At 71.0% G+C, this 53,021-nt stretch carries 62 protein-coding genes and 1 pseudogene (2 of these 63 only partly in view); 31 read left to right on the forward strand and 32 right to left on the reverse strand.

The window, feature by feature from the left end:
- On the forward strand, nucleotides 1-575 hold the 3' portion of the coding sequence (locus ACIQRW_RS09075; RefSeq protein ID WP_403756561.1) for a DUF1707 domain-containing protein. 58 nt of this gene lie to the left of the window's left edge; only the last 575 of its 633 coding nucleotides appear in the window; the start codon falls outside the window, past its left edge; the stop codon is at nucleotides 573-575.
- 127 nt (nucleotides 576-702) lie between these two features.
- On the opposite strand, the gene ACIQRW_RS09080 is transcribed toward ACIQRW_RS09075, so the two are convergent.
- From ACIQRW_RS09080 to ACIQRW_RS09090, 3 genes are all read right to left on the reverse strand, one after another.
- Nucleotides 703-1,467, reverse strand: a complete 765-nt coding sequence (locus ACIQRW_RS09080) for a hypothetical protein (protein WP_403757402.1) — start codon at nucleotides 1,465-1,467, stop codon at nucleotides 703-705.
- 134 nt (nucleotides 1,468-1,601) lie between these two features.
- Complete coding sequence (locus ACIQRW_RS09085; protein WP_403756563.1) at nucleotides 1,602-1,781, reverse strand: DUF397 domain-containing protein; 180 nt, start codon at nucleotides 1,779-1,781, stop codon at nucleotides 1,602-1,604.
- Nucleotides 1,778-2,584 carry a helix-turn-helix domain-containing protein gene (locus ACIQRW_RS09090; protein WP_403756566.1) on the reverse strand — a complete coding sequence of 269 codons (807 nt, stop codon included), beginning with the start codon at nucleotides 2,582-2,584 and terminating at the stop codon, nucleotides 1,778-1,780. Before ACIQRW_RS09090 ends, ACIQRW_RS09085 begins: the two co-directional genes overlap by 4 nt.
- A gap of 81 nt (nucleotides 2,585-2,665) precedes the next feature.
- Here ACIQRW_RS09090 and ACIQRW_RS09095 point away from each other — a divergent pair, with 81 nt between their 5' ends.
- Nucleotides 2,666-3,091 carry a hypothetical protein gene (locus tag ACIQRW_RS09095; protein ID WP_403756569.1) on the forward strand — a complete coding sequence of 142 codons (426 nt, stop codon included), beginning with the start codon at nucleotides 2,666-2,668 and terminating at the stop codon, nucleotides 3,089-3,091.
- A gap of 29 nt (nucleotides 3,092-3,120) precedes the next feature.
- On the opposite strand, the gene ACIQRW_RS09100 is transcribed toward ACIQRW_RS09095, so the two are convergent.
- From ACIQRW_RS09100 to ACIQRW_RS09115, 4 genes are all read right to left on the reverse strand, one after another.
- Nucleotides 3,121-3,828: an HNH endonuclease family protein gene (locus tag ACIQRW_RS09100; RefSeq protein ID WP_403756572.1), complete on the reverse strand. Its 708-nt coding sequence runs from the start codon at nucleotides 3,826-3,828 to the stop codon at nucleotides 3,121-3,123.
- A gap of 156 nt (nucleotides 3,829-3,984) precedes the next feature.
- Nucleotides 3,985-4,773: a hypothetical protein gene (locus ACIQRW_RS09105; protein ID WP_403756575.1), complete on the reverse strand. Its 789-nt coding sequence runs from the start codon at nucleotides 4,771-4,773 to the stop codon at nucleotides 3,985-3,987.
- A gap of 207 nt (nucleotides 4,774-4,980) precedes the next feature.
- The gene (locus ACIQRW_RS09110; protein WP_403756578.1) at nucleotides 4,981-5,259 is read right to left on the reverse strand and encodes a type II toxin-antitoxin system RelE/ParE family toxin; all 279 of its coding nucleotides are present in this window, start codon (nucleotides 5,257-5,259) and stop codon (nucleotides 4,981-4,983) included.
- A gap of 3 nt (nucleotides 5,260-5,262) precedes the next feature.
- Nucleotides 5,263-5,541 (reverse strand): type II toxin-antitoxin system Phd/YefM family antitoxin, encoded by a 279-nt coding sequence (locus tag ACIQRW_RS09115; protein WP_403756580.1) that lies wholly within the window; start codon nucleotides 5,539-5,541, stop codon nucleotides 5,263-5,265.
- Between the two features lie 205 nt (nucleotides 5,542-5,746).
- Between ACIQRW_RS09115 and ACIQRW_RS09120 the strand changes: the two genes are divergently transcribed.
- Nucleotides 5,747-6,850 (forward strand): hypothetical protein, encoded by a 1,104-nt coding sequence (locus ACIQRW_RS09120; RefSeq protein WP_403756582.1) that lies wholly within the window; start codon nucleotides 5,747-5,749, stop codon nucleotides 6,848-6,850.
- Here the strand turns inward: ACIQRW_RS09120 and ACIQRW_RS09125 are convergent.
- On the reverse strand, nucleotides 6,813-7,598 hold the full coding sequence (locus tag ACIQRW_RS09125; RefSeq protein WP_403756585.1) for an SAM-dependent methyltransferase: 786 nt from the start codon (nucleotides 7,596-7,598) through the stop codon (nucleotides 6,813-6,815). The two genes, ACIQRW_RS09120 and ACIQRW_RS09125, sit on opposite strands and share 38 nt — an antisense overlap.
- A gap of 343 nt (nucleotides 7,599-7,941) precedes the next feature.
- Between ACIQRW_RS09125 and ACIQRW_RS09130 the strand changes: the two genes are divergently transcribed.
- Nucleotides 7,942-8,844 (forward strand): lysostaphin resistance A-like protein, encoded by a 903-nt coding sequence (locus ACIQRW_RS09130; RefSeq protein ID WP_403757405.1) that lies wholly within the window; start codon nucleotides 7,942-7,944, stop codon nucleotides 8,842-8,844.
- Between the two features lie 178 nt (nucleotides 8,845-9,022).
- Here the strand turns inward: ACIQRW_RS09130 and ACIQRW_RS09135 are convergent, their stop codons facing one another.
- Nucleotides 9,023-9,622 (reverse strand): TetR/AcrR family transcriptional regulator, encoded by a 600-nt coding sequence (locus tag ACIQRW_RS09135; protein ID WP_018958676.1) that lies wholly within the window; start codon nucleotides 9,620-9,622, stop codon nucleotides 9,023-9,025.
- 288 nt (nucleotides 9,623-9,910) lie between these two features.
- On the opposite strand from ACIQRW_RS09135, the gene ACIQRW_RS09140 reads away from it, so the two are divergent.
- Both ACIQRW_RS09140 and ACIQRW_RS09145 read left to right on the forward strand, forming a co-directional pair.
- Nucleotides 9,911-12,202: a glycoside hydrolase family 3 N-terminal domain-containing protein gene (locus tag ACIQRW_RS09140; RefSeq protein WP_403757408.1), complete on the forward strand. Its 2,292-nt coding sequence runs from the start codon at nucleotides 9,911-9,913 to the stop codon at nucleotides 12,200-12,202.
- A gap of 260 nt (nucleotides 12,203-12,462) precedes the next feature.
- Entirely contained in the window at nucleotides 12,463-13,116 is a 654-nt protein-coding gene (locus ACIQRW_RS09145; RefSeq protein ID WP_403756588.1) for a TetR/AcrR family transcriptional regulator, read from the forward strand.
- Nucleotides 13,117-13,168: 52 nt separating this feature from the next.
- Here the strand turns inward: ACIQRW_RS09145 and ACIQRW_RS09150 are convergent, their stop codons facing one another.
- On the reverse strand, nucleotides 13,169-13,879 hold the full coding sequence (locus ACIQRW_RS09150) for a GDSL-type esterase/lipase family protein (protein WP_403756591.1): 711 nt from the start codon (nucleotides 13,877-13,879) through the stop codon (nucleotides 13,169-13,171).
- A gap of 58 nt (nucleotides 13,880-13,937) precedes the next feature.
- Here ACIQRW_RS09150 and ACIQRW_RS09155 point away from each other — a divergent pair, with 58 nt between their 5' ends.
- Nucleotides 13,938-14,990 (forward strand): WD40 repeat domain-containing protein, encoded by a 1,053-nt coding sequence (locus ACIQRW_RS09155; RefSeq protein WP_403757411.1) that lies wholly within the window; start codon nucleotides 13,938-13,940, stop codon nucleotides 14,988-14,990.
- A gap of 109 nt (nucleotides 14,991-15,099) precedes the next feature.
- On the opposite strand, the gene ACIQRW_RS09160 is transcribed toward ACIQRW_RS09155, so the two are convergent.
- Nucleotides 15,100-15,504, reverse strand: a complete 405-nt coding sequence (locus ACIQRW_RS09160; protein ID WP_403756594.1) for a PPOX class F420-dependent oxidoreductase — start codon at nucleotides 15,502-15,504, stop codon at nucleotides 15,100-15,102.
- Between the two features lie 31 nt (nucleotides 15,505-15,535).
- Complete coding sequence (locus ACIQRW_RS09165) at nucleotides 15,536-16,516, reverse strand: TetR/AcrR family transcriptional regulator (RefSeq protein WP_403756597.1); 981 nt, start codon at nucleotides 16,514-16,516, stop codon at nucleotides 15,536-15,538.
- Nucleotides 16,517-16,643: 127 nt separating this feature from the next.
- Between ACIQRW_RS09165 and ACIQRW_RS09170 the strand changes: the two genes are divergently transcribed.
- The 4 genes from ACIQRW_RS09170 to ACIQRW_RS09185 all read left to right on the forward strand — a co-directional run bounded on the left by ACIQRW_RS09170 (nucleotide 16,644) and on the right by ACIQRW_RS09185 (nucleotide 20,154).
- The gene (locus ACIQRW_RS09170) at nucleotides 16,644-17,762 is read left to right on the forward strand and encodes an ATP-binding cassette domain-containing protein (RefSeq protein ID WP_403756600.1); all 1,119 of its coding nucleotides are present in this window, start codon (nucleotides 16,644-16,646) and stop codon (nucleotides 17,760-17,762) included.
- Nucleotides 17,759-18,601, forward strand: a complete 843-nt coding sequence (locus tag ACIQRW_RS09175) for an ABC transporter permease (RefSeq protein WP_403756603.1) — start codon at nucleotides 17,759-17,761, stop codon at nucleotides 18,599-18,601. The genes ACIQRW_RS09170 and ACIQRW_RS09175 overlap by 4 nt, the downstream gene beginning before the upstream one ends.
- A gap of 181 nt (nucleotides 18,602-18,782) precedes the next feature.
- Complete coding sequence (locus ACIQRW_RS09180) at nucleotides 18,783-19,370, forward strand: hypothetical protein (protein ID WP_403756606.1); 588 nt, start codon at nucleotides 18,783-18,785, stop codon at nucleotides 19,368-19,370.
- 259 nt (nucleotides 19,371-19,629) lie between these two features.
- A complete protein-coding gene (locus ACIQRW_RS09185; protein ID WP_403756608.1) occupies nucleotides 19,630-20,154 on the forward strand; it encodes a GNAT family N-acetyltransferase in 525 nt (174 codons plus the stop codon).
- On the opposite strand, the pseudogene ACIQRW_RS09190 reads toward ACIQRW_RS09185, so the two are convergent.
- A pseudogene (locus ACIQRW_RS09190) lies at nucleotides 20,151-20,903 on the reverse strand (methyltransferase); the annotation flags it as partial. The gene ACIQRW_RS09185 and the pseudogene ACIQRW_RS09190 overlap by 4 nt on opposite strands.
- A 139-nt stretch (nucleotides 20,904-21,042) precedes the next feature.
- Here ACIQRW_RS09190 and ACIQRW_RS09195 point away from each other — a divergent pair.
- Nucleotides 21,043-21,903: a hypothetical protein gene (locus tag ACIQRW_RS09195; protein WP_403756611.1), complete on the forward strand. Its 861-nt coding sequence runs from the start codon at nucleotides 21,043-21,045 to the stop codon at nucleotides 21,901-21,903.
- Here ACIQRW_RS09195 and ACIQRW_RS09200 read toward each other — a convergent pair.
- The 5 genes from ACIQRW_RS09200 to ACIQRW_RS09220 form a co-directional block, all read right to left on the reverse strand.
- The gene (locus tag ACIQRW_RS09200; RefSeq protein ID WP_403756614.1) at nucleotides 21,891-22,739 is read right to left on the reverse strand and encodes an aldo/keto reductase; all 849 of its coding nucleotides are present in this window, start codon (nucleotides 22,737-22,739) and stop codon (nucleotides 21,891-21,893) included. The two genes, ACIQRW_RS09195 and ACIQRW_RS09200, sit on opposite strands and share 13 nt — an antisense overlap.
- On the reverse strand, nucleotides 22,673-23,869 hold the full coding sequence (locus tag ACIQRW_RS09205) for a JmjC domain-containing protein (RefSeq protein WP_403756616.1): 1,197 nt from the start codon (nucleotides 23,867-23,869) through the stop codon (nucleotides 22,673-22,675). The genes ACIQRW_RS09200 and ACIQRW_RS09205 overlap by 67 nt, the downstream gene beginning before the upstream one ends.
- Nucleotides 23,870-23,959: 90 nt before the next feature.
- On the reverse strand, nucleotides 23,960-24,127 hold the full coding sequence (locus tag ACIQRW_RS09210) for a hypothetical protein (RefSeq protein WP_398596438.1): 168 nt from the start codon (nucleotides 24,125-24,127) through the stop codon (nucleotides 23,960-23,962).
- A 130-nt stretch (nucleotides 24,128-24,257) separates the two neighbouring features.
- On the reverse strand, nucleotides 24,258-24,584 hold the full coding sequence (locus ACIQRW_RS09215; protein ID WP_403756619.1) for a hypothetical protein: 327 nt from the start codon (nucleotides 24,582-24,584) through the stop codon (nucleotides 24,258-24,260).
- A gap of 44 nt (nucleotides 24,585-24,628) precedes the next feature.
- Nucleotides 24,629-25,063 carry an ATP-binding protein gene (locus ACIQRW_RS09220; protein WP_403756622.1) on the reverse strand — a complete coding sequence of 145 codons (435 nt, stop codon included), beginning with the start codon at nucleotides 25,061-25,063 and terminating at the stop codon, nucleotides 24,629-24,631.
- 267 nt (nucleotides 25,064-25,330) lie between these two features.
- On the opposite strand from ACIQRW_RS09220, the gene ACIQRW_RS09225 reads away from it, so the two are divergent.
- From ACIQRW_RS09225 to ACIQRW_RS09235, 3 genes are all read left to right on the forward strand, one after another.
- A complete protein-coding gene (locus ACIQRW_RS09225; RefSeq protein WP_403756624.1) occupies nucleotides 25,331-26,548 on the forward strand; it encodes an XRE family transcriptional regulator in 1,218 nt (405 codons plus the stop codon).
- Entirely contained in the window at nucleotides 26,545-27,051 is a 507-nt protein-coding gene (locus tag ACIQRW_RS09230; protein ID WP_403756626.1) for an NUDIX domain-containing protein, read from the forward strand. The genes ACIQRW_RS09225 and ACIQRW_RS09230 overlap by 4 nt, the downstream gene beginning before the upstream one ends.
- A 514-nt stretch (nucleotides 27,052-27,565) precedes the next feature.
- Nucleotides 27,566-28,594 carry a MarR family transcriptional regulator gene (locus ACIQRW_RS09235; RefSeq protein WP_403757414.1) on the forward strand — a complete coding sequence of 343 codons (1,029 nt, stop codon included), beginning with the start codon at nucleotides 27,566-27,568 and terminating at the stop codon, nucleotides 28,592-28,594.
- Between the two features lie 63 nt (nucleotides 28,595-28,657).
- Here the strand turns inward: ACIQRW_RS09235 and ACIQRW_RS09240 are convergent, their stop codons facing one another.
- Nucleotides 28,658-29,539 carry an NAD(P)-dependent oxidoreductase gene (locus ACIQRW_RS09240; protein WP_403756629.1) on the reverse strand — a complete coding sequence of 294 codons (882 nt, stop codon included), beginning with the start codon at nucleotides 29,537-29,539 and terminating at the stop codon, nucleotides 28,658-28,660.
- Between the two features lie 264 nt (nucleotides 29,540-29,803).
- On the opposite strand from ACIQRW_RS09240, the gene ACIQRW_RS09245 reads away from it, so the two are divergent.
- The 13 genes from ACIQRW_RS09245 to ACIQRW_RS09305 all read left to right on the forward strand — a co-directional run bounded on the left by ACIQRW_RS09245 (nucleotide 29,804) and on the right by ACIQRW_RS09305 (nucleotide 37,529).
- Nucleotides 29,804-30,478 (forward strand): class I SAM-dependent methyltransferase, encoded by a 675-nt coding sequence (locus ACIQRW_RS09245; protein WP_403756632.1) that lies wholly within the window; start codon nucleotides 29,804-29,806, stop codon nucleotides 30,476-30,478.
- A 241-nt stretch (nucleotides 30,479-30,719) separates the two neighbouring features.
- Nucleotides 30,720-31,043, forward strand: coding sequence for a gas vesicle protein (locus ACIQRW_RS09250; protein ID WP_026291203.1), 324 nt, complete (start codon nucleotides 30,720-30,722; stop codon nucleotides 31,041-31,043).
- A gap of 34 nt (nucleotides 31,044-31,077) precedes the next feature.
- Nucleotides 31,078-31,566, forward strand: coding sequence for a gas vesicle protein GvpJ (gvpJ, locus tag ACIQRW_RS09255; protein WP_403756634.1), 489 nt, complete (start codon nucleotides 31,078-31,080; stop codon nucleotides 31,564-31,566).
- Between the two features lies 1 nt (nucleotide 31,567).
- Entirely contained in the window at nucleotides 31,568-32,353 is a 786-nt protein-coding gene (locus ACIQRW_RS09260) for a GvpL/GvpF family gas vesicle protein (RefSeq protein WP_403756637.1), read from the forward strand.
- Between the two features lie 2 nt (nucleotides 32,354-32,355).
- A complete protein-coding gene (locus ACIQRW_RS09265) occupies nucleotides 32,356-32,622 on the forward strand; it encodes a gas vesicle protein GvpG (RefSeq protein ID WP_003967222.1) in 267 nt (88 codons plus the stop codon).
- On the forward strand, nucleotides 32,615-33,547 hold the full coding sequence (locus tag ACIQRW_RS09270) for a histone H1-like repetitive region-containing protein (protein ID WP_403756640.1): 933 nt from the start codon (nucleotides 32,615-32,617) through the stop codon (nucleotides 33,545-33,547). The genes ACIQRW_RS09265 and ACIQRW_RS09270 overlap by 8 nt, the downstream gene beginning before the upstream one ends.
- Nucleotides 33,548-33,553: 6 nt before the next feature.
- A complete protein-coding gene (locus ACIQRW_RS09275) occupies nucleotides 33,554-34,693 on the forward strand; it encodes an SRPBCC family protein (protein WP_403756642.1) in 1,140 nt (379 codons plus the stop codon).
- Complete coding sequence (locus ACIQRW_RS09280) at nucleotides 34,690-35,106, forward strand: gas vesicle protein (RefSeq protein ID WP_403756645.1); 417 nt, start codon at nucleotides 34,690-34,692, stop codon at nucleotides 35,104-35,106. The genes ACIQRW_RS09275 and ACIQRW_RS09280 overlap by 4 nt, the downstream gene beginning before the upstream one ends.
- Nucleotides 35,103-35,924: a GvpL/GvpF family gas vesicle protein gene (locus ACIQRW_RS09285; protein WP_403756648.1), complete on the forward strand. Its 822-nt coding sequence runs from the start codon at nucleotides 35,103-35,105 to the stop codon at nucleotides 35,922-35,924. Before ACIQRW_RS09280 ends, ACIQRW_RS09285 begins: the two co-directional genes overlap by 4 nt.
- A 2-nt stretch (nucleotides 35,925-35,926) precedes the next feature.
- Nucleotides 35,927-36,163 (forward strand): gas vesicle protein, encoded by a 237-nt coding sequence (locus ACIQRW_RS09290; protein WP_403756651.1) that lies wholly within the window; start codon nucleotides 35,927-35,929, stop codon nucleotides 36,161-36,163.
- Nucleotides 36,160-36,456 (forward strand): gas vesicle protein K, encoded by a 297-nt coding sequence (locus tag ACIQRW_RS09295; protein ID WP_403756654.1) that lies wholly within the window; start codon nucleotides 36,160-36,162, stop codon nucleotides 36,454-36,456. Before ACIQRW_RS09290 ends, ACIQRW_RS09295 begins: the two co-directional genes overlap by 4 nt.
- A gap of 106 nt (nucleotides 36,457-36,562) precedes the next feature.
- Complete coding sequence (locus ACIQRW_RS09300; RefSeq protein ID WP_403757417.1) at nucleotides 36,563-37,036, forward strand: Asp23/Gls24 family envelope stress response protein; 474 nt, start codon at nucleotides 36,563-36,565, stop codon at nucleotides 37,034-37,036.
- A gap of 88 nt (nucleotides 37,037-37,124) precedes the next feature.
- A complete protein-coding gene (locus ACIQRW_RS09305) occupies nucleotides 37,125-37,529 on the forward strand; it encodes a DUF4259 domain-containing protein (protein WP_403756656.1) in 405 nt (134 codons plus the stop codon).
- A gap of 13 nt (nucleotides 37,530-37,542) precedes the next feature.
- Here the strand turns inward: ACIQRW_RS09305 and ACIQRW_RS09310 are convergent, their stop codons facing one another.
- The 8 genes from ACIQRW_RS09310 to ACIQRW_RS09345 form a co-directional block, all read right to left on the reverse strand.
- Complete coding sequence (locus ACIQRW_RS09310; protein ID WP_403756659.1) at nucleotides 37,543-38,154, reverse strand: Uma2 family endonuclease; 612 nt, start codon at nucleotides 38,152-38,154, stop codon at nucleotides 37,543-37,545.
- 170 nt (nucleotides 38,155-38,324) lie between these two features.
- A complete protein-coding gene (gene serC / locus ACIQRW_RS09315; RefSeq protein ID WP_403756662.1) occupies nucleotides 38,325-39,443 on the reverse strand; it encodes a phosphoserine transaminase in 1,119 nt (372 codons plus the stop codon).
- Between the two features lie 274 nt (nucleotides 39,444-39,717).
- Nucleotides 39,718-40,947, reverse strand: coding sequence for a cytochrome P450 (locus ACIQRW_RS09320; protein WP_403756664.1), 1,230 nt, complete (start codon nucleotides 40,945-40,947; stop codon nucleotides 39,718-39,720).
- Nucleotides 40,944-42,206, reverse strand: a complete 1,263-nt coding sequence (locus ACIQRW_RS09325; protein WP_403756667.1) for a cytochrome P450 — start codon at nucleotides 42,204-42,206, stop codon at nucleotides 40,944-40,946. Before ACIQRW_RS09325 ends, ACIQRW_RS09320 begins: the two co-directional genes overlap by 4 nt.
- Complete coding sequence (locus ACIQRW_RS09330; RefSeq protein WP_403756670.1) at nucleotides 42,203-42,847, reverse strand: GTP-binding protein; 645 nt, start codon at nucleotides 42,845-42,847, stop codon at nucleotides 42,203-42,205. The genes ACIQRW_RS09325 and ACIQRW_RS09330 overlap by 4 nt, the downstream gene beginning before the upstream one ends.
- Nucleotides 42,828-43,199 (reverse strand): DUF742 domain-containing protein, encoded by a 372-nt coding sequence (locus ACIQRW_RS09335; RefSeq protein ID WP_403756673.1) that lies wholly within the window; start codon nucleotides 43,197-43,199, stop codon nucleotides 42,828-42,830. The genes ACIQRW_RS09330 and ACIQRW_RS09335 overlap by 20 nt, the downstream gene beginning before the upstream one ends.
- Nucleotides 43,196-43,615 carry a roadblock/LC7 domain-containing protein gene (locus ACIQRW_RS09340; RefSeq protein WP_030709614.1) on the reverse strand — a complete coding sequence of 140 codons (420 nt, stop codon included), beginning with the start codon at nucleotides 43,613-43,615 and terminating at the stop codon, nucleotides 43,196-43,198. The genes ACIQRW_RS09335 and ACIQRW_RS09340 overlap by 4 nt, the downstream gene beginning before the upstream one ends.
- A complete protein-coding gene (locus tag ACIQRW_RS09345; RefSeq protein WP_403756677.1) occupies nucleotides 43,612-45,177 on the reverse strand; it encodes an ATP-binding protein in 1,566 nt (521 codons plus the stop codon). The genes ACIQRW_RS09340 and ACIQRW_RS09345 overlap by 4 nt, the downstream gene beginning before the upstream one ends.
- A 351-nt stretch (nucleotides 45,178-45,528) precedes the next feature.
- On the opposite strand from ACIQRW_RS09345, the gene ACIQRW_RS09350 reads away from it, so the two are divergent.
- Nucleotides 45,529-48,372, forward strand: coding sequence for an FAD-binding and (Fe-S)-binding domain-containing protein (locus tag ACIQRW_RS09350; RefSeq protein ID WP_403756680.1), 2,844 nt, complete (start codon nucleotides 45,529-45,531; stop codon nucleotides 48,370-48,372).
- Between the two features lie 24 nt (nucleotides 48,373-48,396).
- On the opposite strand, the gene ACIQRW_RS09355 is transcribed toward ACIQRW_RS09350, so the two are convergent.
- On the reverse strand, nucleotides 48,397-49,287 hold the full coding sequence (locus tag ACIQRW_RS09355; protein ID WP_403756683.1) for a LysR family transcriptional regulator: 891 nt from the start codon (nucleotides 49,285-49,287) through the stop codon (nucleotides 48,397-48,399).
- Nucleotides 49,288-49,447: 160 nt separating this feature from the next.
- Here ACIQRW_RS09355 and ACIQRW_RS09360 point away from each other — a divergent pair, with 160 nt between their 5' ends.
- Complete coding sequence (locus tag ACIQRW_RS09360; protein ID WP_403756686.1) at nucleotides 49,448-50,446, forward strand: EamA family transporter; 999 nt, start codon at nucleotides 49,448-49,450, stop codon at nucleotides 50,444-50,446.
- 28 nt (nucleotides 50,447-50,474) lie between these two features.
- On the opposite strand, the gene ACIQRW_RS09365 is transcribed toward ACIQRW_RS09360, so the two are convergent.
- The 3 genes from ACIQRW_RS09365 to ACIQRW_RS09375 form a co-directional block, all read right to left on the reverse strand.
- The gene (locus ACIQRW_RS09365; RefSeq protein WP_403756689.1) at nucleotides 50,475-50,909 is read right to left on the reverse strand and encodes a type II toxin-antitoxin system VapC family toxin; all 435 of its coding nucleotides are present in this window, start codon (nucleotides 50,907-50,909) and stop codon (nucleotides 50,475-50,477) included.
- Nucleotides 50,906-51,148 carry a ribbon-helix-helix protein, CopG family gene (locus tag ACIQRW_RS09370; protein WP_403756692.1) on the reverse strand — a complete coding sequence of 81 codons (243 nt, stop codon included), beginning with the start codon at nucleotides 51,146-51,148 and terminating at the stop codon, nucleotides 50,906-50,908. Before ACIQRW_RS09370 ends, ACIQRW_RS09365 begins: the two co-directional genes overlap by 4 nt.
- A gap of 96 nt (nucleotides 51,149-51,244) precedes the next feature.
- A complete protein-coding gene (locus tag ACIQRW_RS09375) occupies nucleotides 51,245-52,201 on the reverse strand; it encodes an oxidoreductase (RefSeq protein ID WP_403756695.1) in 957 nt (318 codons plus the stop codon).
- A 123-nt stretch (nucleotides 52,202-52,324) separates the two neighbouring features.
- Between ACIQRW_RS09375 and ACIQRW_RS09380 the strand changes: the two genes are divergently transcribed.
- Nucleotides 52,325-52,936, forward strand: a complete 612-nt coding sequence (locus tag ACIQRW_RS09380; protein ID WP_403757420.1) for a TetR family transcriptional regulator — start codon at nucleotides 52,325-52,327, stop codon at nucleotides 52,934-52,936.
- 35 nt (nucleotides 52,937-52,971) lie between these two features.
- Here the strand turns inward: ACIQRW_RS09380 and ACIQRW_RS09385 are convergent, their stop codons facing one another.
- On the reverse strand, nucleotides 52,972-53,021 hold the end of the coding sequence (locus tag ACIQRW_RS09385; RefSeq protein WP_403756698.1) for an NUDIX domain-containing protein. It continues 664 nt past the right edge of the window; the window shows 50 of its 714 coding nt (coding positions 665-714); the start codon falls outside the window, past its right edge; the stop codon is at nucleotides 52,972-52,974.

Below are 53,021 nucleotides of genomic sequence, written 5' to 3' on the forward strand. Positions count from 1 at the left end.
CCTCTCACGACGACCGGGAAGCCGTGGTGGAGCAGCTGCGTGATGCGGCGGCCGAGGGGCGCATCGATTTCGACGAGCTGGACTCACGCCTGGAGCTGGCACTGACGGCCAAGACACACGGCGAACTGGCCACGCTCACCGCTGACTTGCCAACTCCGCGCTCCTCCTCGGCCACGGTCTCGGCCTCCGCGGCGGAGAGTCGGGCGCCACTGGTGCTGAAGGGCGGCCTTCATGGTGCGTCCCGAGGCCCTGGGCGCTGGGAGGTTCCGGGACACGTGATCGCTCACGGAGGTCTGGGGGGTGTGAGCCTTGACTTCACCCGGGCCGACTGCCGTCTCACGGAGGTCGTCGTGGAGGCGTACGGGGAGACGTCCGGCGTCACGGTCGTCATCCCCGACGGCTGGGTAGCGGATACCAGCGGCATCGACCCCGGCTTCGGCGGCCTGACGGACAAGAGCACTTCCGACCGCCTCCCGGGAACTCCGCTGATCCGGATCACCGGGTCCGGTGGCGTGGGCGGAGTGGTCATCCGCCACCCCAACAAGCGGGAACGACGCAAGCTGGACGCCTCCTAGGCGCCGCTCGCCGGTCGGCCAGGACGTAGGGCGTCGGGTCCGCCACTGTCGCGGTGGACCCGACGCCTTGACGGTCGCAGCCGTTACCGCCGCCCCGGGTCCCGCCGGGCTGTCGGCACCGCGGACATCACTTCACCACGACGTTGTCCCCGGACGAAGTCGACGGCCCGGTGGTGGTGTTGCCGTGGTACACCCAGCGCCACGTGCCCGTCTTGGAGGCCTTCACGGTCGTCTTGAGGGCACCCGAAGTGTTCGCCAGTACCTTCTTCACCGTGGTGTAGGAGGCGGCGCCGGAAGGCTTGAACTGCAGGCTCACGGAGCGGCCCCCGTAGGAGGCGTACTTCCTGGTCTCCCAGTTGGCCCGCGTGACCTTCCCAGTCACGGTGATGGTCTTGTTCTTGGACACCGGTTCGGGCGAGGCGTTGACGGTCAGGCGGGAGTTGCGCTTGACGTGGACCGTCAGCCCCTCGTCGTCGACGTCACCACCGCCGCCCTTGAAGTGCACCTCGGCCGCGACCTTCCAGGCCCCGGCCTCGCTGTTGCGCATGTCCCACACGCTCGGGTCGAAGTACATGGTCTCGTTGATGTCGCAGACGCTCGGACTCACCCTGATGCAGTCGCTCGTCTCGATGGCGTGCCGCAGCTGGTCACCCGAACCACTGCGGTAGAGGAACACCGTCGGCCACTTCCACTTGTGCTTGGTCGTGAACCGGAAGGAGGCGGGCACCGCGACCTCCTTCGATGTCCCGATCACGATCGGCTTGCCGCCGTTCACCTGGACGCGGGTGAACGAGACCCCACCCTCGGCCGCGCCGGCCGGCACTGCGGCCACGGCCGTGAACACCGCCGCCGCACCCCCGGCCACGGCGACTCTCCAGACCTGCTTTCCCACCTGATCCCCGATCTCCGTACGGAAAGGCACCGAAGGCTCATCCCCTCGGCGCCTTACAGACACCCGGCATCCACGCGGGGTTGTACGCACGTGAATCACGATGGAGCATCGGACGGCCCCCACCCCGGCGTCGCTCAGGAGGCGGCGAACTCCACGAAGGACGTCCAGGAGGTGGGGGAGACGGCGAGCGCGGGGACGGCGAGGTCCTTGGAGTCGCGGATGTGGATGGTGTGGGGGCAGGTGGCGACCTCGACGCAGTTGCCGCTTTCAGGGCCGCTGTAGGTGCTCTTGAACCAGTGAAGTTCGGTGCTCATCTCGCCAACTTCTCGATCTCTACCCGGGACTCTTCGGGACTGAGGGCCTGTGCCCGCAGAATGCCATATTTACCGAACAGCGCGGCCACGGTGAGCTCGTCGTCGGTGAGGAGGTAGTGACCTTGAGCTTCGACGTAGGCCAGGCGACGCTGCTCCTTCGTTTCCAGCAGGACGAACGGTCCACTGAGGGCGGCATGAGTCTCGCGGTGGGGAGACATCACCTGAAGTGTCACATGACGCAGTTGCGACACGTCGAGAATGTGGGCGAGCTGCTCCCGGTGCACGGCCCGGCCGCCTATCGGGCGAGCCAGCGCAGTCAGTTCGAGTACGAAGCTGAGGGCGGCCGTCTCCCTGCGGGTGATGAGTGACTGGCGGGCCAGCCGGTCCGCAACTCGGCCTTCGACCACGTCGTCTCCCACCGGTGGGTAGCCCCCTTGCAGGACGGTGCGAGCGTATGCCTCCGTCTGGAGCAGTCCGGGCACCACATGTGTCTCGTACTCGTGCCGTGCTGCCGCCCTTCTCTCTCGATTGGCGAAATCCTCGAACCAATCGGCCAAGTAGCTCCCCGTCACTTTCTCTCCAGCAGCCATGAGTGCACCCTGCGCACCCACCGCGTCGTCAGCGCGTTCGACGAATCCTCCCCTCGGAGGTCGGTTTCCGCGCTCGACCATAGCCACTTGGGACTTGGAGAACCTGATTCTCGTGCCCAGGGCTTCCTGTGACAGCCCGGCGCGCTCCCGGAAGTGTCGCAGCAGTCGGCCGAACATGACGGCGTTACCGCTCGTCTCATTTCCCAGGTGCACGGCGCCCCCTACAAGTGCACAGTGGTGCACGGAGTCCTCAGAACCCTGGTCACGGTACGTGTTCGGCACAAAGCTGAGCGCATGGAACTGAAGAATTCACCGGATCCGGTGCCCTCCTGGATCCCTGCCGCCGGCCATGCCCTCCGCCACGTCGGCATTCACTTCGACGCCGTCCGTGCCATCGGGCTGCTCGGCGAGGAAATCGCGTACGAGGTCATGCAGTTCACCGATTTCCACGCCGGGCCCATCGTCCGGTCCGGCATCGGCGAGCGCAGCATGTACTTCCTGCTCGCGCCCGGCACCGCCGCCGAGCACCGGTGGCCGCCCGGGGTGGAGGCGATGAGCCGGAACGCGCGCGGGGACGCGTTCGTCGGGGTTCCGGCGCTGGACGGGGGGACCTGGCCGCTGGACTGGCGGTCTCGACCCACCGTCCAGGATCCGTTCGTGGACGGTGGGTTGCTGCATGAAATGGCCTGGCTGCGGGCGGGGTGCGCCGTGAGGGAGTGAGCGAGGCCGGCTTGTCGTTCTCGGGTCGGTCAGACCGCCGGTGCGTAGCGGACGATGGTGTCCTCGCACGGCCCCTCGGCGTACACCTTCAGCGCTTCCAGCTCGCGATCGTCCGCGGTGAGTTGCCAGCGGAGCTTGGTCGCCACCCATTCCCCCGTGTACCGGCACTGGACCTCCGGGGACGGCGGCATCCAGTCCGCCGGGTCCTTGTCCGCCTTCTGCCGGTTGATGCGCGCCGTCACCGCGACCAGGGAGACGTCCGCCCCCTGGTCGTTCGCGTAGGCCTCCCGCTGCTCCGCGGTCCAGGCGGAGGCGCCGGAGTCCCAGGCCTCGGCGGGCGCGACCAGGTGGGCGACGTCCAGGGAGCCGGTGCCGGTGACCTCCTGGCCGTCGAAGTAGGACGTCCACCTGCCGCCGGTCAGCTTGCAGCCGGACTCCACGGCCGGTGCGACGACCGCTTCGGCGAGGAGGACCTCGGCCCGGGTGTCGCACCCGTCCTTCGTGTCCTCACCCGCGTTCCAGTGCCGGAAGGACGAAGTGGTGTAGCCGACGCGGTTCTCCTCGGTCACCTTCAGCAGACCGACCGCGTCGGCCAGGGTCGTCACCTCCGCCACCGGAGCAGCCGGAGCGGCGGGTGCTGCCTGCGCGGCGGGAAGTGGGAGAAGGGGGACGAGGGCGAGGGAGAGGGCGAGTGAGAGCGGGAGCGCGCTGAGACCGCGCTTGAGGTTGTTGATCACCACCGCGTTCTACCGGTCGCCCCCGGCCCCGGCGCAGCCCAGGAGGTCGCGGTCACCCGCCCGGGTCAGCGAGTTCACCGGAGGAACGCTTCCGCAACCCGTCCTCCGCAGCCCGTACTTCGGGACCGGTCCCCCCACACGCTCCACCGGCCGCGCCTACCGGACGGCGACCCGGTCCCCGGACGACGAACTCGCGCCGGCAGTCGTGTTGCCGTAGTACGTCCACCGCCACGTCCCCGGCCCGGTGGCCTTCACCGTGGTTTTCAGCGCCCCCGTCTTGCTCGACGTCGCCTTCTTGACCGTCTTGTACGAGGAGGAGCCCGCCGCCTTGAACTGCAGGCTCACCGAGCGGCCTCCGTACCCCTGGTACGTGTGGGTGTCCCAGTTCGCCCGGCTGACCTTTCCGGTCACGGTGAGCGTCTTTCCCTTCACGACCGGCTCCGGCGAGGCGTTGACCGTGACCCGGGTGGCCCGCTTCACCTGCAACGGGATCTTCATGTCGTCGGTGTCCTCCTTACCCTTGGGGAGGTACAGCTGCGCTGCGGTCTTCCAGGCGCCGGCGTCCTCGTTACCGAAGTCGTAGTGCCGCGGGTCGATGGTCAGCCACTCCTCGAAGTCGCAGATTCCTTTCGCCTTGTTCACGACCACGCAGTCGTTGATGAGGATGGAATTCCACAGCGTCTCGCTGGAGCCGAGCTTGCCCCGGTAGGGGAACACCGTCGGGTAGGACTTGTGCTTGAGCTTGGTCGTCATCCGGAAGGTCACGTACAGCTCGACCTCCTTCTTGACCCCGATCACGATCGGCTTCCCGCCGTTCACCGTGACCCTGGAGAAGGCGACCCCGCCCTCCGCCGCCCCGGCCGGCACCGCCGCCACTCCGGTGAACACGGCCGCGGCCGCACCGGCCACCACCGCTCTCCGCGTCGATCTCTTCACGCTCTTCACGTCGAACCCGTCCTCTCCTCAGCCGCCCGGGGCCGCGCGCGCGGGCGCGCCTGCCCGAGGTTTTCCTCGCGGCTGACCAGGAGACCAGGGAGGGGGGTGCGCGGTTGTGCGCGGGGCGGCAACGATTTGATCACCACGGCAGGGCACGGCACGGCTTTGCTCCGGATCGGTGTCCGGCCGCCTACACCGTGGGGCCGACCGGCGGGCTCAGAGAGATCGGTAGATCTCGCGGCGGTGGGCGACGGCGAGTACCCAGACGATGAGCCGGCCGCCCTCCACGGTGTAGACGGCCCGGTAGTCACCTACTCGGAGACGCCATCGCGCCTCGTGGCCTTGGAGCGCCTTGACGTCGAATGCGGCGAGGTCTCCCGTATCCAAGGCCTTCTGGAGGTCTGCCAGACGGCCGAGGACACGTCGGGCTTCCGGTAGGGGGATCTTGAGGAGGTCACGCTGTGCGTGGGCCGTGAATCGTGTGACGTGGCCCATGGGTCAGTTGGCCGACCGGAGGAGTGCGGCCATCTCTTCGAGGGATACGGATCCGTCGGTTCCCTCGGCAGCAGCCTGGTCCGCGAGTCGGTTGAGCCATTCGTCCTCGTGCCGCTCGGCGGTCTCGCGCAGGCGTCGGTATTCGTCGATGTCCACGATGACCGCTTCGCTCTTGCCTCGGCGGGTGATGATCGTGGGCGTCCCGTCACGGCGGGCGCGGTCGATGACGTCCGCGAGGTGCTTGCGTACCTCTGCCATGGATTCGGTCACGGGCTCACTCATGCAAGGAATGTAGCAGATGTAGTAGATGTACATCTCTTACGCGAGGCGAGCCCGGGAGGTGCGGAGTGCGTCGCTCTCTGCGGTAACGTAATCGTGCCATCACGCTCCGTGCGCGCGGATCGATCAGCGCACAGGGCGGCCCCCGGGGGTGTTTGAGCACCTACCCGAGGGCCTTCACCACTAGTGGATCAGGAGTCCACCCGCGATGCTTTCGCATGTTATCCCGCCCCCTCGGAGCTACACGAAGGCCCCCAACAGCCTCGTGCGTCATCCGCGTATCGGCAGCGACGCGAAGATCCTGGTCATCTACGTCCAGGGGCTGCCCGAAGAAGACCGCGACAAGGCGCTGGGCGAGCACGCCCGTGCCCTCCGTATGACCGGTCGCGCCTATCAGAAGGCCAAGGCCGACCTCGTGACACACGGGTACGTTCACGAGCGGCGCGAGAGCCTCGCCGGAGGACGCTGGCGAACCGTCCAGGTCTTCAGCAACGAGCCGCTGACGGATGAACAGGCCGCCCGTCTCCGCGCCGGGGTTCCCGCCGACGGGTACGAGAACGTGGGCGCTTCCGCTGCCCCGGACGCGCGGCCCGCTCCGAGTACGCACTCTCCGACGGTCGGTGAGCCGACCGGTCGGACGGCCGGTGGTCAATTACCCGCAGACGAAGAACAGGGCGAAGACTCTTCCCGCCCACCCACCGAAGCGGCCGTGGAGGTGGGCAGCGAGTCGCAGGAGCCGGGCCAGGGCCAGCAGCTGGACCAGGCTGAAGTTCTGCTCGCCGAGCGTGTGTTGCTCTCGTTGCGGCACAAGACGCGTGAGCTCTCGCTCGGGGTGCGCGAGGCCCGCAAGCTCGGCGCGCTCGCCGCCGAGTGGCTGCGGCGGGGCGTCACCGCCGGAGACCTGCGGCTGGCGTTGAGCAGCGCACTGCCGGAGGAAGGGGTGCGCTCGGCTTTCGGCTTCCTGGCGCACCGGCTGGTGGAGAAGCTGCCCCCGCACCCGGAGGCGGAGTCCTCGCCCCCGCCTCCGCCCCTGTCACTGCCGCTGATCGCCTGCGACGGGCCCGGCGATGAGCACATGTTCCGGCCGCACGAGTCGTGGGTCACCACGTGCGGGCCCTGCCACCGCGAGCAGCAGCGCGTCTACTGGGCCGACCTGATGGCCCGTGCCGAGGCCGATCCGCCACCCCCGCGGCCATCCTGGCGGGAGCTCGCCGCCGAGGCCGCCGAGGCCCGGGCGGGCGGGGGCGTAGACGTGCGTCATCGGGGTCTCCCGGTTACGGAACCCGGGCCACGGCCACGTAGATGCCGCTGAACTCCTGCGTGGGAGCGGGCGTGCCGTTGAACCACTCCGGGGCCTTCACCAGGCCGGGGGCGGCTATCTCCAGGCCCTCGAAGAACCGCGAGAACTCCTCACGGCTCCGCAGGGCCAGCTGGATGCCGCCCTTCTTGTACTCGTCCTCGCTCTGCTGTCCGATCTTCTCGTTCACGTCGGACGCGCCGTGGGACAGCACGACGTAGCTGCCGGGGGCCATGGTGCTAGTGAACGTACGGATGATGCCGATCGGGTCCTCGGCGTCCGGGAGGAAGTGGAGCAGGCCGAGGAGCGACAGGGCTATCGGGCGGTCGAAGTCCAGGGTCTCGCGGGCCGCGTCGAGGATGATCCCGGGCTCGCGGACATCGGCGTGGACGTAGTCCGTCACCCCCTCCGGGTGGCTGACCAGCAGCGCTTCCGCGTGGCGCAGGACGATGGGGTCGTTGTCGCAGTAGACGACCCGGGCGGAGGAGCGGATCTCCTGGGCCGTCTGGTGCAGGTTCGGCTCGGTGGGGATGCCCGTCCCGATGTCCAGGAACTGCGTTACGCCCTCGCCCGCCAGCCAGGCCGTCGCGCGGTTCATGAAGGCGCGCTGCTGGCGTGCGCCGACCTTCGCCTCGGCGGGCAGCAGTTCGGCCACCGCTTGGTCCACCGGGTAGTTGTCCTTGCCCCCGAGGAGCGCATCGTAGACACGGGCCGAGTGGGGCTTGCTGGTGTCGATCGGGGGGTGGGGCGTCGCTGCCGTCATGCCGGACTCCTGATACACGTGGTGTGGACCAATCGGTCGACGCAGTCTGCCACAGCAATACCGGCGCACCGTAAGGGTGTTCGGGCCTCGGAGGGTCCATCGCGCCTGCCCGGCGGTTACGCCTGGCCGCACGCGGGTCCGTCACGCCGGGCTTCCGCGTTGACCTCGTACGCCGTGCGCGCCGAAGATCGCTGGTGTGAACCCCCCTTCCGACACGCCCCCGCCCCCGCCCCCGTCTCCCTGGGCCCCGCCGCCGTCCTCCGCCGAACCGCCCCGCCCGACCGACCCTGCCTTGCAGGGCTGGGACCGGCCCCCGGAGTGGAGCCGTCCGCCGACCGGGCCGGTGCGTGCGCCCTCGGGCTCCCGCTACGACGAGCAGGGGCGCAACGGGCAGGGCGGAAGGTTCGGCTGGCTGGGCGAACTGCTGCTGGCCCTCCTGCTGGTCGTGCTGGGCACGGTGGCGGTCGGTGTGGTCGGCGCGATCATCGCGGACGTGCTGGACGCGGGGCCCGCCTCGGCGGACAGCGAACTCTTCTTCGAGGACCCGGTCGCCGAACTGGCGGTCTCGCTCGTCGGTATCGCGGTCGGCATACCCATCGTCCTGTGGGTGGCCCGCGGTCTCGGCCGGCGGCCGGCCGGGACCGTGTCCTCCGTCGTCGGGCGGCTGCGCTGGGGCTGGCTGGGCCGCTGCGCCGCCGTGGGCTTCCCGCTCATGGCTGTCCAGATCGGGCTGCTGATTGCCTGGACCTGGGACTCGGAACCGCTCGCGGAGTCCGGTGCGGGCTTCCCGGGCTGGCCCTACTTTCTGCTGAGCCTGGCCGTGGTGCTGGCGCTCGTCCCGTTCCAGGCCGCTGCCGAGGAGTACGTCTTCCGGGGTTGGCTGGTCCAGGTGATCGGCCGGGTCGTGCGTTCACCCTGGCCCGCGATCGTCCTGGCGTCCCTCCTGTTCGCCCTGGCCCACGGGTTCGGCGAACTCTCCGGCTTCCTCCTGCTGCTCTACTCGGCGCTGTGGTGGGGCTGGCTGGTGATCCGTACCGGCGGTCTCGAAGCGGTGATCGTCCTGCACGTCGCCAACAACGTGCTGGCCTTCGGCCTGGCGGCGGGCTTCGGGGAGCTCGACGACAGCAGTACCGCCGCCGACGCCCCCTGGCAGGCCCTGGTCCTCGAACTCGTCTTCGCCCCGCTGTACTGCCTGACCATGGCGAAGATCGCCGAACGCCGGGGCATCGAGCGGATCAGCCCCTGACGCCCGGCCCCTCCGACCCCGGCCCCCTGGACCTGTACTGGGGGGAGCTGGACCTGTACCGGGCGGAGCGCGGGACCAGGTGAACGGGCCGGCCGGTCCGCACGCTCGCCGGCTCCCCGTCCGTGAGCGGGGCGGAGGTCCGGGCGGGTCCGGCTGTGGGGTGCGACGGGTCCGTCCGTCAGAACCGTACGGTCACCTGCGTCTGGACGTGGGCCCGCAGCACCCCCGCCATGTCCGTCGCGCAGTCGCTGATCAGCCACTGGATCTGGAGGCCGTCCATCAGCGCGATGAGCTGCTGCGCGGCGGCCGACGGGTCGACGTCCTCCCGGAGTTCGCCCGCCTCCCGGGCCTGGCGGTAGGCCAGTTCGGTGTTGGCGAGCGAGGTGCGGTAGCGGGCCTCGAAGTACGCGTGTGCCGGATGGTCGGGGGAGGTGGCCTCCGCCGCGACCACCGAGAACAGCTCGACGATCCCGCGCCGCTTCGCGTTCAGCTCCGCGAGGTCGGTCAGCCGGCGCAGATGGTCGACGCCCCGGGTCACGCCCAGCGCCAGCCACGCGTCGTCCACGTCGTCGCGATGCTGGAGCACGGCGAGGAGCAGGGCCTCCTTCGTCGGGAAGTGGTGGAGGAGTCCCGGGTGGGAGATGCCGCAGCGGGTGGCGATCACCCGGAGCGACGCGCCCCGGTAGCCGGCCTCGCCGAACAGGGCCATCGCCTGGTCGAGGATCTCGGTCCGCTTGGCCCGGCCCTTGGCGTAGCCGCGCGGCGTCCCGGAGGTCACGCGAGATCACCCGCCAGGCCCGCCGGACCGGTGGAACCCGCCGAACCCGCGAGGCCCGCTGGACCGGCGGAACCCGCCAGGCCCGCTGGACCGGTGGAACCCGCCGAACCCGCCGAACCTGTGGAACTCGCTGAACCCGTACTCGCCGTCATCGGAATCGGACACCTCTCTCGCACCGCCGCTCCGGTTCAGATTCTCACAGGACCGAAACCCGGTTCCCCCAATACTTACCAAGCGGTCGGGATTGAGCGTACGGTACTGCGGAGTGCTTTCGTGAAAGGAACTCCTGTGGGCCTCAAGCCGCCGTACCTCGACCCCGCGCTGCCCGTCGCGGAGCGGGTCGCCGACCTCCTGGGGCGCATGACGCTGCCCGAGAAGGTCGGCCAGATGCTCCAGCTCAACGCCAAGGAGGGGGTGCGGCACCTCGTCGAGGACCTCCACGCGGGCTCGATCCTGCACGCCTCGCCGGAGCGGGTGAGCGAGGCCGCCGTGCTCACCGGGAAGACCCGGCTGCGCATCCCGCTGCTCGTCGCCGAGGACTGCATCCACGGGCACTCCTTCTGGGAGGGGGCCACGATCTACCCGACGCAGCTCGGGATGGCCGCCACCTGGGACCCGGAGCTGGTGGAGCGGATCGCCCGGGCCACAGCGGTCGAGGTCGCGGCGACCGGGGTGCACTGGACGTTCTCGCCGGTGCTCTGCATCACCCGGGACCTGCGGTGGGGCCGGGTGAGCGAGACGTTCGGCGAGGACCCGTACCTGATCGGCGAGCTGGCCTCCGCGATGGTGCGCGGCTACCAGGGCGACGGCCTCGACGACCCGACCGCGATCCTGGCCTGCGCCAAACACTTCGCCGGGTACTCGGAGACCCAGGGCGGCCGGGACGCCAGCGAGGCGGACATCTCGCGGCGCAAGCTGCGCTCCTGGTTCCTGCCGCCGTTCGAGCGGGTCGCCAAGGAGGGCTGCCGCACGTTCATGCTCGGCTACCAGTCGATGGACGGCGTGCCGATCACCGTGAACAACTGGCTGCTCAACGAGGTACTGCGCGGCGAGTGGGGCTACACCGGGACCCTGGTCACCGACTGGGACAACGTCGGCCGCATGGTATGGGAGCAGAAGGTCTACGCCGACTACGCGCAGGCGTCGGCGGCGGCGGTCCGCGCGGGCAACGACATGGTGATGACCACGTCGAACTTCTTCGCGGGAGCCCAGGAGGCGGTGGCACAGGGCGCGTTGACGGAGGCAGAGATCGACGCCGCCGTACGCCGGATCCTGACGCTCAAGTTCGAGCTGGGCCTCTTCGAGGACCCGCGCCACCCCGACGCCGCCCGGCAGGCCGAGGTCATCGGCAGCGGGGCGCACGCCGTGCTGAACCTGGAGGCGGCCCGCCGCTCGCTGGTGCTGCTGACCAATGACGGAACGCTGCCGTTCGCGGGCGGCCTGGCGGCGGACGAGGCGGGCCGGGGCCGGCCGCTCGCCTCCGGCGGCCCCCGTACGGTGGCGGTCGTCGGCCCCAACGCGGACGACGCGCAGACCCAGTTGGGCGACTGGGCCGGCTCATCGGGCCAGGCCGACTGGCTGCCGGAGGGCCAGCCGCGCGCCATGATCCGTACCGTCCTCGACGGCTTCCGCGACCATGTGCCCGCCGACTGGACGGTCGCGTACGCGCCCGGGGCCCGGATCCTCGACGTGGGACCCGACCCGGAGGGCGCGTTCTTCCCGGACGGCCAGCCCCGCCCGGAGGTGGTCGTCCCGGCGGCCCCCGACGCCCGGCTGATCGCGGAGGCGGTCGCCGCCGCCGAGGCCGCCGACCATGTGGTGGCCGTCGTGGGCGACCGGATCGAGCTGATCGGCGAGGGCAAGTCCACCGCCACGCTCGAACTCGTCGGCGATCAGGTGGCGTTGCTCGATGCCCTGGCGGCGACGGGCAAGCCGCTGGTGGTCGTGGTCGTCAGCTCCAAGCCGCTGGTGCTGCCGCCGTCCGCGCTCGGCGCGGCGGCGATCGTGTACGCGGCCAACCCGGGGATGCTCGGCGGCCGGGCGGTCGCGGAACTGCTGCTCGGCCTGATCGAGCCGACCGGCCGGCTGCCGCTGTCCTTCGCCCGGCACGCGGGCCAGCAGCCGACGTACTACAACCAGGTGCGCGGCCAGCACGGCTCGCGTTACGCGGACCTCACCCAGCGCCCGGCGTTCGCGTTCGGTGAGGGGCTGAGCTACACGACGGTCGACTACACGGACCTGGAGGTGCTGACGTCGGTGGTCGACGAGTCGGAGACCGTACGGGCCCGGGTCACGGTGACCAACACGGGGACGCGGCCCGCGCTGGAGACGGTCCAGGTGTACGTGAGTGACACGGTGACCTCGGTGACCTGGGCGGAGAAGGAGCTGAAGGCCTACCGTCAGGTGGCGCTGGCCCCCGGGGAGTCGCAGGAGATCCTCTTCGAACTCCCGGCGGCCGACTGCACCCTCGTGGACGCGGAGGGCCTCCGCGTCGTGGAGCCGGGCCGCTTCGAACTGCTGGTGGGCCCGTCGTCCCGCGACGAGGCGCTGCTGCGGGGGGAGTTCACGGTCAAGGGCTGAGCCGGGCGCCGTGGCCGGCGGAGCTGCTTCCGGCTCCGCCGGCCCTGGTCCTACCCCGTCACGAGCCCGGCGGGCGGTACTCGGGTACGTGTTCGGGGCGCATCCGGGGCGCGTAAAGAAGAAGCGTTTCCGCGTGCGGGTATTCCCCCATATGGGTGTGGCGTGGCCGTCCGGACGGCGGTGGGGCGAGCACAATGGGGCGGCGGTTCGTGCAGAGGCGCGCAGGCCCCTCTCCCGCACCTTGCGCTCAAGGAGGACCGGTGGCGGAGAGCTGGACGGTTCAGCGGACCGGGCCCGGGGATGCCGCGCGCACGCAGGCGCGCGAACAACTTCTGGAAGCAGCAAGGGAGTTGTACGGCATCAACGGATACCGGGCCACCGCCGAGCACGATGTGTGCGCGGCGGCCGGTGTACCGGTCGAGGTGCTGCGTCAGGAGTACGGCTCCCGGGAGGGACTGCTCATCGCCCTCCACAACCGGGTCACGACGACCGGGCTGCGGGCGGCGGAGAACGCGCTCCTGGCCGATGGCATCGAGAATCGCTCGATCGCGGAGCGGGTCCAACTGCTCTTCGACGCGTATGTGGAGGCCGTCACCAGCGACCCGCGCGAGGCCCGGGTGACGTTCGTCGAGGTGTTGGGTGTGAGCGCCGTGGTGGACGAGCACTGCAAGCTCTGGCGGGCCCTGTGGACGGAGTTCCTGACCGGGGAGGCCGAACGGGCGGTGGAGCGCGGCGAGGCGGAGGACCGGGACCACCGGGTCGACGTGATGGTGATGGTCGGCACGGTCCATGAGCTGATGGCCCACCACACCCGCCGCAGCCGCCGGGCCCGCCCCGGGGAGGTCTCGGGGGAACTGACCCAGCTGGCACTGTCGATGCTGGGATCGCGGTCGGCGGGTGAGCCGGCGGGGTGAGCCGGGGGCCCTCGGCCGACCGGAACGTCAGCGGCGCATCGGCGGGTGCTGATCAGGCAGACAAGGGCAGCGCCGGAACAGGCCGGCCCGCGTACGGGCCGCCCAGCTCCCATGCCTGGTGCATCGCGTCGGCGAAGGCGGCGGCGAGTTTGTGCTCGCCCGTCGGACCGGGGTGGGTGCCGTCGTAGGTGTCCGTGCGGATGTCGTACGCCGTGGGGCGCGAGGCCAGCAGGAGCGGTGAGGACGGTTCGTCGAGGTCGGCCACGGCCTTGGCGAGGAGATCGTTGAAGCGGGCGCAGGAGTCGGCGAAGGGGGCGTCCGTCACGGCCCGGATGTTCGGTATCACCGGGAGCAGCACCATGCGCAGGTGCGGGTTGGCCGTGCGGGCCGCCGTGATGAACGCGCGGGCGTTGGCCGCCGTCTGCTCGGGGTCCGTGTAGAACCCGAGGTCTATCAGGCCGAGCGAGACCAGCAGGACGTCCGCCTCCGCCGCGCGCACCGCGTCCGCGATCACCGGGGCCATGTGCAGCCAGCCCTCGCCCCAGCCGGACAGGTGCCGGCGGGCGGCGGGCGGGAAGGACGGGTCGGCGTACGCGTGGGAGACGGGGGCGTCCGCCTCGATGTCGTACAGCGTCGTGCGCGGGCCGACGATCTCGTACCGGAGGCCGGGGAACGTCTCGAAGTGCTGCCACATCCGGTAGCGCCAGGTGAAGTCGCCGGTGGCGCCGATGGTCATGGAATCGCCGACCGGGAGAAAACGCATGGCGTCATCATGGCCGATCACGGCTCCGGCCTGCGACGTGACGATGGACACTTGGGCCATGCGCTCGTATCCGACCGGCCCGGCGGGCCGCGCCGCCGCCACCCTCGCCGCCGCTCTCGCCGTCGCCCTTCCGCTGTTCGCCGGGGCCGGTCCGGCCGTGGCCGACGACGGACGGCCCGACCGTGACTTCACGATCGAGGACCCCCGTATCACCGAGTCCAGCGGCCTCGCCGCCAGCCGCGCGCACCCCGGCGTCTACTGGACGCACAACGACAGCGACGACGGCCCCTACGTCTACGCCGTCGACTCCCGCACCGGGAAGACCCTCGCGACCATCACGATGCGGGGCGTGGGGGAGCCGAGGGACGTCGAGGGCATCTCGATCGGGCCTGACGGCGACCTCTACGTCGGTGACATCGGCGACAACCTCGACGGCACCTGGGACCACGTCTGGATCTACCGCTTCCCCGAGCCGAAGACCCTGCGCGACGCCACCGTCACGGCCGTCCAGTACGACGTGACGTACGCCGACGGGGCCCGCAACGCCGAGGCGCTGATGGTCCACCCGAAGACCGGCCGCGTCTACATCGCCTCCAAGAACGAGGACGGCGGCGGCCTCTACGAAGGCCCCGCGAAGCTCACCGCCGGCTCTCCGAACGTGTTCCGGCGGGTCGGCGAGGTGCCGTGGGTCACGGACGGGGCCTTCTCGCCCGACGGGACCCGGCTGGTGCTGCGCTCGTACTTCAGCGCCCGCGAGTACGCCTTCGAGAACGGCCGCCTCGGTGAGGACCGGTCGGTCGCCGCCCCGTTCCAGCGGCAGGCCGAGTCGGTGACGTACACGGCGGACGGATCGGCCCTGATGTTCGGCTCGGAGGGCGCCCGCAGCGAGGTCGTCCGCGTGGAGACGGAGGGCGGGCCGGGGAACGGTTCGGGTTCCGGGTCCGGTTCCGGTTCCGGTTCCGGCGAAGGTTCCGGGGCCCCCTCGAAGGATGGCGACCGAGGGAGCGCCGGCGACGCGGGTGACGGCGGCAGCGGCAACGCTGCCCTCGGGGCCGTCATCCTCGTCGGGGCCGTGGCCGTCTGGTTCGCGTTGAAGCGGCGGCGCGGGTAGCCGGACGGAGAGCAGGGGCCGGGCACGGGGAGGGGCAGGGGGCATTCCGCCGCCTTCGCCCCGCCGCCACCGCCGTCGTCGTAATCGGCGCGCTCACGCTCGCTCGGGCTCAGGTGTCGTCGTCCGTCACCGGCCACACCTCGTAGTGCAGGGTCCGGTCCCGCTTCAGCCGGTGCGTGAACGGGACGAGCACGCCCTGCACGACCGGGTACTTCCGCGACAGCATCCGCGCCGCGTGCGTGTTCTCCTTCGTGCCCGGGCGCAGCAGCCGTGCGTGCGCCCTGATCTGCGGTCCGGTGGGTCTGCCGCGGACCGTGCAGGGGGCGATCGCCACCTGCGGGTGGTTACGCATCCGCTCGACCTTCCAGGCGGAGGAGAACGTGCGGATGAACGCGTGATCGCCCTCGACGGCGATGTTGACCGGTGTGCCGACGGGCGTCCCGTCCTGCCGGTGGGTGCTCAGCAGGACGGCGTACTGCTTGACGAAAGGAGCGAGCTCCCGGCTGGCGTCCATATATCCATTGGGGCACGGGCCGGGGGCGCTGTCACTTCCGGGCTGCCGTCCGCTCCGTGGTCCGCTCCGTGGTCGGGTCCGTGGTCGGGTCCGGAGTGGGGTCCGTGGTCGGGTCCGGAGTGGGGTCCGTGGTCCGGTCCGGAGTCGGGTCCGTGGTCCGGCCCGGAGTGGGGTCCGTGGTCCGGCCCGGAGTGGGGTCCGTGGTCCGGTCCGGAGTCCGCTCCCGAGTCCGTTCCGCGACCAGGGCCTCGAAGCCGGCGATCAGCCGTCGCAGCCCGAACTCGAAGTGGTCGAACTCGGCGCTGAAGGTGTCCTCCGACATGCCCGCCATCATCGGGTACGCGCCGCTGAGCATGGCCCGCTCCAGGTAGGGGCGCTGGTTGTCCCAGAACTCCTCGTCGCTCAGCCCGGTCTGCCGCAGCGCCTCCGCCGCGTCGGCCTGGGTGCGGGCGAGGCCCTCCACGAAGCTGTTGACCGTGATGATCACGCCGATCAGCTCGGGGTCGCGCAGCCCCATGGACCGCAGCGCGGTGAGGGAGAGTTCCAGGCCGCGCAGGGCGCTGGGGCCGAGCACCGTACGGGCCTGGTTGATCTTCAGCAGCCAGGGGTGGCGGCGCAGGTTGGCCAAATAGGTACGGGCCATCGCGTCGATGGACGCCCGCCAGTCGGCGGTGGGCGCTTCGACAGGATGCTCCGTGTCGGTGGGCAGGGGCTCGCCCAGCACCCGGTCGAGCATCAGGTCCAGCAGTTCGGCCTTGCCGGGGACGTACCGGTAGAGCGACATGGTGCCCGTGCCGAGCTCGGTGGAGAGCCGGCGCATGGAGACGGCGGCCAGCCCTTCCGCGTCCGCGACGGCGATGGCGGCGGTGACGATCCTGTCCAGCGAGAGCCCCGGTTTGGGGCCGCGGCTGGGGCGGTCCCCGGTGCCCCACAGGAGCTCCAGGCTGCGTGCGATGTCGCCGCTCCCGGTGGCCGTGCCGTCCGTCGCCGCTGTCGATCCGTCTTTCGCCATGGGGCCAGCGTAGTGCTCCGGAACGGAGTTGGGTACGCCGTACCCGTATCGGAGTACGCTGTACCCAATCAGGGGTACGGTGTACTCAGTTAGCTTCCGGGTGGTTCGAGAAACAGGGGGTTGTGCCATGCTCATGCCTAAATCCGGGTCGGGGTCCGCGTCCGGGTACGCGGTGCTCGCCGAAGGTGTCGTGAAGCGGTACCGGGGGCGGGGGAAGGGCGGGACGGAGAAACGGGCGCTCGACGGGTTCGACCTCGCCGTGCGCCCCGGCACCGTCCACGGCCTGCTCGGCCCGAACGGGGCGGGCAAGACCACCGCCGTGCGGGTCCTCGCCACGCTCCTGCGGTACGACGCGGGCCGGGCGGAGGTCGCCGGGCTGGACGTGGCGCGCCAACCCCGCCGCGTACGGAGCCGGATCGGGCTCACCGGCCAGTACGCGGCCGTCGACGAAGGCCTCACCGGGCGGCAGAACCTGGAGATGTTCGGGCGGCTCTTCCACCTCGGCAACCGCCGGGCCCGGCAGCGCGCCGGGGAACTGCTGGACCGGTTCGACCTGACCGAGGCCGCCGACAAGAGCGCCAAGGAGTACAGCGGCGGCATGCGGCGACGCCTCGACCTGGCCTCCTCGATGATCCTCCAGCCCGACGTGCTCTTCCTGGACGAGCCGACGACCGGGCTCGACCCGCGCGGCCGGGGCGAGGTCTGGGACGCGGTCCGGGCGCTGGTGGCGGGCGGTACGACCGTGCTGCTGACCACGCAGTACCTGGACGAGGCGGACCGGCTCGCCTCCCACATCACCGTCATCGACCGGGGGCGGGCCATCGCCGACGACACCCCGGACGCGCTGAAGAACAGGGTCGGCGGCGACCGGATCGAGGTGGTGGCCGCCGACGCGGGGGGCCTCGACGCGGTGGCCAGGACCGTCGACCGGGTGGCCGGGGGCGGGCTCGTCGTCACCGACGCCACCGCCCGCCGGGTGCACGCCCAGGTCGCCGACCGGGTGGCCGCACTCACCGAGGTGGCCCGGAGCCTCCAGGACGAAGGGATCGCGGTGGAGGACATCGGACTGCGCCGGCCGAGCCTGGACGACGTGTTCCTGCGCCTGACAGGCCATGGCACGGCACCCGAAGCCGAGGACCGCGACCCCGAGGACCGCGACGCCGGGCATCAGGAACTCCCGGTAGTCCCCGCCCCCGGGCGTCGCGACACCGAGAACCACGACACCGCGGAGGTGGCGGCGGCATGACCACACTCGAAAGAAACCCCGCTGCGGCGACGGGCCCGGTCCGCGACCGCGCCTCTGTCTTCTGGGCGGTCTCCGACTGCTGGAACATCACCCGCCGCACCCTCACCCACTACCAGCGCCACCCCTCCGCCGTCATCTGGCAGCTCGGCTTCCCGATCCTCTCCGTCCTGCTGTACGGATATGTCTTCGGCAGCGCGATGAAGGTGCCCGGGGGCGGGGACTACCGGGAGTTCCTGATGCCCGGCATGTTCGCCATGACCATGGCCATGGGCTTCATGAACACCGCCGTGGCCGTCGTCACCGACGCCGCCAAGGGGGTCGTCGACCGCTTCCGGTCCATGCCGATGGCTCCCTCCGCCTTCGCCTCCGGACGCGGGGCTGCCGACCTGGTGGTGGCCGCGGCCGAGCTGACCATCCTGGCCGTCACCGCGCTGCTGATGGGCTGGCGCGCGGACGGCGGGGTGATGGCGGGCCTCGGGGCGTTCGGGCTGCTCCTGCTGCTGCGGTTCAGCCTGATCTGGGTGGGCGTCTGGCTCGGCATGCTGGTGCCCACCCCGGAGGCGGCGGGCGGGCTGTACGCGGTGGCCTTCCCCGTCACGATGATCTCCAGCACCTTCGTGGCCCCGTCCCTGATGCCGGGCTGGCTGGGCACGATCGCCGCCTGGAACCCGATCTCCTCGACGGCGACGGCCGCCCGCGAGCTGTTCGGTAATCCGGTGGCGGGCGGCGGCACCTGGGTGGAGGAGCACGCCCTGCTGATGGCCCTGGTGTGGCCGCTCGTGATCACGCTGGTGTGCCTGCCGCTGGCGGTCCGCCGCTTCCAGCGCCTGAGCCGGTGAGCGGGTGAGCGGGTAAGCGCGGAGACACCGCTCGTGCGCTCGCTCCAGCGGGCGCACGGAGGTGTTCTGCGACAGGCGCAGCGCCGCTGCTGGAGAGGAGCTGGCGCGTTGCACCGAAGAGGGCCGCGGCCCGGCAGCGCAGACCTACGATGGGTGTCTCCGTTCCCGCCGGGAGGCTGCTGTGTCGCCACACCGTCCCGACTACGCGCCGAAGACTCCGCCGCCCCCCAACAGGCCCGTCGAGGCCCCCCGGCCAGAGCAGCAGGACGCTCCACCGCCCGCCCCGGTCACGATCAGCGGTCGCAGCGTGCGGAACTGGGCGGTCACCCCGAGCGGGGGCGCCGCCGCCCGCGTGGGCAGGGAGGTCGCCACGGCTCTTGACCAGTGGGGTTACCGGCCCAAGGACGACCAGCCACAGCAGGTCGTCGAGCTGCTGCTCCGTTCGGCGGCGCAGGACGGCGGCCGGCGCGTCTCGCTGCACCTGGCCGACGACGAGGACCGGAACCAGGTGATGCTTCTGGCGCTCAGCCACCGACAGGACATGCCGACGGACGACGACGACCAGGTCCTCCGGGACGCCGAGCACATGCGTGCCCTCGCCGCGCTGGGCCCCCGCGACGTCGGTGTGGAGACGACACCGGACGGGCGCCGCTGGTGGGCAGGGCTCGATCTCCCGCACCCCGGACGCATCCACGAGCTGGACGAGCGGCGGCCGCGCATGTTCGCCCGCGGCCCCGGAAAGCTGGAAGGCCCCCCGATTCCCACGTAGCTCGTGGCCGCGTACGGCGCCCTGCACCGCTGCGCTGTACACGGGGACCTCGCTGAACGGGTCGTGGCGCTGGTCCTCGCGGCCCTGGGCGTCGAGGAAGCTTCAACGTCGCCCTTGAGGCCCTTGAGGGTGCCGATCGGCTCAAGATCGGACGTCGCTCGACTCTTCCCCGTACGCGATTCTCAGGAGAGGCTGCACCGGCCGTGAGCTGCGGAAACCATAGTGCCGGGGGCGGGTGGTCGGCGTAGGGTCGGGCACCGTGCCGACGACCATCACGCCCCTGCCCTTCACCACCGCCCGCCTCGACGCGCTCCCCCTCGAACCGGCGTACGCCGAGGAGATGGCGGTCGTCCTCGCGGACCCGGCGCTGTACGTGTTCACCGGCGGCGGCCCGCCGGACCCGGCCGCGCTGCGGTCCCGCTACGAGCGGCAGAGCGCCGGTTCGCCGGACCCGGGGGAGCTCTGGTGGAACTGGGTGCTCCGAATCCGCACGGACGGAAGCCTCGCCGGATACGTGCAGGCGACCGTACGGGGCCCCCGGGCGGAGATCGCCTGGGTCGTCGGGACGCCGTGGCAGGGCCGGGGTTACGCGAGCGAGGCCGCGAAGGGCCTGGCTGCGCACCTGGTCGCGGCCGGGGGCGTCCGGGAGCTCGTCGCCCACGTCCACCCCGACCACGCCGCGTCCGAGGCGGTGGCCGCGGCGACGGGCCTCCGGCCGACGGGGGAGTGGGAGGACGGCGAGCGGCGATGGGCGGGCAACCCACCCGTGCCGGAGGCCCGTTAGGGCCTGCTGGGCCGGATGACCTCGTCCGGGTCCCGCAGCCACACCTGCTGCCCCCGGCCGGTCACGGTCAGCCCGAACTGCCCGGCGTCGGGTCGCCCCACCGACTCGTACTCCCACCAGACCTGCTCGATCTCCTCCCACAGGAACCCGGGCCCGTACTGCCAGACTTCTCCCCGGAGGCGGCCATCGCTCCCGATCCGTTCTCCCGGGACACCCAGACCCGGGCACCTTCAGCAGTGCTCTGGTGGATGAGCCGTACGCCGGGCAACCGCGCCCCCGCGTACAGGGCGAACCCCGAGGTCGAGGAGCCGGGCGGGCTCCAGGCCCGCCGCACGGGCCCGCCCCTTGCCCCGCACGTCGTGGAGGTCGGGCAGACGATGGGCTCGCATCGGCATGTATGTGGCCCTGCCGCAGAACGGGCCGGTTGCGGTGCCGTCGCCCTGGACACGGAGCTGGACCAGCGCGCCGGACCAGAACTCCCGGGCCAGCGGGGCCACGACAACTCCACCGGGGCAGACCTGTCGGAGCAGCGCGTACGGGACGTACCGCAGGGCGCAGGTAGCGATCAGCCGATCCACCAACCCCAGATCGGGCCAGGGCTGTTCACCGTCCCCGACCCGCAGATGGGGCCGGTACCCGGCCCGCGCCAGGGCGTCGGCCGCCTGCCGGGCCACGACCGGGTCCAGCTCGACGCTGTGGACCAGGTCGTCACCGAGCCGTTCGCAGAGCAACGCGGACACGTACTCCGTGTCGGGTAGGACTGCCGCTCTTCTGCGGCGGCCCTACCTCAAAACCGTGCGTGCTGCTTCCACGGCACACGGTTCAAGCGAGTCCTACTTGCCTGAGGAAGCTTCCTGCCCAAGTAACGCGATTTGCTACGGTCCCACCATGACGTCGTCGGTGCCTTCTGCGCGTGCTGTTGATCTTAGGGTCGAGCCGGTCGATGACGTGCTCGATCGCGTGGAACGGTCTCTGAAGGTCCGCGTCGGCCGGGACACAGTCATCCGAAAACGGCGGTCTGTCGGGGGACGCACAGACCGGAACACGTGGGTGCGGGTGGAGCGGCGGTCGTTTCAGCGAATCGCAGCCCAGGGCGGCAACGGGCCGGAGACCGCAGCCGTTCTACGGGGAGTGGCCATGCCCCGATGGCATACAGGGCTGACCTGGCGGGACGCGCAGGAACCAGTCATGTGGAGGGCCGACGAGACGGAGTTCGTCGCTGGGACACCCGTCGGACAAGCGGCCTTGGTGATCGAGGCCCCTCGGCTGACGGACACGTGGTGGGCCGGGCTGAACGCGTCGCTGGACGCTCTTGCTGCACAGCCCACTCCACGCATCGCGACGCCGGACACCGAGTCGATCACGCAGAGCCTCGTGGACGCGACCATCCGGCAGGTCTTCCCTGAGATCGCCAACCTCGCCGTTGATGAATGGGCCCCCGCACACGCTGACCTGACCTGGGCCAATGTCATGGGCCCCAAGTTCTGCATCATCGACTGGGAGGACTGGGGGACGGCACCGAGAGGACTGGACGCGGCGACCCTGTGGGGAAACGCGCTGGCGGTGCCGGCGCTTGCGGACCGTGTGTGGAACGAGCGGCGACCGGACCTGGAAAGCCGGTCCGGCCGACTGATGTCTCTGTTCGTCTGCGCGAAGATCGTCGGCCCGTACGCGCACGAAACCGACCCACGACTACAGTCGGCGCGCAAGGAAGCCGTTCGGATCATTGAGCAACTTCAGTCCTCCTGAGCGTCTTTCATCAGGAGGCGGCGATACTCGGCGACAGTTGCGGAGTCCACTTCGTGAGCCAGAGACCCGACCAGCTCGCTCAGATGATCTGCGCTATTGGAACTCACTGCCACCTTGGCTGCTTCGGGTAGGTGGAAGGCGACGCGGAAGGCCGCCTGAGCCTTGTTGACCCGCTCTGGTGCGCGTAGAAACAGTCGCGGATCGAATCTCGCCCACACCGGGTCGGCTGTGCTGCCGGCGAACGGGCTCATGCCCCACACGGCTGAAGGGTCGAAACGCAAGGCGAGATCCTGGCCCGCGTGGAGGACTTCGGCACCGACCAGGAGACCCGCCCGGAGCATGATGACATCGGGGCGGGGGAACTGCGGATTCCCCAGTTCGATCAGTGACCGTGGGTCCCATGACGAGATCCCCCAGGACCCGCAGAGTCCACGCGCGGTGGCGTCCACAAGCACGGAGCAGGCATTGCCCAGGAGGTTCGGCGCCAATCTTTCGGAGGCCGCGGCGAGGCTGTGTTCTGGGTTGTGGAGAAAGACCAGGTCCGGCTCCCTGCGCAGGTCGCGGACGGCGCCCTCCAAAGCGGCGCGCAGACGATCGGGGTCGAGCGAGTGCACCGAAGTCCCGTTGGCGGAGAAGTAGCCGATCTTCGTGGATACCGAGAAGTTCGGCAGCAGGTCTCCGGCTACCTCGGCGAGGACCTTGTGCGACTGGAACCCGAGGTAGTTGGCGCTGGTGTCGATTGCAGTGATGCCGAGGTCTGCCGCCTTGGTCAGGAGAGAGCGTTCATGACGAGACCGGTGTAGCCCAAGGACAACTCGGGGGTGAGCGGTGCGCATATCTCCTCTTTCACCAGGATCGCTGCTACTTCTGCCGCTTCAGCACCCGTTTCAGATGCCGCTTGGTCCATGTGGATGGGCCTGCCACTTAGCAGGAGACGCAGCGATGGGAGCGCCTTGGTGGTGAGAGTGAGCTTCTTTCCCGAGGACAGGACATCGACTGTCTCTCCGTTCTCCTGGATTCGGGGCGGAAACTGGGTGGTGCACACCACGAAGTCCAGCGGGCCGAAGATCTCGAGAAACGGCACGTGCCGTGCCGGTGCCGTCTCCTGCTCGTACGCTGCCAAGAAGTCGCCGGGGGATCGCTCGCCCACGAGTCGGGCCGCAGAATCGGCGAGGGCACCGTGGCCGACCGTGCCGGAGCGGTCGAGGTCGTGCCGGAAGATCTCCTGCTCGCGAGACCAGTCGGCCAACCATGCGAGCCAGCTGGCTCCCGAGCGCTTAGTGATGCCGAACGTCACATGCAGGCTCTTACCCGAGCCACTGCCGGTGCGGGTGGCCTGGTGCCAGTGCCCACGCGGGATGTGCATGACGTCGCCAGCCCTCATCGTGCCGGACCAGACGATGTCCTCGCTCGGCGTGGTGTTGGGGTCCGCGTCCCGGTACATCGGGGCTGTACGCGAGGTACCACGCACCTCCCAGTCCTTCTCCCCGGCGAGCTGGACGATCAGGACATCATGGTCGTCCCAGTGCAGCGGGAATCCGGCGGCGTCGTTCGTCGTGAGGTACGCGTTCACCTGTACCCGCTCGCGAGACCACCACTGGAAGGCCCGGCAAGCCACCTCCATCGTCGGGTCGAAGACGTTGGCCTGGTCCAGGATGAGCGTCGCGCCATCCTGGAGGAGAGACCCCAGGCTGCGCATGTTGACCATGGAGATGCTCTGGCCTCGAGGGCTGACGCTATCGGTGTAGTAGATGGCCGGGTGGACCTCCTCGCCCTGGCGGAAGCACCGGAGCTGGGGGCGGTTCAAGCTCCTGCGCATGGCGATGTCGAGGAGGCGGTTCGGGGTCATGATGCGGGAGACGAGGGCCGGGTCGTCCACGTGGCCCCGTACGAAGCTGGTACCGAGTTCCTCGGCTCCGTTCCACCCGAGAGCCTTCTCCAAGGCTTGGACCAGTCGGTGTTCCATCGCTGCCTCCTGATGTTATGGGCTTCGTGGTGCAGACGATCGGCGAGGGCTGGCACAGCAGGCCGTGCCAGCCCCCGCCTTCTTGCGGTGTTACTCGATGTCGTTCAAATTCCCGTCGCCGCCCGGCCACGGTGAGTCGCCGGAACTCCCCTGGTTGTCGGACCGGAGGCTGTCGTACCGATCGTGGACAGCGGTCAGTTCCTCGACCGCTACCAGAAGGCCGCTCTTGGCCGGAGGCGTCAGAGCGCTCTCTGCCATCTCGTGCTCCTTCCTTCTTCGAGCTCTTCTCCGTCCGGGCCCGGGCGGAGGTCTCCTCGGCTCCCTGTGGAACGGGGCCCGAGGCATTCCGCCCATGCCGGACAACGCCGACCGCGCGGAAACTCTGATGTCAGACGGAAGCGACATCCTGCTTGCGCAGCCCGTCCAAGATGCGCGCGAGGAGGGCAACGTCCGGCTCCCGGGAATCGACTGCGGCCTTCCCCTTCACGTACCACCGGCCAAGAGCCATTCGCCAGGCGAGCTCCGCATGCAGGACTTCCGCCCGAATCTCGCCCATGGCTAGCTCCGTCTCCACGCGTAGGCGGGCCAAATCGGCGGGAGTGATACGCAGGGGCTCGGGAATCACGAACAGGTCCGGGTTCTTTGACGGGCGCATCGGCCCGAAGGCGACTTCGACGCACTCCTCGGGTCGAGGATCGTCAGCCAGTTCCTCCAACGACAGGAGCCGTACCCCGATCCTGTGGGCGTTTGCCGGCCGCATCACTTCTCGGCCTCGTCAGCCTTGATACTCAGTTCCGCCCAGACGACCTTGCACGAATGGTGGAGTCTGCACCCCCAGCGGTCGCTCAAGGCGTCGACCAGCAACAGGCCACGGCCACTTCTGGCATCACCGGCTGGAGAAGCCATTGCCGGTACCGACCTGGACGTGTCGGCTACCGCGATTCGGACTGTGCCGTCCCCGATACGGGTGATGGCGACGCGAGCCAGGCGGCATCGCGTGTGGGTGACTACATTGGCGACCAGCTCGGAGACGATCAGCGTGCCCGCGTCCGTACAGGCGCTGAAGCCCCACGTCCGCAACGCCGTTGACACCAGAAGGCGGGCTCGGCGGGCGGACTCGGGTCGGCACGGCAGGATCTCGCTGTACCCATGCGCACCTGTCACGCTCGATCGGGCGGCGGTCATCGTCGGCATGAACCTGTCTCCTCGGGAGGTGGGGCGCCCGGCCCCGACGGGGGTAACAGGGCCGGGATCTCTCCAAGCCGCTGAGCAGGAGGAACCAGTAACCTGCGTGGCGACCGATGCTCAGTCAACGGTCTCGGCGGGGCAGGAAGAGACTCCAGGAGGTGACCCCAAGATGGAGTCACCGAGTAATCGCTGCGCGTAGCATCGAGCCAACGTCGTCTAGGGGGGCGGGCGATGGACCGTCAGGCAACGGATCCGCGCACGGTTGTAGCAGGCATGCTCGACGACGCGCGCCTGCTCGCAGCCTGCGCAGACCGGGACATGGGCACGCTGTTCCGGCTGCTCAACCACCGTGGGGTCAGCACTCGACGGCTCGCCACAGCGGCCGAGATTACTCAGGGGCGGCTCTACGACTACATGAACGGCAAGAGCCGGGTCGAGAAGCTCGTTCTGTTCGAGCAGATCGCAGATGCCCTCCATATTCCCGGTCACCTTCTGGGCCTTGCTCGCAGGGAGTGGGAGCCAGCGGCTGCTGGGACGCAGACACCACACATCCATGTTCCGCCTGCTGACGGGGACTTGGACGCGATGAACGCGTTTCGCGCGGCCGACCGGCAAACAGGAGGAGGGCGGCTCTACCAGGCTGTATTACAGCACCTCGGCGCTCAAGTCGCGCCGCGACTGGTCGCCGCGAACGGAGGCCCTCACGTCTTCGCCGCTGCGGCGGCCCTAACAGAGATGGCCGGGTGGATGGCTCACGACTCCGGCCAGGACGACTTGGCCAAACGGCATTTCACCAGCGCGCTTCCGCTGGCACGCGCTTCGGGTGATGTTCCGTTGTCCGCCCATGTCGCCGCGAGCAACAGCCATCTCGCTCTCCAGATCGGCAACACAGCGCAGGCCGTGCACTGGGCTCAGACTGGCCTCGAACTCGTGGGACGAGGACCGCGCTTGCCCGCCCTTGCCGCTCGTCTGCACACCATGCATGCGCGCGCCCTCGCCGCAGCCTTCCAGCACAACGCGGCGCACCGCGCCTTGGAGCGCGCCCGCAGCGCGCTCATCGCACAGGCAGACGACGAGCACCCCTGGCTGAGCCCGTTCGACGAAGCAGCCCTGGCCAGTGAGTCGGCGCTCATCCTGCGGGACCTCAAGCAACACGAACAGGCTCTCTTACACGCGGAGAGTGCCGTGCGGCTTCGCGAGGAGCGTCGGGCACGGTCCCTGGCCCTGAGCCGCATTACGCTGGTCGGCATTCACATACACCGCCGGAATCTCGATGCGGCGATCCATGTCGGCAACGACCTCCTCAGCACGAGCCCCACGTTGGGCTCCGTGCGCGTAGTACGCCAGCTCGACGCCCTGCGCAGGCTCCTGGAGCCTGACCGGGCACACACACCCGTCCGTCAGTACCTGGAGGAATTCGACGACGCACGACGCGCAAGAATGCTGTTGCTGGCCGACATCATCCCGCCTGAGGGAGGCATCCAGAAGTGAGTCCCACACCCGGCCACCCTGACGCCTGGAACGCGTACCTCGCCGAGGGCAACGCCAAGCAGGCCCGCAAACGTGTCGCAGCAGACGTACTCCTGCGAGATGCGCTCGGACGCGTGCTGCTGGTGAACCCGACCTACAAGCCGGGCTGGGACCTTCCGGGAGGCATGGCCGAGGCGAACGAGCCGCCCGAGGAAGCCGCCCGGCGCGAACTGCGAGAGGAACTGGACCGCGACATCGACCTGCTCGGACTCCTGGTCGTGGACTGGGTCGCCCCGCACGGTCCGTGGGACGACCAGATCGCCTTCATTTTCAATGGCGGCACTCTCGACGATGACAAGGCACTACGACCTCACGATCACGAACTCTCCGAGGCCCGCTTCATTCCGCTGGAGGAGGCGCGCCGTCTGGTCAGCGAGCGGATGTGGCGGCGACTGGATGCAGCGGTAAAGGCTCTGGAGGACGGTCGCCCGAAGTACCTCCGGGACGGCGCCACCAGCTGGTGAGCCGAGTTGGACGAGGCGCTCCCTCCGGAACACGACGGCCCGGCCCCCGCCGTCGTGGCCCCTGAGCTGCGAGCCGGTGCGAGATACGGTCAGCGCACTAAGCCCGCGACTCGGGCCCCGGGACCCAGGACCCGAGCTTCGGGAGAGCCGATTCACTCTTCTGGGGGTACGTGAATGAGGCCCGGGCCCGAAGCTCGGGTGCCGGGATTCGGGGTTCGGGATGCGGGACCCGGGGTTCGAGCGCCTTCTTTAACCGGTGGGTAGAAGAAGGGGTTGGGGAAAACCTCCCCTACCTCCCCACCCCTAGCGCGACCAGCAAATATGACTAATCGTGACAGCTTGCGGCACAGCGTCACGACTGTTTACGGTGCGAGAACCGAACGACCCCGACCGGTGTAGCAAGCACCAGGCCGGGGTCTCACCGCAAGATCGCACCCTTTAGAAAGACGATCCCTTGGCTACCCAGCACCCTAGCTCCGCCCTGCCCGCCCCCGCACTCTCCGCCGCGTACCCGATGGCCAAGCCCGGCTACGGCAAACGCTCCGCGCCGGACCAACAGGCCCGTACGCAGCACGATTTCGCTCTCCTGCCGACCCGTGAGCGTTACGTCGCCGGGTTCATCGACCACCTCCCCGAGGGTGCCGCGATGAGCGTGAAGCAGCTCGCGAAACAGCTCCCGCTCTACGGCCAACAGGCCGTGTCCACTTCCCTGACCGGCCTGTCCGTCGCCGGGCACCTGCGGCGCGTCCGGTGCCCGGTCGGCGTGGGCGACGAGACCCGCTGGGTCTTCCGCATCTTCTGGTCCCGCACGGCGCGCGACAACGAGTGGTGGAACGCGTACCTCGCCACCGAGCAGGCCGCCCTGGCCGCAGCCCCGGTACCGGAGGCGCCGGTCCCCGGCATGGCACCGCCCCCGGCGTGGGCCCCGGGCGAGGAGCCTCCGCCGCCCGCGCCGGAGAGCCCCGGTACCGCACAGGCTCCCGAACCCACCGCCGTACCGCAGCAACGCACACCGGCCCAGGCGTCGTCGGACGCCGAACCCGCGCCGTCCGCTCCGGACTCCCGGCCCGCGAAGCCGCACGCCGCCGGAACCAGCCCCGCCTACCTCGCCCTGGCCCGTCTCGGTCGTGACGATCACCGGCTCGCCCTCTCCGCCGACGACTGCGCCGCGCTGGAAGGGCAGGCGGCGGAATGGCTCGCGCGGGGCGTGAGCGTCGGCTACCTGACCAGCGCTCTGACGGCAGGGCTCCCCGCCCACGTCGACAGCCCTCTCGGCTTCGTCCGCCGCCGCCTCACCGACAAGATTCCACCCCGTCTGACCAGCGAGAACACCCAACCCGCCGCCCCCGCCCCAACCCGCCGACTCCTCATGGAATGCACCGACTGCGGGCGCCCCGGACGGCCAGAAGCACTCCCCGACGGCCTCTGCCGCCCCTGCCGCGAAACCCACTCGTTGGGCGAAGCGATCTCGACCAGCGCCGCTGAGGTCGCCGACGTCAAGGCACACATGAGCAACCTCCGCGACCTCCTCAGACCCGTCTGACCCCGCCGCGAAGTTAGGGCGAACTGTGACCAGCATGGTCCTTCTGGGGCGGCAAGTGGCCGGTCAGTGCACCAGCAGGTCGATCACGCCCGTCAGGTCCTCCTCGCCACTTCCCTCGGCCAGGCGGCGCCGCATCAGCTCGAAGTAGGGGCTGAGCAGTTCGGGGCTGACCCCCTGCTGCGCGGCGGTGTTCAGGAAGGTCGGCGTGCCGGCCACCTGCATGGCGAGGTTGGAGACGACGCCCTTGGTGTAGTCACCGCTCCGCAGCTGGTCGGCGGTCTGGTGAACTGACGGGGCCATCGCGACGAGCCAGTCGGCGAGCAGCGGGGCGAGCGCCGCGGGGTCGATGTCCTCCTTGCGGATCAGGGCGAAGGCGTGCGCGGCCCCGGCGAACATCCCGTACATGGCGCTGAGCAGGGCCACGTCGTGCAGGGCCGCGAAACCTGCGTCCTCGCCGACGTAGGTAGTGCCGACCGGGACGCCCAGGGTCTGCTGGTGTCGCTCGAACAGCTCCGGCGAGCCGCTGTAGAAGACGTAGCCGCCGGCCTCCGGGACTCCGACCATGGGAGGGACGGCCATGATCCCGCCGTCCAGGTAGCGGGCGCCACGCTCGCGGGCCCACTCGGCGCGGGCGCGGGCCTGGGCGGGGGTGCTGGTGGTCAGGTTGACCAGGTCCTTGCCGGCCAGGTCGGTGCCCGCCAGCGCCTCGGCGACCGAGGCGTCGTCCAACAGGCAGACGACGACAAGGGTGTTCGCTGCGACCGCCTCAGTGGCGGTGTCCGCGACCTCTGCCCCCTCGACGGCAAGCGCCTTGGCGCGGGCCGGGGAGCGGTTCCAGACGGTGAGCGGGTGGCCGGCGGCAAGCCAGGCTCGGGCCAGCGCGGTGCCCATCGCACCGAGGCCCAGCAGCGTGACGGGAGTCTTCTCAACAGCGTTCTGTGTCATGCGGAATATGCTGGTCACACGTCCCGTGGTGATCAAGTACGCACTACATAGTGGGTGGTTACCCCGAGGTGAGCAAGCACGTCGGACGGGTGGGGCATGGCGGCGCTGAACCGGCCGGGCACACCAGACGGACACGTCTGCGGGATCGACACCGCGATGGAGATAATCGGGTGTGAACGTGCTGGTCACAGCGGTCACAGCGGCTTGTTGGTGGCGGCGACCGCGTGCGGTCGCGGTATCAGGCCTGTCGTAGGGTTCCGGTCCATGACCGCCGAACCTGACTTCCTGAACGCCACTCGGTCCTCGTACGACACCATGGCACCCGCCTACGTGGAGTTCGCCCGAGGCGAGTTGGCGGCCAAGCCCCTGGAGCGTGCGCTGTTGAGCGCGTTCGCCGAACTCGCGGCGGCCGGCGGCGGCCTCCCGGTGGCCGATGTCGGCTGCGGGACGGGCCGGGTGACCGCGCACCTCCACGAACTGGGCCTGGGACTGGACATGTTCGGGATCGACCTCTCCCCGCGGATGGTCGCTGTGGCGCGGGAGGAGCACCCGGGCCTGCGCTTCGAGGAAGGTTCCATGCTCGACCTCGGGCTGCCGGATGCCTCGCTGGGCGGGCTGCTCGCCTGGTACTCGACGATCCATGTGCCGGACGAGGAGCTGCCGCGCGCCTTCGGGGAGTTCCACCGCGTACTGGCCCCGGGGGCCCACGTACAGCTGGGCTTTCAGGTCGGGGACGAGCTGCTGCGGTTTACGGAGGCGTGGGGCATGGAGGTCTCGCTCGACTTCCACCGGCGGCAGCCCGAGCGGATCGCCGAGCTGCTGCGGGAGGCGGGCCTGGAAGTGGTGTCCCGGGTGTGGCGGGAGCGGGAGACGGACGGGCCGTTCCCGGAGCGGGCGCCGCAGGGGTTCGTTCTCGCGCGGAGGCCGCTCGCCGTCTGACCCCGCTCGGCGTCTGACGCCGGTTGTCGTCTGACGCCGGTTGTCGTCCGACCTCGCTCGCCGTCTGAGCCTGGTTGTCGTCCGACCTCGCCTGCCGCCTGCCGCCTGCCCCGCCCGCGGTCTGCCCCGCGCGCCGCCTGCCCCGCCCGGCCCTGCCTGCTGTCCGGCCCGGGCGGGCGGCGTGTCGCACCACCGGCTCACCCAGGATGCGAAGTGCCCCATGGTGACCAGACTGGTCACCATGGCAGACCAACGTTCAGCGCGCGCCGAACGCTCCTCCCCGGGGACCCGGAAGAAGCCCTCGGCCAGGAAGGGGCCCGAGCACGCGGCCCGCGCCGCCTGTCAGAGCCTGGAATCGCTGATCAGCCACCCGGCTGAGGGCGTCTCCGCGATCCGACGATCCGACGACGACGGCTGGTGCGTCGTCGTGGACGTCCTCGAAGTGCCCCGCATCCCGGACACGACCAGTCTCCTCGCCTCGTACGAGGTGCGGCTCGACGGAGCCTGCGAACTCGTGGAGTACACCCGGGTCCGCCGCTACCGGCGCGGTGCCGCCGACGAGTGACCCCACTTCGTCCGACAGCTGGAAGGACCCCCCCATGACGACCACGACCTACGTCGACGGTGCCGCCCCGTGCCCGCCCCGCGCCGGCACGCTCTACGACGTACTGGAGCTCATTCTCGACCGGGGCATGGTGATCGACGTATTCGTACGCGTCTCCCTGGTCGGCATCGAGATCCTCAAGATCGACGCGCGCATAGTCGTGGCGAGTGTCGACACCTACCTGCGCTTCGCCGAGGCGTGCAACCGTCTCGACCTCGAACGTGACTCCGGCAGCACCACCGTCCCCGAGCTGCTCAGCGGCTCCGCCGCCCGGTCCATCGGCAAGCGGAAGGTGCGCAAGGCCGCGGAGTCGGTCGGCGACACCGTACGGAAGGCGGTCGGGGCCGGCGGCTCCGATGACGACGAGGACGAGTACGACGAGGAAGAGGCGGAGGAGCGTCCGGCGCGCCCGAAGAAGCGCCGCGCCCCCGCCCGCAGCAGCGGCAGCGGTGTCACGAGCCGTCGCCGCAGGGCAGAGGCCTGACGTGCGCGCGGAAGGCCCGGGGACGGGCACGGACGACGGACCGGGACTGTACGTGTACGCGGTCGTCCGGGCCGGAACGCCGCTGCCCCGGAAGTCCGGCGGCGTCGGCAGCCCGCCCGCCCCGCTGCGGACGGTCGGCGTGGGTCCGGTGGCCGCCGTCGTCAGCCCCGCCCCGGCGCAGTTGCGGGCCCGGCGGCGCGATCTGCTGGCACACCAGGAACTCCTGACGCGTCTGGCTGGGAGCGGGCCCGTCCTCCCGATGCGCTTCGGCATGGTCGCACCGGACGAGGACGCGCTGCGCGCCCAGCTGGCCGCGGCGGAGGCGGGCCACCTCGCGGCCCTGGAGCAGGTCGCCGGGCACATCGAGATGAACGTCAAGGCCCTGCCGGCCCATGACTCCCTCGCCGCACTGGTGGCGGGGGACGCGACCGTACGGCGGCTGCGCGAGGAAACCCGCAGGCGGCCCGGGTACGAGGCCAATGTGCGCCTGGGTGCGGCCGTCGCCTCCGCCCTGGCGCGCCGGGCGGGCGACGCCGGACGGCGGGCACTGCGCGATCTGGCCCCGATGGCCCGGGCGACGGCCGGGGGCCCCGAGGTTCCCGGCTGCGCGCTCAACGTGTCCTTCCTCGTGGCGCGCGCGGACGGCGACCGGTTCCGCGCGACCGTCGATCGTTTCGCGGCGGCCCACCGTGACCACGTCGAGCTCCGCCTGGCGGGACCGCTGCCCTGCTACAGCTTCGTCGGCGCCGGGCACACGATCCCGACCGCACCGGTCGGTGGAGGCTGACGATGGGACTGATCTCCGGACTACTGATGCTGCCCCTCGCGCCCGCCCGGGGCGTGGTGTGGGTCGCGGAGCGGTTGCAGGACGCCGCCGAGCGCGAACTCTACGACCCCGGAGTGATCCGCGCGCAGCTGGCGGCTCTCAACCAGGAGCTCGACGAGGGGCACATCGGGCTGGATGAGTTCGAGGCGCAAGAGGAGAGGCTGCTCGACCGGCTGTACGCGACACAGGCCGGCCGGACACCGACGACAGAAGGTGACCGACATGGATGACCAGGCAAAGGCGGCGCTCGCAGCCGCCGTAGTGGGCGGATATGTGCTGGGCCGGACGAAGAAGGGCCGGCTGGCACTGAGCGTCGCGACCTATCTGGCGGGGCGCCGGTTCGGACTCGAACCCCGCCAGCTGGCGGCCGAAGGAATGCGCAGGCTCGGTGAGGTGCCGCAAGTCGCTGAGTTGCAGGAGCAGTTGCGGGGCGAGGTCCTCGACGCGGGACGCCAGGCGGTGACGGCCGCCGCCAACCGCTCCATGGCCTCCCTGGCGGACGCCATCGGCGACCGGACGGCCCGGCTCACGGCGGCGCCGGACGACGAGGCGGACGAAGAGGACGAGGGCGAGTACGAGGACGAGGGGTCCGAGGAAGAGCCGGAAGGCGAGGACGAGGAGGGCGAGGAGGGCCAGGAGGAGCCCGAAGAGGACGAGGAGTACGAGGACGAGGACGAGGAGTACGAAGAGGACGAGGAACCCGAAGAGGACGAGGAACCCGAAGAGGAAGAGCCCGAAGAGGAAGAGCCTGAAGAGGAGGAGGAAGAGGAAGAGGCGGCCCCGCCGCAGCGCTCCCGGGCGCGGAAGTCTGTCTCCAGGAAGGCGGCCCCGGCCAGGAAGTCGGCGGAGAAGAAGTCCGCCCCGGCCAAGAAGCCTGCGGAGAAGAAGGCAGCTCCCGCGAAGAAGGCCCCGGCGAAGGCTCCCGCGAAGAAGGCCCCGGCGAAGAAGGCTCCCGCCAAGAAGGCCCCGGCGAAAAAGACCCCGGCCAAGAAGGCCCCGGCCAAAAAGGCCGCTCCAGCGAAGAAGGCCGCGGCGAAGAAAACCGCACCGGCCAAGAAGTCCGCTGCCAAGAAGTCCGCCCCCCAGAAGTCTGCCGCGAAGAAGACAGCGACGTCGAAGCGGTCAGCATCCAAGCGCGCCGACCGCCGGAGGTAGTCAGCCATGGCAACGACGGACAAGGACGAATCCGAGGCTCCGGGGGAGTCGGGTATCGACCGGATCAAAGAAGAACTGTCGAAATTCGCCGGCGCTCAGGTCCAGCAGCTCGCCGAAAAGGCGGGCGGCAAACTCAAGGATCTCACTGGCCAGTTGACCGACGCGGCCGACAACGGCGGCTCACTGGCCGCCATCGGTTCCCGTGTGCTCCAGGGCGAATCCCCGGTGAAGGCGTTCGTCTCGGAGAAGGCCAAGGGCGCCAAGGACGCGGTGATGGACAAGGCGAAGAGCGTGCTCGGCGGGGGCGGGGGCGGTGGCAAGGGCAACCGCAAGGCCGGCGGCGGCAAGTTCATGAACATCATCGAAGTGATCGACGTCGGTGTGCCCCTGCGTACCGCCTACGACGCCTGGACGCAGTACGAAGAGTTCAGCGGCTTCATGAAGGGCGTCCAGAGTGTCTCCAAGGGCGAGGACGAGGAAAGCGACTGGAAGGTCAAGGTCGGTCCCTCCTCCCGCAGCTTCAAGGCCACGGTGCAGGAACAGGTGCCGGACGACCGGATCGTCTGGACCTCCGAGGGCGCCAAGGGCAGCACACGCGGAGCCATCAGCTTCCATGAGCTGGCTTCGAACCTGACCCGCATCGTGCTGGTCATGGAGTACTACCCGTCCGGGTTCTTCGAGAAGACGGGCAACCTCTGGCGCGCGCAGGGCCGCCGCGTACGGCTGGACTTCAAGCACTTCCAGCGGTACGTGTCCCTCACCGAGGAAGAGCCCGAGGGGTGGCGCGGCGAGATTCGCGACGGCGAGGTCGTGGTCAGCCACGAGGAGGCCGTCGAGCGCGAGGAGGAGGAAGAGGCCGAGGACGGGGAGGACGAGGACGAGGAGTACGGCGAGGAGGAGCCTGAGGAGGGGGACGAGGAAGAGGAAGACGACGAGGAGCCGGAGGAGGAGGAAGAGGAGGAGGAAGAGGAAGAGCCCGAGGAAGACGAGGACGAGGACGAGGACGAGGACGAGGACGAGGACGAGGAAGACGACGAGGAGGAGCCTGAGGAAGACGACGAGGAGGACGAGGACGAGGACGAGGAAGAGGAGCCGCCCGCCAAGAAGCGCGCGGGCCGCAGGCGCCGGTCCGGGGCCTCGCGGTGACCGACCTCGACTTCCGGCAGGGAGGGCCGCCGGCCAACGGCCCTCAGACCACCAACCTCGCCGACATTCTCGAACGCGTCCTGGACAAGGGCATCGTCATCGCCGGGGACATCAAGATCGATCTCCTCGACATCGAACTCCTCACCATCCGGCTCCGTCTCTTCGTGGCCTCCGTCGACACCGCGAAGAAGGCGGGCATCGACTGGTGGGAGAACGATCCGGCCCTCAGTTCCCGAGCCTCGCGCAACGCCCTGGAGGACGAGAACCGCCGGCTGCGGGAACGCCTCCAGGCCCTCGAACCGGGGACGGACGCGGACGAGAGCCCCGGCCCACGCCCGAACCGAAGCGCCGACAGGGACGACAGGGACGACATGGACGGCATGGACGACAGCAAGGAGACCGGGCAGAGATGACGCATCGCGCCCACCGGGACCGGGCTCCGGGCACCGGTGTCACGTACGTGTTCGCCGTCTGCCGGGGCACCCGTGCCACGCACACGGCCGATGTCGCCGGCCTGGTCGGCATGCCCGGCGGTACGGCCGTCCGGCTGCTGCCCTCCGGGCCGCTTACCGCCGTGGTCCAGACCGTCCCGGCCGCCGAATTCACGGACGAGGTCTGGCAGGCGCGACTCTCCGACCCGCAGGAGATCGAGCGGTACGCCCGGGCCCACCACGAGGTCGTGTCCGCCGCGGCCGCACACGGGCCCGCCGTACCGCTGCCCCTCGCCACGCTCTACCACGACGACGACCGGGCCCGCCGCGCGCTCGACGACGAGGCACACCGCTTCCACCAGGTGCTGAAGCGCATCGCGCACCACGCCGAGTGGGGCGTGAAGGTGTACGAGCCCGCGACCGCCCCCGAGGAAGCGGAACCCGTCACCGCCGGAGGCGGCGGGCGCGAGGCTCCCGCCGCCGGTGCGGGGCTCGCCTACCTGAACCGCAGACGCGGGGTCCAGGAGCGACGCGAGCGGCGCCGGGAACAGGCCCTGTCCGTCGCGGAATCCGTGGACGCCGAACTCCGTGAGCTGGCTACCGCGTCGCGCCGCCTCCGTACGCACGGAGCCGTGCCGGGGGGCGACGACCGAGTGCACGTGCTCAACGCCACGTACCTCGTGGCCGAGCACAGATCGGATGAACTGGGCTCATTGGTAAGGGGCTTGGGCCAGCGGACCGGGGCGCGGATCGAGCTGACCGGCCCCTGGGTTCCGTACTCCTTCGTAGGGGAGGTGTAGCCGTGGCAGCGGCGGAGCGCGCGGTGGTCCCCTGGGACAGCCCGGAGCCCCTGATCGGGCCCATCGGGGTGCCGCTGGTGGACCTGCTGGACCGTGTCCTGGCGACCGGGGTCGTCGTCAGCGGGGACCTGGTGATCGCCATCGCCGACGTACCTCTGGTGCGGGTGTCCCTGCACGCCCTGCTGTCGTCGGTCAGCGCGCGGGTTCCGGCGCCCTGGGCCGACGGGGGGCCGTTGTGACGGGCGCGGGTCGGGCCCCGGGCTCACGGGTCGATCTGGACTCCGAGCAGATGGGGCGGGACCTGGTGGCCCTGGTCCTCACCGTGGTGGAGCTGCTCCGGCAGCTGATGGAACGGCAGGCGATCCGTCGGGTCGAACAGGGCGACCTCAACGACGAGCAGGTCGAGGAGATCGGGACCACGCTCATGCTGCTCGACCAGCGGATGAAGGAGCTCTGCGACCAGCACGGGGTGCGACCCGAGGACCTCAATCTGGACCTCGGGCCGCTGGGAACGCTGCTGCCCCGCGACTGAGTCCGGGTACCTCGAATGGCGGATGGTCGCGGGCGGGCGGAGAGTGAATGAGGGGGCCGCACGGGTGGGAGGAGCGCCCGTGGCAAGCACTCTCTGTGAGGCGGACATGGTCGACATCGAATCTCTGAGCGGAAACCCGACGACGAGCGGCGGGAAGGAAAGCGGCGTGCGTGGCAGGACCACCATCGCCGACGGCGTCGTGGCCACCATCGCGGAGATCGCGATCCGCGAGACCGACGGCGTTCACTCGGTGGGCAAGGGCGCGTCGAAGGCGCTGGGCGCCGTGACGGGCAGGGTGTCCGGGTCCTCGGGCAGGGGCCGGACCGTGAAGGTCGAGGTCGGCGAGAAACAGACGGCGATCGACGTCGACGTGGAGGTGGAGTACGGGGTTCCGATCCATGAGCTGGCCGACCGGATCCGGGCGAACGTGGTCGACGCCGTGGAGACGATGACGGGGCTGGAGGTCGTCGAGATCAACATCAACGTCTTCGACGTGCACATCCCGGACGAGGACGACGAGGACGACGAGGTCGGCTCGGGCGACGCCGGTTCCGGACGAGGGGGTTCCCGCGTGCGGTGAGCCCGGCCCGGCCGATTGTCAGTGGCGGCTGTGAGGATGGGGACACCGGCACGACGGGTGACCGGCACAGCGGATTGCGGGGGACCCCATGGGCGCGTGGGACATCGGCCACTTCGACAACGACACCGCGGCCGACTTCGGCGGGCGGGTCGACGACACGGAGCCCGGGAAGAAGGCGGACGTGCTCCGGGACGTCCTGACCGCCGTCGCGGACACCGGTCCGGAGGACTATGCGGACGGCGGGGAGGAGGCGGTGGCCGCCGCCGCGCTGATCGCCGCCCAGTGCCCCGGGGGAGAGCCCGTCACCACCGCGTACGGCCCGAAGGAGCCCCTGCCGCAGCTCCCCGCCGATCTGCGCCCGCTGGCCGTCCGGGCCCTGGACCGCCTCACCGCGAAGAACGCGGAGCCGCTGGACCTGTGGGCGGACGCCGGTGCGGACCAGGAGTGGCTCGCGGGGACAGCCGCGCTGCGTGCGGTGCTCGTGGGGGCGTGACCTCGGGAAACGCTCAGCGCTTGGGGCTGCCCGCGCGCACGATCCCGTCGACGTCCAGGGAGAGTTCGGCGCCGATGGAGGCGGGCAGTGGGGCCTGCCGGCCGGGGGCGTAGACCTCGTGGCGGTCGTAGCCGGCGGGGAGGGGTTCGGTCAGGACGTGGACGCGGCCGTGCTTGCGGTCGACGATGACGTACACCGGGATCTTGGCCTGGGCGTAGGCGGTGACCTTGTGGCGCAGATCGGTCTGGTAGTTCCCGGAGGTGACCTCCAGGACCAAGCGGAAGCAGGCGGGGTCGTAGCAGTTGTTCTCGATGAGGTGCTCGTCGAAGTCGGCGTCCACGATCGCCAGGTCGGGGATCACGTAGTCCTCGGGGCCACTGGGTAGCCAGAGGCCGATGCCCTGGAGGACATTCGACTCCTCGCCGTGCAGACCGGCGGAGAGGAAGGGGATCATGAGTGTGGTCAGGGCTTTGGCATGCGGGCCGTCCGGGGGTGGTGCCACGGTGACGAGGCCTCCGATGATCTCGACGCGATGCCCCGGAAGCTGCTCGGTGAGACGGTTGGCCGTTTCCAGCAGCGTTTCCGGCTCATCGTCACAGGGGTGCTCGACTGCTGCTGCAGACATTGCGGGCCTCCTGGAATGGGCTGGTGTCGAGAGCATCATCGTAGGGCGGGACTGCCGAAGATCGCGCTTCTGGCATATGCCACCCGGTCGAGTGAAGCAGAGACGGCCCGGCACACCGCGTGGGTGCCGGGCCGTCTCCGTACAGCCGTCGAGCCGTGAGCCGGTAGGAGCTACAGCTTCTCGATCACGTAGTCGACGCACGCCGTCAGCGCCTGGACGTCCGCCGGGTCGATCGCCGGGAACATCGCCACGCGCAGCTGGTTGCGGCCCAGCTTGCGGTACGGCTCGGTGTCCACGATGCCGTTGGCGCGCAGCACCTTGGCGACGGCCGCCGCGTCGATCTCGTCCGCGAAGTCGATCGTGCCGATGACCTGCGAGCGCTTCGCCGGGTCCGTGACGAACGGGGTGGCGTACTTCGACTCGTCGGCCCAGCCGTAGAGGTGGCCCGACGAAGCCGCCGTGCGGCCCGTCGTGAAGTCCAGGCCGCCCTGGGTGTTCATCCACTTCAGCTGCTCGTTCAGCAGGAAGAGGGTGGAGAGCGCCGGGGTGTTGTACGTCTGGTTCTTGAGGGAGTTGTCGATCGCCGTCGGCAGCGAGAAGAACTCCGGGATGTGCCGGCCCGAGGCGTGGATCCGGGCGGCGCGCTCCAGGGCGGCCGGGGAGAACACGGCGATCCACAGGCCGCCGTCGGAGGCGAAGGACTTCTGCGGGGCGAAGTAGTAGACGTCGGACTCGGTGATGTCGACCGGCAGGCCGCCCGCACCGGAGGTGGCGTCCACCAGGACGAGGGCGCCCTCGTCGGCACCCGCGACGCGCTTGACCGGGGCCGCGACACCGGTGGAGGTCTCGTTGTGGGTGAAGGCGTAGACGTCGACGCCCGCCTCGGCCTCCGGGTCCGGGTGGGTGCCCGGGTCCGAGGCGATGACGGTGGGGTCGGACAGCCAGGGCGCGAGCTTCGCGGCCTTGGCGAACTTCGACGAGAACTCGCCGAAGTTCAGGTGCTGGGACTTCGACTCGATCAGTCCGTGCGTCGCGACGTCCCAGAAGGCGGTGGACCCGCCGTTGCCGAGGACGACCTCGTAACCCTCGGGAAGGGAGAAGAGGCTGCGCACGCCGTCCCGTACCTCGCCGACCAGGTTCTTGACCGGGGCCTGGCGGTGGGACGTACCGAGGAGAGAGGTGCCGGTGGCGGCCAGCGCGTCGAGCGCCTCCGTCCGCACCTTGGAAGGACCGGCGCCGAAGCGTCCGTCGGCGGGCTTGATGTCAGCGGGAATCTGGATGTCGGCCACGGGACGGAGCGTAGTCCCTCGGTGGCACGGCACAGCAACCGTGTCCGTCGGATGAGACGCGCGCTCCGGCCCGTGGACGCCCGGGTAAAGGGCGGCCCTAGGTTCGTGTCCGCAAAGTCTCGTCTGGCCCACGACGCCTGGCACGCACTCTCGCGGCGTTGCCGAAATGCCCGAGTAGCTCCGCTACTAGGACACTCCGGCGCCTTGCGAGAGCACGCACCAGACGCCGCGGGCCCCGCCCAGAGGGCGGACGACGATACTTTGCGGACACTCCCTAGGCGTCGTGGCCGAACGGGCAGCCCAGCTCCACCGGCAGTTCGTGCAGGTCGTTCTGGGTCACGATCGGCTTGTTGCGCAGCTCGGCGGCGGGCACCGCCAGCTCCAGTTCAGGGAACCGCTCGTACAGGGCGGGGAGCGCGATGCCCGCCTCCAGGCGCGAGAGCGCCGCACCGGGGCAGACGTGCGGGCCGTGGCCGAAGGCGATATGGCGGTTCGGGGTGCGGGTGGCGTCGAACTCGCCGGCCGTCGGGCCGTACTGCTCCTCGTCGCGGCCCAGCGCGCCGAACGAGACGATCAGCCCCTCGCCCTTCGGCAGGACCCTGTCGCCGACCTCGATGTCCTCCGTCGCGAAGCGGATCAGGACGTGCGAGGTCGGGGTGTTCCAGCGCAGCGTCTCCTCGATCACGCCGTCCCACCCGATCTCCCCGTTCAGCACCTTCTTGCGCTGCTCGGGGTGGGTGGCCAGCGCCTCCACGACGTTGACGATCAGGCTGATCGTGGTCTCGTGCCCGGCGGCGATGATCAGTTGCAGTGTGTTGACGATCTCCTCGTCGGAGAGGTGGTCGCCGTCCTCGGAGGCCGCGATCAGGGCGCTGGTCAGGTCGTCGCCGGGGTTCGCCCGCTTGGAGTCGACGATCTTCGTGAAGAGGGCCCCGAGGTCCGCCATCATCTGCGGGACCTCCTCCGGCGGCGTCTGCGTCGAGAAGAACTTCTCGAACAGCTCCTTCAGCCGGGGGTGGTCCGCCGCGTCCACGCCCATCAGTTCGCTGATCACGTTCATGGGGAGGGGGTAGGCGAACTCGGCCTTCAGGTCCACCGGCTGTCCGGCCGGGAGGGCTGCCAGCCTGTCCAGGCTCGCGTTCGTCAGCGCCTCGATCCCGGCGCGCAGTCGCTCCACCCGCTTCACTGTGAGCGCCTGCGCCACCAGCGTACGGAGACGGCGGTGGTCCGCCCCGTCGACCGTCAGCATCGAGCGGCCCGGGTTGGCCAGGCCGATCAGCGGCCAGTCCATGGGTATCTCGCCGCGCTGCCAGGCGTTCCAGACGTTGATGTCCTTGACCAGGCGGCTGTCGGTGAGCAGCGCGCGGGCCTCCGCGTGGCGGGTGACCGCGTACACGTGTACACCGCCGGGCAGCTCCACCTCGGCCAGCGGGCCGGCGGCCCGCAGCGCGGCGCTCTCGCCGTCGAGGTCGGTGACGAACGGGTCGAGCGCGATGCGGGTCATGCGGGGCCTCCGAAGCTTCCGGGTCTTCCGACGGCGGGGGTGGGTGTGAAGAGCACCGGCAGGTCGGTCAGCCCGCGCAGCCACGGCGACGGGCGGCGGGTGAGCTGCTCGGCGGGGACGGCGAGGTCGACGTCGGGCAGCCGGTCGAGGAGGACCTCGATGCCGGTACGGGCGATGACCTCGGCGGTCTCCTGGGCCGGGAACGGGCAGCGGTGCTCGCCGTGGCCGAAGGAGAGGAAGGCGTTGTTGCCGCCGGTCAGCGTCGAGCCGTCGGTCCGCACCTGCGGGTCGCCGTTGGCGGCGGCGAGGCCGAGGAGCAGCAGGTCGCCGGCGCGGATGTGGCGGCCGCCGATGTGGGTGTCGCGGGCGGCCCAGCGGCCGGCCACGTTCTGGGTGGGGGTGTCCTCCCAGAGGACCTCGTTCATCGCCTCGGCGACGCTGTGCCGCCCGCCCGAGAGCGAGGCGGCGAACCGGTCGTCGGTGAGCATCAGCCGCAGCGAGTTGCCCATCCAGTCGGCGGTCGGCTGGTGACCGGCCGCCATCATCACCATGAGGTCCTGGGCGACCTCCTCGTCGGTGAAGCCGCCCGTGTCGGCGAGCATCCGGCTGGCGACGTCGTCACCGGGCTCGGCGTGCTTGTCGGCCAGCAGCTGGAACATCGACGTGCCGAGGTGCTGCTGTCCGGCGAGCGCCCGCTCCCGGCCGTCGATCATGTCGTTGATCGCGCCGACCAGCGGGTGGGCCTCCTCGTCGGAGAAGCCGTAGATCCTGGCCAGCACGAGGGCGGGCAGCAGCTTGGCGTACTCCGCGATGATGTCGACCGAGCCCTTGGTGCAGAACCGGTCGATCAGCTCGTCGGCGAACTCCTCCGCGTACCGCTTCAGGGAGAACGGGTCGACGCCCTCCAGCGCGTTGCTGATCATCATGGCGCGGACGCTGTGGCGCTCGCCGACCGTGTACAGGATCGAGGGCTGCTTGCGCCCGATCATCGGCAGCAGCGGCCAGTCGTCGGGGATGCGGTCCCACTGGTTCCACAGGTCGGAGTCCCGGCTGAAGAGGACCGGGTCGCCGGTGACCTGGTGCAGTTCGCGGTAGCCGAGGACGAGCCAGGCGGGCACGTCGCCGTCGAGGACGACCGGGGCGATCGCCCCGTGGTCGCGCCGCATGTCCCGGTAGAGCTGAACGGGGTCGCTCTGGAAGCGGGGCCCGGACAGGGGGACGGACCCGTGGGTGACGGGGCACCCGGAGACAGGGGTCACGGGGCGGGCTCCGGGGTCGGGCCGGCCGCCGCCAGGGCCGCCTCGGGGGCGCGGAGGCGGGCGGCGGAGAGCGCGGCGAGGTGTTCGACGAGCGTGATGAGCACGTACTTGCTGGACGAGCGGTCACGCGCGTCGCACTCCACCAGCGGCACGTCCTCCGAGAGGTCCAGGGCCTCACGGATCTGCTGCTCGCTGTGGAGCGGCCCGCCGAAGTCGTTGCACGCCACGATGAACGGTGTGCCGTGGTGCTCCAGGCGGTCGATGGCGTACCAGGAGTCGGCCAGCCGCCGGGTGTCGACGAGGACGACCGCGCCGAGCGTGCCGGAGAACAGCCGGTCCCACAGGAACCAGAAGCGTTCCTGGCCGGGCGCGCCGAAGAGGTACAGCACGGAGCGTTCGTCGAGCGTGATCCGGCCGAAGTCGAACGCCACGGTGGTGGACGACTTGGCCTGGATGCCGTCGAGGTGGTCGACGGCCTCGCCCGCGCGGGTCATGGTCTCCTCCGTGTTGAGCGGACGGATCTCGCTCACGGATCGGACCATGGTGGTCTTGCCGACCCCGAAGCCGCCGACGACAACGATCTTCAATCCGTTGTCGGCCGTCGCGCTCAGGGTGGCGCGGTCAGAGGTTGCGGAGTCCAACGAGCACCTGTTCCAGGATGTCGGGGTCGGGGAGCCGGTCCGCGACACGGGCTGTACGGGGGTGGCGGGCGCTGATCCGGCCGGTGTCGAGCAGGTCGCACAGCATGATGCGGACGATGCTGACCGGCAGGTTCAGGGTCGCGGCTATCTCGACGACGGCGGTGGGGCCCTGGCACATCCGCAGGATCGCGACGTGCTCGGACTGCATCCCGGGGGCCGGGTCGCACTCGGTGACGACGAGCGTCACCAGGTCGAACGCGGCGGAGTCGGAGCGGCTGCGTCCCCCGGTGAGGGTGTACAGCCGGTCCGGGTCCTCGTCGCGGCCCGGTCGGGGGCGGGGTGCCGTCGTCATACGGCCGGGGCCTCGGCGGGTTCGCGCGGCGGCGCGACGAGGTGTTCGCCGAGCTGCTCGACGAGTTCGCTCATGTTGTGGCCGACGAGGCCCACGTCGGAGTCCTCGTCGGCGACGACGGCCAGGTGGGCCCCGGCTCCCGCCTCGACGATGAACAGCACGCCGCCGTAGAACTCGGCCATCGCGGACCGTACGCCGCCGGTGCCGTCGCCGAATTCGATGGACGCGCCGTGCGAGAGGCTCTGGATCCCGGCGGAGATCGCGGCCAGCTGGTCGGCCTGGTCGACGGAGAGCTCGGGGGTGCGGCACAGCTTGAGGCCGTCGCGGGACAGGACGAGGGCGTGGCGGGTACCGGGGGTGCGGTCGAGCAGCCCCTCCAGCAGCCAGTTGAGCTTCTCGTCGGTGGTCGCGGTCATCGGGTGTTGCCTTCCGGGTGCGTGGAGTTGGCTCGTACCGCCTTGCTGAAGGTGCTGAAGCGCGCTGCCTGGACCTTCGGGTCGGTGGTGCGGGCCCGGGGGGTGTCGGCTCCGCCGGGGGTGGCGTTGCCGGTACGGGCTTCGGCGGCGGCCAGTGTGCGGCCGCGGCGGCGCTTGGGCAGGCCGCTCTCGCCGAACGCGGGCACGGCGCCCGTGGACTCGGACTCCGAATCCACCGAGGAACCCGAGGGGTTCGACTCCGCCGCCGGGGTCAGGGGCGTGGAGGCGTCGTCCTCGGGAAGGGACCGGGCCGCGGGGGCGGCGCCGGCGGTGTCCGTTCCGGCGGCCGAGGCGTGCGAGGGCTCCGGCTCGGCGGGGGCGGCGGGGGCGGCGGCCGGGGCCGCGAGAGCCTGGGCCGGGATCGTCGGCGTCGGGGCGGTCGAGCGGGAGATGAGGTCCTGGGGGAGCATCATCAGCGCGCCGGTGCCGCCCCGGGCGGACGGCCGGAAGGAGACGGTCAGCCCGTGCTTGCGGGCCAGCCGCCCGACGACGGCGAGCCCGAGGCGGGTGCCGGAGAGGTTGGTGAGGTCCTGGTTCTCCGCGGAGACCGCCCTCTCGGCGCGGCGCAGCTGCACCTCGCTCATGACGAGCCCGCTGTCCTCGACGGTGATGACGATGCCCGCCGGGACCTCCTCCACGTACACATGGACCTCGGCGGTGGGCGGCGAGAAGTTGGCAGCGTTGTCGAGGAGTTCGGCGAGCGCGTGCATGACGCCCTCGGCCGCGTGACCGGCGATGGCGACATCGCTGGTGGAGTGCAGGCGGACCCGCTGGTAGCTGCCGATCCGGCCCATCGCGCCGCGCAGGATCGACTCCATGACGATCGGCTTCGCCCAGCGTCGGCCGGAACGGGCCCCGGTCAGCACGGCGATGGAGTCGGCGAGGCGGCCCGCCTGGGCGGTGCGGTGGTCCAGGTGGAGCAGGTCCCCGAGGACGGACTCGTCGGAGTGCCGGTGCTCCATCTCGCGGAGGTCGGCCAGCATGCTGGTGGCCAGCGCCTGCATCCGGCCCGCCGCGTTGGCACAGGCGGCGACGGCCGCGGAGCGCTCGGTCTCGGCGCGGGTGGCACGGGCGGTCAGCCGGTCGACGGAGACGGCCAGCCGGCCCTGCTCGGCGGCGGCGGCCGCGGCGATCCGCTCGTTCTCGGCGCGGGCGTCGGCGACGACCCGGGCGGTCTCGGCGGAGGCGGCGCCCTTGATCCGGGCGGTCTCCGCGGTGAAGCGCTGGGCCTCGACGGCGGAGGCGGAGACCAGGCGCGAGGTCTCGGAGGTGAACCGCTGGGCGTCGGCGGCCCGCAGGGAGCGCAGGGTCCGCGCGGTCCCCAGGGTGTGGACGGTGACGGCCACGCAGACGCTCAGCAGCACGGCGGCTGCGCCCGCGCCCCAGGCCAGCGGGGTCCGTACCGTGTCGGGGGCCGCGGCGACGCCCCACAGGGTCAGCGTGCCGGTTGCGGCTGCCGAGATCAGCAGGGCGAGTGCGGTGGGCCGGTGTGAGGGGCGCAATCGGAGTCCTCGGTGGCGGACGGTGCGGGACGGTATGAGGCGGTGCGGAACGGTGCGAGGTGGTGCGGGACGGTGCGAGGCGGTGCGGGACGGTGCGAGGTGGTGCGGAACGGTGCGAGGTGGTTCAAGCGGTGCGAACCTGGTGAAATCGACCAGTCGAATTCAGGACAGTTCGGCACGGTTATGGGCGATCATGCACAACTGGAGCTGCCAATTCCTGCGCAAGTCTTGGTCACTATAGGAGACTTGACGGTCTGTTTGGGAAGATCTTGTGGGCTTTTTTGTACTGCTTACGTGCTTTGATCCTGGCGCATCCCAAGAGTTCACCTGACGCGGCGGCATGCTGAGACCATGGCCGAACAGCATCGACCGCATACCGACATGCCCCCGGCTTTCGTCGCGGCGCTCCGCTCCGCCGTACGCGGCACGAGCGACTTCGGGGCCGCCGCACGGGCGCTGACGACGATGGACGCCTCCAACTACCGCCGGGTCCCGCTCGGTGTGCTCGCCCCCCGCGACGCCGACGACATCGCCGCCGCCCTGGCCGTCTGCCGGGAGCACGGGGTGCCGGTGGTGGCGCGCGGCGGCGGCACCTCCATCGCCGGACAGGCCACCGGCACCGGACTCGTCCTCGACCTCACCTGCCATCTGCGCACGATCCTCGACCTGGACCCCGCCGCCCGCACCGCCGTCGTCCAGCCCGGCGTGATCCTGGACGACCTGCGGGCCGCCGCCGCACCCCACGGCCTGACCTTCGGCCCCGACCCCTCCACCCACAGCCGCTGCACCCTCGGCGGGATGATCGGCAACAACTCCTGCGGTGCCCACTCGGTGGCCTGGGGCACGACGGCGGACAACGTGGCGAAGCTGTCGGTCGTCCGCTACGGGGGCGAGGCCCTGCACCTGGAACAGGGGAGCGGCGAGGGGCCCGAGGGCGTCGGCGCACTCGTCGCCGCCCACCTCGGCCTCCTGCGCACCGGCTACCCCGACCTCCCGCGCCGCATCTCCGGGTACGCGCTCGACGCCCTGCTACCCGAACACCCCGGTGGACCCGACCCGGTCCGGGCGTTCTGCGGCAGCGAGGGCACCCTCGGCATCGTCACCGAGGCCACCGTCCGCCTGGTCGAGGCCCCGCGCGCCCGCGCCCTGACGGTCCTCGGGTACGCCGACGAGTCCGCCGCCGCCGACGCCGCCCCGGGCCTCCTCCCGTACCGCCCGCTCACCGTCGAGGGCATGGCCGCCGACCTCGTCACCCGCTCCGCCGGGCTGCCGCGCGGGGCCGCCTGGCTGTTCGTCGAGACCGGCGGCGACACCCCGGCCGAGGCGAGGGCGCACGCCGAACGCGTCCTGCGCGGGGCCGACGCGGTCGACGGGGCGGTCGTCACGGACCCGGCCGGGCAGCGGGCCCTGTGGCGGATCCGCGAGGACGCCGCCGGAACCGCGACCCGGATGCCCGACGGCACCGAGGCCTGGCCCGGGTGGGAGGACTGCGCGGTGCCGCCCGCCCGGCTCGGCGCGTACCTCCGCGACTTCCGGGCCCTCCTCGCCGAACACGGCCTGCGCGGCACCCCGTACGGCCACTTCGGCGACGGCTGCGTCCACGTCCGCGTCGACTTCGACCTGATGACCGACGCCGGGGTGGCCCGCTTCCGCCGGTTCTCCGAGGAGACGGCCTCTCTCGTCGTCGCGCACGGCGGCTCCCTCAGCGGCGAGCACGGCGACGGCCAGGCGCGCGCGGAACTGCTGCCCCGGATGTACGGGGACGAACTCGTCGCCCTCTTCCACCGGTTCAAGGACCTGTGGGACCCGGACGGCGGCCTGAACCCCGGCATCCTCGCCCGCCCCGCCCGCCTCGACGAGAACCTCCGCTTCGCCGCCCTCCCGAAACGCCCGGTGGACGTGGAGTTCGGCTACCCGCAGGACGGCGGGGACTTCGCGGGCGCGGTCCGCCGCTGCGTCGGCGTCGCCAAGTGCCGTACGACGGAGGCGAGCGGCGCGGGCGTCATGTGCCCGTCCTTCCGGGCGACCGGCGAGGAGGCCCACTCGACCCGGGGCCGGGCCCGGCTGCTCCACGAGATGCTCGCGGGCGAGGTCATCACGGACGGCTGGCGCAGCGAGGAGGTCCGGGACGCGCTCGACCTGTGCCTCTCCTGCAAGGGCTGCCGCAGCGACTGTCCGGTGGGCGTCGACATGGCCACGTACAAGGCGGAGTTCCTGCACCACCACTACCGGGGCCGGCTGCGCCCCGCCGCCCACTACGCGATGGGCCGCCTGCCGCAGTGGCTGCGCCTGGCCCGGCCCTTCGCCCGTCCCTTCAACGCCCTGGCCCGGCTGCGCCCCCTCGCCGCGCTCGCGAAACGGCTGGCCGGGATCGCGCCCGAGCGCACGATCCCGGTGCTCGCGCCGGAGACGTACAGCCGGTGGCTGCGCCGCAGGCAGGGCAAGGGGACGTACATCCTCTCCACCGACCGGGTGGTGGCGCTCTGGGCGGACACCTTCACCGAGCACCTGTCCCCACAGGTGGGCCGGGCGGCGGTCCGGGTCCTGGAGGAGGCGACGGGGCGCACGGTGCTGCCGCCCCCGCGCGGGCTGTGCTGCGGCCTCACCTACGTGTCGACGGGCCAGCTCGACGCGGCCCGCCGCGTGATGCGCCGCACCCTGGACCGGCTCCACCTCCCGCCCGGCCACCCGCTCGTCGTCCTCGAACCGAGCTGCGCCGCGACGCTCCGCACCGACCTGCCCGAACTCCTCCCCGACGACCCGCGCGCCGCCGAACTGGCCACTTCGGTACGGACGTTCGCCCAGTACCTGGAGGAGTACGCCCCCGACTGGAGCCCGCCCCGACTGGACCGCCCGGCCGCCGGCCAGACGCACTGTCACCAGCACGCCGTCCTCGGCGACGCGGCGGAACGCCGGCTGCGCGAACGGATGGGCCTCACCGGCGAACTCAGCGGCGGCTGCTGCGGCCTCGCCGGGAACTTCGGCTTCGAGAAGGGCCACTGGGAGGTGTCCGTGGCCTGCGCGGAGGAGCGGCTGCTCCCCGCCGTACGGAACGCGGAACCCGGTACGGAACTCCTCGCGGACGGCTTCTCCTGCCGCACGCAGCTCGACCAACTGGCCGGGCGGCGGGCCCGGCACCTCGCGGAGGTCGTCGCGGAGACCATCGAGGAGCCGAGGCCGGGGGGCGGCGTCTAGGCCCCGGCTAGGCCCCGGCCGGGCTCAGTGCGTCGCGCCCCGGGCGACGATCTCGCGGGCCAGCGCGGCCAGCTCCGGCAGGGCGGGGTGGCCGGGGGCGTCGCGGCGGGCAAGGAGGACCGGGACGCCCGGGGCGTCGTCGAGCGGGACGTAGGCGACCCCCGTGTGCGGGTGCAGGGTCGCGGTCGAGGCGGTGGACACCCCGCTGCCGCGGCCGGCGGCGATGGCGGTGAGCCAGTCGTCGGTGTTCCCGACGGTGACGGTGGCGGCCGGCCGGGCGTGCGGCGGCCACAGGCCGGCGGTGGTGGTGCCGGAGACGGTGTTCAGGACGACGGGGCCCTCCGCGAGATCGGCGAGGGCGAGCGAGGCCCGCACCGCGAGCGGCCCGTCCGCGGTCACCGCCGCCACCCGGACCTCGGTGAACAGCACCTCGGCGACGAGCCCCGGCGCGTCCACGGGCCCCCGCAGCAACGCCGCGTCGACCTCGCCCCGGGTCAGACCGGCGGTGCGGTCGTCGATCCGGAGCAGTTCCAGCGGGGTCCCCGGGTGGCGCTCCTGCCAGGCCCGCAGCAGGGGCGTGGTGTACGGCCCGAACGCGGACCAGGCGTGCCCGAGCCGCAGCGGCCAGGTGCGCAGCCGGCCGGGGTCGAGGGCCTCGTCGAAGGCGGTGACCGCGGCGGCGGCCTTGTCGCGGAAGGCGACGCCGTCGGGGGTCAGGGCGAGGTGGTGGGTGGAACGGTCGACGAGCCGGACCCCCAGGTGCCGCTCCAGCGCCGCGAGGGTGCGGGACACGGCGGGCTGGGTGAGCCGGAGACGGGCGGCGGCACGCGTGATGTTCAACTCGTCGGCGACCGCGAGGAAGGCCCGCAGATGCCGGAGTTCCACGGGGCGGCCGGTGAGGGGCGCTTCGTTCATGCGTGGGGAGCATAACGGGAGCTTGATCGGCATTTCACGGAACGCGCGGGTGTCCTTACGGTGAGGGGACGCCGTTGACGGGACAGTATGCCCTGCCCTACCGTCCAGTCCATTACAGTGTACTGAGCCGTCTCGTCCCCGTTCTCTCGGAAGGTCCCTCGTGAACGACCAGCGCAGCGCCGCCGAACCGGCCGCCGCAGCCGTCGCCGTACCCGAAGCGGTGACGGCACTCGAAGGCGCCGGAGCGGGTACGGACGCCCCGGGAGGCGTGGGCACGGGCGCGCCCGACGGGCGGACCGGGGCCGACCGCCGGGCGGCGCTGACGCCGATCGTGCTGGTGGTCGCCGGCGGCCTGTCCGTCCAGTTCGGCTCGGCCGTCGCGGCGCTCCTGATGCCGAAGGCGGGCGCGCTGGGCGTCGTCACCCTGCGGCTGGCGGCCGCCGCTCTGATCCTGCTGGTGATCTGCCGCCCGAAGCTGCGCGGCCACTCGCGTGCCGACTGGGGCACGGTGCTCGCCTTCGGCGTCGCCATGGGCGGCATGAACACGCTCTTCTACCAGGCGCTGGACCGGATCCCGCTCGGCATCGCCGTCACCCTGGAGGTGCTCGGCCCGCTGGCCCTCTCGGTGTTCGCCTCGCGCCGCCTGATCAACCTCGTGTGGGCGGGCCTCGCCCTCGTCGGCGTCGTCCTGCTGGGCGGCGGCGGCTTCGACCGCCTCGACCCGGTCGGTGCGGCGTACGCCCTGGGGGCGGGGGCGATGTGGGCGGCGTACATCGTGTTCAGCGCCCGCACCGGCCGCCGTTTCCCGCAGGCGGACGGGCTGGCGCTGGCGATGGTGGTCGCCGCGGTCCTCTCACTGCCCCTGGGCATCATCGAGTCCGGCGCGAAGCTCACGGTCCCGTCCACCGTGGCGCTCGGCGCGGCGGTGGCCCTCCTCAGCTCGGTCCTCCCGTACACCCTGGAGCTGATGGCGCTGCGCCGGCTGCCCGCGCCCACGTTCGCCGTGATGATGAGCCTGGAGCCGGCCATCGCCGCCGGTGCGGGCTTCCTGATCCTGGACCAGGCCCTCTCCACCACGGACGCCCTCGCCATCGCCCTGGTCATCGGGGCCAGCGTCGGCGCGGTGCGCAGCCGGACGGGCTCGCGCCGCGAGGGGTGAGCCGCGGTGGGGCGACGCGGCTGAGCCCTCAGCCGTCGGCGGGCAGGATCCGGAAGGCGTCCAGCCCGGGAGTCAGGGGGGACATCGCCCGGAAGTCGCGCTGGTCCAAGGTGAAGATGCGGTCCGTCCGGTACCGGTCGGCGAGGACCACCCCGACCGCGTCGGCCAGGTCGAGCCGCAGGCCTTCGTACTTCTGACGGACTTCCTGGGCGGTACGCAGGTCCGCGAGCCTCAGTTCGGCGAGGCGGTACTGCCCGTCGTCCATACGGGAATTCAACGCCTCCATCACCTGCATGGCCGCCGGGAATCCCAGGTCGCGATGGACCAGGTGGTCCAGCTCGGTGACGACCAGGGGGGAGATGGCGAGCCTCTCGTTCTCCAGGACCCTGGCCGCCTCCGAGTGCTCCGCCTGTGCGGCGTCGAAAGCGGCGTAGAGAGCTGAGGTGTCGGCGACGATGATCAACGACGTGCGGCCCGTTCTTTGATGTGTTCGTACACCGAGTCGTCCATCTCGTCAGGCGTGAGGGAGCGTCCGCTGTCGAAGACGGGCAGTTCCCTGGTGCGCTTCGGCCGCTCCGCGCTGTCCAGCAGCAAGGCGATGCTCCGCCGGATGAGCTCGGCCTTGCTGACGCCGGTCGCGGAGGACTCGGCATCCAGTCGCACTTCCAGTTCTTCCGGAAGGTACACGGTCGTCTTTATCATGCTGCCGATTTTACCACCCTGCCCTACGTAGGGCAGGGTGGTGCTGCGGGGGCCCCGGGCTGCCTGGGGAGTCCCGGCCCTCGTTACCCGGCCCTGTCACCCGGCCGCCGGGAACGGGAAGCGGACATCGGTCAGCCGCTCCGACACCTCCCACAGCCGCCGCCCGGTCGGGGCGTCGACGGCCGCCGGGGCGAGGGGTACCCGGGCCGGCCCGCCGCGCAGCTCCCCGGGGCCGTCCGGACCGATGAGCTCGCCGCCCCGCGCGTCCGGGGCGGTCGCCGCGTAGAGCTGCGGAAGGGCGCCCGCGCCGGGGGGCTGGGCGAGGGGCCGCAGAACGCGGCCGAACAGCAGCTTCACCAGGCCGGTCGGCCCGCTCGTCTGCAGGTTAGTGGCGGTGTAGCCCGGGTGTGCCAGCAGGCTCCGGACCGGGCTGCCGGACGCGGTCAGTCGCCGGTGCAGCTCGTGCCCGAAGACGGCGTTGGCGAGCTTCGACCGGTCGTAGAAGGCCATCGGCCCGTAGTCGCGTTCGCCGTTCAGGTCGTCGAAGTGCAGGCGCGCCTTACGGTGGTTGACCGAGGTCACCGTGACGACGCGCGGGTCCCGTCGCCCGGCCGCCAGCAGGTCGAGCAGCAGCCCGGTGAGCGCGAAGTGGGCGAGGTGGTTGCAGGCGAACTGCAGCTCGTGCCCCTGCGCGCTGGCCGTGCGGGGCGGTGCCATCACCCCGGCGTTGTTGACGAGTGTGTCCAGCCGCGCGTGGTCGGTGTGCAGGGCGTCGGAGAACGCCCGTACGGAGTCGAGGTCGGCCAGGTCCAGGTGGCGCACCTCCAGCGACGCGTCCGGCCGGTCGGCGGTGATGTCGGCGACGGCCCGGCGCCCCTTCTCCTCGTCGCGCACGGCGAGGACCACGTGCCCGCCCCGGCGGGCGAGGGCCCGGGCGGTCGCCAGGCCCAGCCCGCTGTTGGCCCCGGTGACCACGGAGACCCGGCCGGCCTGGTCGGGGATCTGCTCGGCGGTCCAGCGCGGCTTCTTCTGCTTCCCGTCCTGTTCTGTCATGCGGCACACGTTGTCGTGAGTGTCACTCGGTGTCAAGACGATACTCGACGTCAGGAAGATACCGAGTGTCAGACATGGCATGGCGCTACAGTGGTGGGTGTGAGCACCCGCCCCGCAGTGACCATGGCCCAGCGCAAGCGTCAGCTCGTCACGGACGAACTGACCGAATCGGCGCTCCAGTTGATGGCGCGGGAAGGGTTCGACGCGGTCACGGTCGACGCGATCGCCGCCGCCGCCGGCGTGTCCAAGCGGACGTTCTTCCGGTATTTCGCGTCCAAGGAGGACGTGGTGGTCCAGTTCCTGGCCGACATGGGCACGGGCATGCGCGCCGAACTGGCCGCCCGCCCCGAGGCCGAACCCCCCTCCGCGGCCCTGCGCCACGCCGTCTGGGTCGCCATGGCGGCCTGCGCCGACGGCGCCGAGCACTCCGGCCGGGCCCTCCGGGTCGTCCAGCTGATCCTGCGCACACCCGCCCTGCGCGCCCGGTTCCTGGAGCACCAGGCCCAGTGGCGCGACGACCTCGCCGTGGAGACGGCCCGCCGCCTCGGGCTCGACCCGGAGGCGGACCTCACCCCGCGCCTCGCCGCCGGGGCCGCGCTCGCGGCGTTCGACACCGTGCTGCGGCGCTGGAGCGACAGCGACGGAGTCGAGGACCCCGCCGCGCTCACCGACCGGGCCTTCGCCTTCCTCGCCCCGGCGCTGGACACGGCCGGGGCGCCCGGCGCTTCCCGGTAGGGGCCCGCGCGCCGCGCGGGTTCAGTGCGAGCGCCTCACCAGTCGCACGGCCGGCCGAGCTCGGTGATGGAGTCGGCCAGCTCGG

This window comes from Streptomyces sp. NPDC091287 (assembly GCF_044768525.1).
GTDB lineage: Bacteria > Actinomycetota > Actinomycetes > Streptomycetales > Streptomycetaceae > Streptomyces.

What these genes read in the sequence shown, in the direction of transcription:
- ACIQRW_RS09240 (WP_403756629.1), bottom strand. Translation starts at nt 29,539, where the DNA reads ATGACACAGAACGCTGTTGAGAAGACTCCCGTCACGCTGCTGGGCCTC.
- ACIQRW_RS09245 (WP_403756632.1), top strand. Translation starts at nt 29,804, where the DNA reads ATGACCGCCGAACCTGACTTCCTGAACGCCACTCGGTCCTCGTACGAC.
- ACIQRW_RS09205 (WP_403756616.1), bottom strand. Translation starts at nt 23,869, where the DNA reads ATGGAACACCGACTGGTCCAAGCCTTGGAGAAGGCTCTCGGGTGGAAC.
- ACIQRW_RS09375 (WP_403756695.1), bottom strand. Translation starts at nt 52,201, where the DNA reads ATGACAGAACAGGACGGGAAGCAGAAGAAGCCGCGCTGGACCGCCGAG.
- ACIQRW_RS09370 (WP_403756692.1), bottom strand. Translation starts at nt 51,148, where the DNA reads ATGATAAAGACGACCGTGTACCTTCCGGAAGAACTGGAAGTGCGACTG.
- ACIQRW_RS09110 (WP_403756578.1), bottom strand. Translation starts at nt 5,259, where the DNA reads ATGGGCCACGTCACACGATTCACGGCCCACGCACAGCGTGACCTCCTC.
- ACIQRW_RS09310 (WP_403756659.1), bottom strand. Translation starts at nt 38,154, where the DNA reads ATGTCTGCAGCAGCAGTCGAGCACCCCTGTGACGATGAGCCGGAAACG.
- ACIQRW_RS09170 (WP_403756600.1), top strand. Translation starts at nt 16,644, where the DNA reads ATGCTCATGCCTAAATCCGGGTCGGGGTCCGCGTCCGGGTACGCGGTG.
- ACIQRW_RS09095 (WP_403756569.1), top strand. Translation starts at nt 2,666, where the DNA reads ATGGAACTGAAGAATTCACCGGATCCGGTGCCCTCCTGGATCCCTGCC.
- ACIQRW_RS09155 (WP_403757411.1), top strand. Translation starts at nt 13,938, where the DNA reads ATGCGCTCGTATCCGACCGGCCCGGCGGGCCGCGCCGCCGCCACCCTC.
- ACIQRW_RS09235 (WP_403757414.1), top strand. Translation starts at nt 27,566, where the DNA reads ATGGCCAAGCCCGGCTACGGCAAACGCTCCGCGCCGGACCAACAGGCC.
- ACIQRW_RS09350 (WP_403756680.1), top strand. Translation starts at nt 45,529, where the DNA reads ATGGCCGAACAGCATCGACCGCATACCGACATGCCCCCGGCTTTCGTC.
- ACIQRW_RS09125 (WP_403756585.1), bottom strand. Translation starts at nt 7,598, where the DNA reads ATGACGGCAGCGACGCCCCACCCCCCGATCGACACCAGCAAGCCCCAC.
- ACIQRW_RS09335 (WP_403756673.1), bottom strand. Translation starts at nt 43,199, where the DNA reads ATGACGACGGCACCCCGCCCCCGACCGGGCCGCGACGAGGACCCGGAC.
- ACIQRW_RS09165 (WP_403756597.1), bottom strand. Translation starts at nt 16,516, where the DNA reads ATGGCGAAAGACGGATCGACAGCGGCGACGGACGGCACGGCCACCGGG.
- ACIQRW_RS09220 (WP_403756622.1), bottom strand. Translation starts at nt 25,063, where the DNA reads ATGCCGACGATGACCGCCGCCCGATCGAGCGTGACAGGTGCGCATGGG.
- ACIQRW_RS09085 (WP_403756563.1), bottom strand. Translation starts at nt 1,781, where the DNA reads ATGAGCACCGAACTTCACTGGTTCAAGAGCACCTACAGCGGCCCTGAA.
- ACIQRW_RS09380 (WP_403757420.1), top strand. Translation starts at nt 52,325, where the DNA reads ATGGCCCAGCGCAAGCGTCAGCTCGTCACGGACGAACTGACCGAATCG.
- ACIQRW_RS09265 (WP_003967222.1), top strand. Translation starts at nt 32,356, where the DNA reads ATGGGACTGATCTCCGGACTACTGATGCTGCCCCTCGCGCCCGCCCGG.
- ACIQRW_RS09120 (WP_403756582.1), top strand. Translation starts at nt 5,747, where the DNA reads ATGCTTTCGCATGTTATCCCGCCCCCTCGGAGCTACACGAAGGCCCCC.
- ACIQRW_RS09250 (WP_026291203.1), top strand. Translation starts at nt 30,720, where the DNA reads ATGGCAGACCAACGTTCAGCGCGCGCCGAACGCTCCTCCCCGGGGACC.
- ACIQRW_RS09210 (WP_398596438.1), bottom strand. Translation starts at nt 24,127, where the DNA reads ATGGCAGAGAGCGCTCTGACGCCTCCGGCCAAGAGCGGCCTTCTGGTA.
- ACIQRW_RS09340 (WP_030709614.1), bottom strand. Translation starts at nt 43,615, where the DNA reads ATGACCGCGACCACCGACGAGAAGCTCAACTGGCTGCTGGAGGGGCTG.
- ACIQRW_RS09275 (WP_403756642.1), top strand. Translation starts at nt 33,554, where the DNA reads ATGGCAACGACGGACAAGGACGAATCCGAGGCTCCGGGGGAGTCGGGT.
- ACIQRW_RS09115 (WP_403756580.1), bottom strand. Translation starts at nt 5,541, where the DNA reads ATGAGTGAGCCCGTGACCGAATCCATGGCAGAGGTACGCAAGCACCTC.
- ACIQRW_RS09305 (WP_403756656.1), top strand. Translation starts at nt 37,125, where the DNA reads ATGGGCGCGTGGGACATCGGCCACTTCGACAACGACACCGCGGCCGAC.
- ACIQRW_RS09200 (WP_403756614.1), bottom strand. Translation starts at nt 22,739, where the DNA reads ATGCGCACCGCTCACCCCCGAGTTGTCCTTGGGCTACACCGGTCTCGT.
- gvpJ (WP_403756634.1), top strand. Translation starts at nt 31,078, where the DNA reads ATGACGACCACGACCTACGTCGACGGTGCCGCCCCGTGCCCGCCCCGC.
- ACIQRW_RS09320 (WP_403756664.1), bottom strand. Translation starts at nt 40,947, where the DNA reads ATGACCCGCATCGCGCTCGACCCGTTCGTCACCGACCTCGACGGCGAG.
- ACIQRW_RS09160 (WP_403756594.1), bottom strand. Translation starts at nt 15,504, where the DNA reads ATGGACGCCAGCCGGGAGCTCGCTCCTTTCGTCAAGCAGTACGCCGTC.
- ACIQRW_RS09270 (WP_403756640.1), top strand. Translation starts at nt 32,615, where the DNA reads ATGGATGACCAGGCAAAGGCGGCGCTCGCAGCCGCCGTAGTGGGCGGA.
- ACIQRW_RS09300 (WP_403757417.1), top strand. Translation starts at nt 36,563, where the DNA reads ATGGTCGACATCGAATCTCTGAGCGGAAACCCGACGACGAGCGGCGGG.
- ACIQRW_RS09150 (WP_403756591.1), bottom strand. Translation starts at nt 13,879, where the DNA reads ATGCGTTTTCTCCCGGTCGGCGATTCCATGACCATCGGCGCCACCGGC.
- ACIQRW_RS09225 (WP_403756624.1), top strand. Translation starts at nt 25,331, where the DNA reads ATGCTCGACGACGCGCGCCTGCTCGCAGCCTGCGCAGACCGGGACATG.
- ACIQRW_RS09195 (WP_403756611.1), top strand. Translation starts at nt 21,043, where the DNA reads ATGACGTCGTCGGTGCCTTCTGCGCGTGCTGTTGATCTTAGGGTCGAG.
- ACIQRW_RS09285 (WP_403756648.1), top strand. Translation starts at nt 35,103, where the DNA reads ATGACGCATCGCGCCCACCGGGACCGGGCTCCGGGCACCGGTGTCACG.
- ACIQRW_RS09355 (WP_403756683.1), bottom strand. Translation starts at nt 49,287, where the DNA reads ATGAACGAAGCGCCCCTCACCGGCCGCCCCGTGGAACTCCGGCATCTG.
- ACIQRW_RS09175 (WP_403756603.1), top strand. Translation starts at nt 17,759, where the DNA reads ATGACCACACTCGAAAGAAACCCCGCTGCGGCGACGGGCCCGGTCCGC.